General features: G+C 43.9%; 52 protein-coding genes, 1 tRNA gene and 1 pseudogene (1 of these 54 cut by a window edge). 28 read left to right on the forward strand and 26 right to left on the reverse strand.

Features of this window, described 5'->3' with window-relative positions:
- Positions 1-499: 499 nt before the first annotated feature.
- Positions 500-988: a hypothetical protein gene (locus tag HMPREF9447_RS21085; RefSeq protein ID WP_009131818.1), complete on the forward strand. Its 489-nt coding sequence runs from the start codon at positions 500-502 to the stop codon at positions 986-988.
- Positions 989-1,460: 472 nt separating this feature from the next.
- On the opposite strand, the gene HMPREF9447_RS21090 is transcribed toward HMPREF9447_RS21085, so the two are convergent.
- From HMPREF9447_RS21090 to HMPREF9447_RS21115, 6 genes are all read right to left on the reverse strand, one after another.
- Entirely contained in the window at positions 1,461-1,781 is a 321-nt protein-coding gene (locus tag HMPREF9447_RS21090) for a HigA family addiction module antitoxin (protein ID WP_009131819.1), read from the reverse strand.
- Positions 1,782-1,786: 5 nt separating this feature from the next.
- Positions 1,787-2,107, reverse strand: coding sequence for a type II toxin-antitoxin system RelE/ParE family toxin (locus tag HMPREF9447_RS21095; protein WP_024986866.1), 321 nt, complete (start codon positions 2,105-2,107; stop codon positions 1,787-1,789).
- A gap of 203 nt (positions 2,108-2,310) precedes the next feature.
- Positions 2,311-3,405 (reverse strand): hypothetical protein, encoded by a 1,095-nt coding sequence (locus HMPREF9447_RS21100; RefSeq protein ID WP_244267653.1) that lies wholly within the window; start codon positions 3,403-3,405, stop codon positions 2,311-2,313.
- An 894-nt stretch (positions 3,406-4,299) separates the two neighbouring features.
- Positions 4,300-5,202 carry a phage/plasmid replication domain-containing protein gene (locus HMPREF9447_RS21105; protein ID WP_009131822.1) on the reverse strand — a complete coding sequence of 301 codons (903 nt, stop codon included), beginning with the start codon at positions 5,200-5,202 and terminating at the stop codon, positions 4,300-4,302.
- Positions 5,195-6,022, reverse strand: coding sequence for a helix-turn-helix transcriptional regulator (locus HMPREF9447_RS21110; protein ID WP_009131823.1), 828 nt, complete (start codon positions 6,020-6,022; stop codon positions 5,195-5,197). Before HMPREF9447_RS21110 ends, HMPREF9447_RS21105 begins: the two co-directional genes overlap by 8 nt.
- Before the next feature lie 2 nt (positions 6,023-6,024).
- The gene (locus HMPREF9447_RS21115; protein ID WP_009131824.1) at positions 6,025-7,269 is read right to left on the reverse strand and encodes a site-specific integrase; all 1,245 of its coding nucleotides are present in this window, start codon (positions 7,267-7,269) and stop codon (positions 6,025-6,027) included.
- 563 nt (positions 7,270-7,832) lie between these two features.
- Here HMPREF9447_RS21115 and HMPREF9447_RS21120 point away from each other — a divergent pair.
- Positions 7,833-7,906, forward strand: a tRNA-Pro gene (locus tag HMPREF9447_RS21120).
- Between the two features lie 58 nt (positions 7,907-7,964).
- Here the strand turns inward: HMPREF9447_RS21120 and HMPREF9447_RS21125 are convergent.
- Positions 7,965-8,816, reverse strand: a complete 852-nt coding sequence (locus HMPREF9447_RS21125) for a GNAT family N-acetyltransferase (protein WP_009131825.1) — start codon at positions 8,814-8,816, stop codon at positions 7,965-7,967.
- Between the two features lie 145 nt (positions 8,817-8,961).
- Between HMPREF9447_RS21125 and HMPREF9447_RS21130 the strand changes: the two genes are divergently transcribed.
- Positions 8,962-12,162, forward strand: coding sequence for a S41 family peptidase (locus HMPREF9447_RS21130; RefSeq protein WP_009131826.1), 3,201 nt, complete (start codon positions 8,962-8,964; stop codon positions 12,160-12,162).
- Between the two features lie 83 nt (positions 12,163-12,245).
- Positions 12,246-13,844 carry an aspartate:alanine exchanger family transporter gene (locus HMPREF9447_RS21135; protein WP_009131827.1) on the forward strand — a complete coding sequence of 533 codons (1,599 nt, stop codon included), beginning with the start codon at positions 12,246-12,248 and terminating at the stop codon, positions 13,842-13,844.
- A gap of 130 nt (positions 13,845-13,974) precedes the next feature.
- Here HMPREF9447_RS21135 and HMPREF9447_RS21140 read toward each other — a convergent pair whose 3' ends face one another.
- A complete protein-coding gene (locus HMPREF9447_RS21140) occupies positions 13,975-15,390 on the reverse strand; it encodes an LruC domain-containing protein (protein WP_009131828.1) in 1,416 nt (471 codons plus the stop codon).
- Positions 15,391-15,890: 500 nt separating this feature from the next.
- Between HMPREF9447_RS21140 and HMPREF9447_RS21145 the strand changes: the two genes are divergently transcribed.
- Entirely contained in the window at positions 15,891-17,135 is a 1,245-nt protein-coding gene (locus tag HMPREF9447_RS21145; RefSeq protein ID WP_009131829.1) for a nitroreductase family protein, read from the forward strand.
- 5 nt (positions 17,136-17,140) lie between these two features.
- Here HMPREF9447_RS21145 and HMPREF9447_RS21150 read toward each other — a convergent pair whose 3' ends face one another.
- The 3 genes from HMPREF9447_RS21150 to HMPREF9447_RS21160 form a co-directional block, all read right to left on the reverse strand.
- The gene (locus HMPREF9447_RS21150) at positions 17,141-17,530 is read right to left on the reverse strand and encodes a DUF2721 domain-containing protein (protein ID WP_009131830.1); all 390 of its coding nucleotides are present in this window, start codon (positions 17,528-17,530) and stop codon (positions 17,141-17,143) included.
- Between the two features lie 11 nt (positions 17,531-17,541).
- Positions 17,542-18,522: a glycoside hydrolase family 43 protein gene (locus HMPREF9447_RS21155; protein ID WP_009131831.1), complete on the reverse strand. Its 981-nt coding sequence runs from the start codon at positions 18,520-18,522 to the stop codon at positions 17,542-17,544.
- A gap of 197 nt (positions 18,523-18,719) precedes the next feature.
- Positions 18,720-19,157, reverse strand: coding sequence for a cupin domain-containing protein (locus HMPREF9447_RS21160; protein WP_009131832.1), 438 nt, complete (start codon positions 19,155-19,157; stop codon positions 18,720-18,722).
- 236 nt (positions 19,158-19,393) lie between these two features.
- Here HMPREF9447_RS21160 and HMPREF9447_RS21165 point away from each other — a divergent pair, with 236 nt between their 5' ends.
- Positions 19,394-19,786 carry an A1S_2505 family phage non-structural protein gene (locus HMPREF9447_RS21165; protein ID WP_009131833.1) on the forward strand — a complete coding sequence of 131 codons (393 nt, stop codon included), beginning with the start codon at positions 19,394-19,396 and terminating at the stop codon, positions 19,784-19,786.
- Here HMPREF9447_RS21165 and HMPREF9447_RS21170 read toward each other — a convergent pair.
- The 4 genes from HMPREF9447_RS21170 to HMPREF9447_RS21185 all read right to left on the reverse strand — a co-directional run bounded on the left by HMPREF9447_RS21170 (position 19,753) and on the right by HMPREF9447_RS21185 (position 25,089).
- The gene (locus HMPREF9447_RS21170) at positions 19,753-20,964 is read right to left on the reverse strand and encodes a multidrug effflux MFS transporter (RefSeq protein WP_009131834.1); all 1,212 of its coding nucleotides are present in this window, start codon (positions 20,962-20,964) and stop codon (positions 19,753-19,755) included. The genes HMPREF9447_RS21165 and HMPREF9447_RS21170 overlap by 34 nt on opposite strands.
- Before the next feature lie 150 nt (positions 20,965-21,114).
- Positions 21,115-22,710: a hypothetical protein gene (locus HMPREF9447_RS21175; protein WP_009131835.1), complete on the reverse strand. Its 1,596-nt coding sequence runs from the start codon at positions 22,708-22,710 to the stop codon at positions 21,115-21,117.
- A 4-nt stretch (positions 22,711-22,714) separates the two neighbouring features.
- Positions 22,715-23,749: an HlyD family secretion protein gene (locus tag HMPREF9447_RS21180; protein ID WP_009131836.1), complete on the reverse strand. Its 1,035-nt coding sequence runs from the start codon at positions 23,747-23,749 to the stop codon at positions 22,715-22,717.
- Between the two features lie 26 nt (positions 23,750-23,775).
- Positions 23,776-25,089: a TolC family protein gene (locus tag HMPREF9447_RS21185; protein ID WP_009131837.1), complete on the reverse strand. Its 1,314-nt coding sequence runs from the start codon at positions 25,087-25,089 to the stop codon at positions 23,776-23,778.
- A 144-nt stretch (positions 25,090-25,233) separates the two neighbouring features.
- Here HMPREF9447_RS21185 and HMPREF9447_RS21190 point away from each other — a divergent pair, with 144 nt between their 5' ends.
- The 8 genes from HMPREF9447_RS21190 (at position 25,234) to HMPREF9447_RS21225 (ending at position 34,418) form a co-directional block, all read left to right on the forward strand.
- Complete coding sequence (locus HMPREF9447_RS21190; protein WP_009131838.1) at positions 25,234-26,175, forward strand: helix-turn-helix domain-containing protein; 942 nt, start codon at positions 25,234-25,236, stop codon at positions 26,173-26,175.
- A 246-nt stretch (positions 26,176-26,421) separates the two neighbouring features.
- Positions 26,422-27,681, forward strand: a complete 1,260-nt coding sequence (locus tag HMPREF9447_RS21195) for a 3-phosphoshikimate 1-carboxyvinyltransferase (RefSeq protein ID WP_009131839.1) — start codon at positions 26,422-26,424, stop codon at positions 27,679-27,681.
- A 3-nt stretch (positions 27,682-27,684) separates the two neighbouring features.
- Positions 27,685-28,113, forward strand: coding sequence for a hypothetical protein (locus HMPREF9447_RS21200; RefSeq protein WP_009131840.1), 429 nt, complete (start codon positions 27,685-27,687; stop codon positions 28,111-28,113).
- Positions 28,114-28,197: 84 nt separating this feature from the next.
- Positions 28,198-29,025: a metal ABC transporter permease gene (locus HMPREF9447_RS21205; protein WP_009131841.1), complete on the forward strand. Its 828-nt coding sequence runs from the start codon at positions 28,198-28,200 to the stop codon at positions 29,023-29,025.
- A gap of 16 nt (positions 29,026-29,041) precedes the next feature.
- Positions 29,042-32,104: a type IX secretion system periplasmic lipoprotein PorW/SprE gene (gene porW, locus HMPREF9447_RS21210; protein WP_009131842.1), complete on the forward strand. Its 3,063-nt coding sequence runs from the start codon at positions 29,042-29,044 to the stop codon at positions 32,102-32,104.
- 11 nt (positions 32,105-32,115) lie between these two features.
- On the forward strand, positions 32,116-33,681 hold the full coding sequence (gene porX, locus HMPREF9447_RS21215) for a T9SS response regulator signal transducer PorX (protein ID WP_009131843.1): 1,566 nt from the start codon (positions 32,116-32,118) through the stop codon (positions 33,679-33,681).
- Positions 33,682-33,770: 89 nt separating this feature from the next.
- A complete protein-coding gene (gene tsaE / locus HMPREF9447_RS21220) occupies positions 33,771-34,196 on the forward strand; it encodes a tRNA (adenosine(37)-N6)-threonylcarbamoyltransferase complex ATPase subunit type 1 TsaE (protein ID WP_009131844.1) in 426 nt (141 codons plus the stop codon).
- A gap of 6 nt (positions 34,197-34,202) precedes the next feature.
- The gene (locus HMPREF9447_RS21225) at positions 34,203-34,418 is read left to right on the forward strand and encodes an immunity 17 family protein (protein WP_009131845.1); all 216 of its coding nucleotides are present in this window, start codon (positions 34,203-34,205) and stop codon (positions 34,416-34,418) included.
- 88 nt (positions 34,419-34,506) lie between these two features.
- On the opposite strand, the gene HMPREF9447_RS21230 is transcribed toward HMPREF9447_RS21225, so the two are convergent.
- The 6 genes from HMPREF9447_RS21230 to dnaE all read right to left on the reverse strand — a co-directional run bounded on the left by HMPREF9447_RS21230 (position 34,507) and on the right by dnaE (position 45,060).
- Complete coding sequence (locus HMPREF9447_RS21230) at positions 34,507-35,880, reverse strand: efflux transporter outer membrane subunit (RefSeq protein WP_009131846.1); 1,374 nt, start codon at positions 35,878-35,880, stop codon at positions 34,507-34,509.
- 3 nt (positions 35,881-35,883) lie between these two features.
- The gene (locus HMPREF9447_RS21235) at positions 35,884-39,015 is read right to left on the reverse strand and encodes an efflux RND transporter permease subunit (protein ID WP_009131847.1); all 3,132 of its coding nucleotides are present in this window, start codon (positions 39,013-39,015) and stop codon (positions 35,884-35,886) included.
- A 24-nt stretch (positions 39,016-39,039) separates the two neighbouring features.
- Positions 39,040-40,260 (reverse strand): efflux RND transporter periplasmic adaptor subunit, encoded by a 1,221-nt coding sequence (locus HMPREF9447_RS21240; protein WP_009131848.1) that lies wholly within the window; start codon positions 40,258-40,260, stop codon positions 39,040-39,042.
- Positions 40,261-40,478: 218 nt separating this feature from the next.
- Positions 40,479-40,814 (reverse strand): hypothetical protein, encoded by a 336-nt coding sequence (locus HMPREF9447_RS21245; protein WP_009131849.1) that lies wholly within the window; start codon positions 40,812-40,814, stop codon positions 40,479-40,481.
- Between the two features lie 47 nt (positions 40,815-40,861).
- Entirely contained in the window at positions 40,862-41,179 is a 318-nt protein-coding gene (gene trxA / locus HMPREF9447_RS21250) for a thioredoxin (RefSeq protein ID WP_009131850.1), read from the reverse strand.
- Between the two features lie 86 nt (positions 41,180-41,265).
- A complete protein-coding gene (dnaE, locus tag HMPREF9447_RS21255) occupies positions 41,266-45,060 on the reverse strand; it encodes a DNA polymerase III subunit alpha (RefSeq protein WP_009131851.1) in 3,795 nt (1,264 codons plus the stop codon).
- A 172-nt stretch (positions 45,061-45,232) separates the two neighbouring features.
- Here dnaE and HMPREF9447_RS21260 point away from each other — a divergent pair, with 172 nt between their 5' ends.
- From HMPREF9447_RS21260 to HMPREF9447_RS21270, 3 genes are all read left to right on the forward strand, one after another.
- Positions 45,233-45,922: a phosphatidylserine decarboxylase family protein gene (locus tag HMPREF9447_RS21260; protein ID WP_009131852.1), complete on the forward strand. Its 690-nt coding sequence runs from the start codon at positions 45,233-45,235 to the stop codon at positions 45,920-45,922.
- A 7-nt stretch (positions 45,923-45,929) separates the two neighbouring features.
- Positions 45,930-46,628, forward strand: a complete 699-nt coding sequence (pssA, locus tag HMPREF9447_RS21265; protein ID WP_009131853.1) for a CDP-diacylglycerol--serine O-phosphatidyltransferase — start codon at positions 45,930-45,932, stop codon at positions 46,626-46,628.
- Positions 46,629-46,695: 67 nt separating this feature from the next.
- A complete protein-coding gene (locus HMPREF9447_RS21270) occupies positions 46,696-47,010 on the forward strand; it encodes a DUF4834 family protein (protein ID WP_009131854.1) in 315 nt (104 codons plus the stop codon).
- A gap of 8 nt (positions 47,011-47,018) precedes the next feature.
- Here the strand turns inward: HMPREF9447_RS21270 and HMPREF9447_RS21275 are convergent, their stop codons facing one another.
- From HMPREF9447_RS21275 to HMPREF9447_RS21285, 3 genes are all read right to left on the reverse strand, one after another.
- Positions 47,019-47,198, reverse strand: coding sequence for a hypothetical protein (locus HMPREF9447_RS21275; RefSeq protein ID WP_009131855.1), 180 nt, complete (start codon positions 47,196-47,198; stop codon positions 47,019-47,021).
- 88 nt (positions 47,199-47,286) lie between these two features.
- Positions 47,287-47,721, reverse strand: coding sequence for a nucleoside deaminase (locus tag HMPREF9447_RS21280; RefSeq protein ID WP_009131856.1), 435 nt, complete (start codon positions 47,719-47,721; stop codon positions 47,287-47,289).
- A 30-nt stretch (positions 47,722-47,751) separates the two neighbouring features.
- A complete protein-coding gene (locus HMPREF9447_RS21285; protein WP_007212260.1) occupies positions 47,752-47,985 on the reverse strand; it encodes a hypothetical protein in 234 nt (77 codons plus the stop codon).
- 93 nt (positions 47,986-48,078) lie between these two features.
- On the opposite strand from HMPREF9447_RS21285, the gene HMPREF9447_RS21290 reads away from it, so the two are divergent.
- The 4 genes from HMPREF9447_RS21290 (at position 48,079) to HMPREF9447_RS29155 (ending at position 49,868) form a co-directional block, all read left to right on the forward strand.
- The gene (locus HMPREF9447_RS21290) at positions 48,079-48,444 is read left to right on the forward strand and encodes a YraN family protein (RefSeq protein ID WP_009131857.1); all 366 of its coding nucleotides are present in this window, start codon (positions 48,079-48,081) and stop codon (positions 48,442-48,444) included.
- A gap of 84 nt (positions 48,445-48,528) precedes the next feature.
- Positions 48,529-48,885: an MmcQ/YjbR family DNA-binding protein gene (locus HMPREF9447_RS21295; protein ID WP_009131858.1), complete on the forward strand. Its 357-nt coding sequence runs from the start codon at positions 48,529-48,531 to the stop codon at positions 48,883-48,885.
- Positions 48,869-49,678 (forward strand): biotin--[acetyl-CoA-carboxylase] ligase, encoded by an 810-nt coding sequence (locus HMPREF9447_RS21300; RefSeq protein WP_009131859.1) that lies wholly within the window; start codon positions 48,869-48,871, stop codon positions 49,676-49,678. Before HMPREF9447_RS21295 ends, HMPREF9447_RS21300 begins: the two co-directional genes overlap by 17 nt.
- On the forward strand, positions 49,602-49,868 hold the full coding sequence (locus HMPREF9447_RS29155; RefSeq protein WP_081589801.1) for a WYL domain-containing protein: 267 nt from the start codon (positions 49,602-49,604) through the stop codon (positions 49,866-49,868). Before HMPREF9447_RS21300 ends, HMPREF9447_RS29155 begins: the two co-directional genes overlap by 77 nt.
- Positions 49,869-50,085: 217 nt before the next feature.
- Here the strand turns inward: HMPREF9447_RS29155 and HMPREF9447_RS21305 are convergent, their stop codons facing one another.
- A complete protein-coding gene (locus tag HMPREF9447_RS21305) occupies positions 50,086-50,724 on the reverse strand; it encodes an HU family DNA-binding protein (RefSeq protein ID WP_009131860.1) in 639 nt (212 codons plus the stop codon).
- Positions 50,725-51,079: 355 nt separating this feature from the next.
- Between HMPREF9447_RS21305 and HMPREF9447_RS21310 the strand changes: the two are divergent.
- Positions 51,080-51,330 (forward strand): annotated as a pseudogene (locus HMPREF9447_RS21310) (DUF3874 domain-containing protein); the annotation flags it as partial.
- 249 nt (positions 51,331-51,579) lie between these two features.
- Here the strand turns inward: HMPREF9447_RS21310 and HMPREF9447_RS21315 are convergent.
- Positions 51,580-52,215 (reverse strand): hypothetical protein, encoded by a 636-nt coding sequence (locus HMPREF9447_RS21315; protein WP_009131862.1) that lies wholly within the window; start codon positions 52,213-52,215, stop codon positions 51,580-51,582.
- Between the two features lie 234 nt (positions 52,216-52,449).
- Here HMPREF9447_RS21315 and HMPREF9447_RS21320 point away from each other — a divergent pair, with 234 nt between their 5' ends.
- The 6 genes from HMPREF9447_RS21320 to HMPREF9447_RS21340 all read left to right on the forward strand — a co-directional run.
- Complete coding sequence (locus HMPREF9447_RS21320; RefSeq protein WP_244267654.1) at positions 52,450-54,054, forward strand: tetratricopeptide repeat protein; 1,605 nt, start codon at positions 52,450-52,452, stop codon at positions 54,052-54,054.
- Between the two features lie 147 nt (positions 54,055-54,201).
- Complete coding sequence (locus HMPREF9447_RS21325; RefSeq protein ID WP_009131864.1) at positions 54,202-54,579, forward strand: DUF3244 domain-containing protein; 378 nt, start codon at positions 54,202-54,204, stop codon at positions 54,577-54,579.
- Between the two features lie 85 nt (positions 54,580-54,664).
- The gene (locus HMPREF9447_RS28585; protein ID WP_009131865.1) at positions 54,665-54,826 is read left to right on the forward strand and encodes a hypothetical protein; all 162 of its coding nucleotides are present in this window, start codon (positions 54,665-54,667) and stop codon (positions 54,824-54,826) included.
- A gap of 180 nt (positions 54,827-55,006) precedes the next feature.
- Positions 55,007-55,837 carry a GLPGLI family protein gene (locus HMPREF9447_RS21330; protein WP_009131866.1) on the forward strand — a complete coding sequence of 277 codons (831 nt, stop codon included), beginning with the start codon at positions 55,007-55,009 and terminating at the stop codon, positions 55,835-55,837.
- 14 nt (positions 55,838-55,851) lie between these two features.
- The gene (locus HMPREF9447_RS21335; protein WP_009131867.1) at positions 55,852-57,411 is read left to right on the forward strand and encodes a vitamin K epoxide reductase family protein; all 1,560 of its coding nucleotides are present in this window, start codon (positions 55,852-55,854) and stop codon (positions 57,409-57,411) included.
- Positions 57,408-57,671, forward strand: partial view of a carboxypeptidase-like regulatory domain-containing protein gene (locus tag HMPREF9447_RS21340; protein WP_009131868.1) — the beginning only. Its footprint extends 2,319 nt past the window's final position; only the first 264 of its 2,583 coding nucleotides appear in the window; it begins with the start codon at positions 57,408-57,410; the stop codon falls past the right edge of the window. The genes HMPREF9447_RS21335 and HMPREF9447_RS21340 overlap by 4 nt, the downstream gene beginning before the upstream one ends.

The following is a 57,671-nucleotide window of genomic DNA, read 5'->3' on the forward strand; positions in this document are numbered from 1 at the left end:
GGGGGGAGGTGGTAGGTGAAACAATAAAATACCTATAAATCACAAGGCTAAGGAATTCTTTCTCACCTACCACCCCGCCCTAAAGGGCACCCCTCCTCCAACTGGAGGAGGGGAGTTAAGATAGTCCGCCTAATTAATTGAGATACTCAGTAAATCATCATTTCATTCAAAACCGCTACAAACATGAAGTAATCAGACAACAAATCTAATTTCTTCCCCCTTTTACATTGCCGCTTCATTTTTTATCGTACCTTTGTGATGTCGAATATTTTTTTACCATGCAGCAGGGAAACCTGCCAAGAAACCGTGGCGGGCATTTTTATGCCCGTTCGCGACACTCCTATATGGCGGTCCCTGCACCCCCATGGGGAGTGTTAATGCACCTCCAACAGCTGCGTGGTAGATGTTCGACAATGGGACAGGCGGGGATTGCCTCTTTTTTCTTTTTCTTCTCCTCTCCCATAAATCGAATTATTCACCTTTTAAAACTTAATGATTTATGGAAAACAACACTCAAATGGTAGCCGTTCAGGAATTACCCAATGCCGCAATGCACCCACGCACAGACTTCCCATCAGAAGACGCAATGAAATTGTATTATTTGCAATTAGCCAACATCATGAATGTAAATTATGCAGACGGGAATTCAGAATACCTGAGTATGAAATGCCTATATCGTAAACTAAGACAATTCATCCATACTCTGCAACTAATAGGTACACACGAATGGGGACAGGGCATTGCCGAAATACAAAACGCCAGTGGAGCCTACATGATGCAAAATAACACTCCTCCCAAAATCCTTCTGCAAAATAACCGGGAAATCGGTCTGCATCTGCAATTCGTGATGCAACTAGCAGGAAACGTGGGTTTTCTGAAGCAATTGGAAGGTATCTTACACTATCACTTCCAAAACATAGAAACTCTATTAAGAAGTCTGAAAGAAGAAGTTGACCATAATGACGCACTTACTTCGTATATAAAATAGACCTTAATCCTCTCTGACAAATAAAAAAGGAACGTTGACTCTTCATATTTGAGATGCGTTCCTTTTTCTATTATTCATCACAAGGTAAAGAAAATCATCACCTTACAGAGTACTAAACAAGGTAATAACAAAAGATACACATCAACCAATAATATTATGTACAAACAAAAATCAACCAAATTATTTGCTATTTCAAAATAAAGCACTACTTTTGCATCCGCAATTCGGGATGTAGCTCAGCCCGGTAGAGTACGCGTCTGGGGGTATTGAATAAGATAACCGATAATAATTTTATAGAACAATATAAATCAAGGAGTTAAGTTATTACTTAGCTCCTTATTTTTTACCTGCGAATATCCTACGAATAAGGTTTTCGGGAAACTTGGCTTAATTAATCCTATTATTGCGGTCTGTTAGGTGTAGTTTGCATTGTTGCATTGAAGAGTTTACAGGTGCGCTTTGTGTATCCACTTTAAAATACGGCTGCTATCTTCTTTATATTATTCAACTTTTCAAGCAAAGAATTATTCTTTCGTGCCACTTGTATATTATAGTCTGTTTGCATTCTTACCAGCAAATCGGCATTGATACCTAAAGCCGCCTCTAAGAGCAAAGCAAACTCAGTGGTTATTGGTCGTTTTGCATTTAACGTCTCATTTAAAGCGGAATAAGACAAACCAAACTTCTTTGCAAAGTCCTTTTGTTTTATGCCTCTGCATTCCAATTCTTCCTTAACCAGTTCTCCCGGATGGTAGGGACGGAATGATTGTAAATTGTTCGCTGTTATACTCATAGTTCCTATTTATAATGATTCGTAATATCTACCAAAGAACATATTTCTACAACTGTTTGATTGCCTGCATTGGTAATTTCCCGAAATTCCAACCTATATTGGTCATTGATACGCAAAGAGGAAATCCCTTTTTTATCACCTTTCAACTTTTCATAGTTCAAAGCTCTATATTGATATAAATCTTCCATTCGGGAAGCATTCAATAGAGCCTTAACACACTTCAAATAGCCATTGATAATTTGAGGCTGAAATCGATGTTTCTTATCATCGGTCTTTCCTTTTTCGTAAAGTTCTACCAAATACTCTTTTTCAAATTCTACATTCATGCATTTGTTCTTTGATAATACAAAGGTAACATATAATTGTAAAATTCGCAATATTAGTGAATTATTTCTTATCAATGCACTAAGGGGCATTAATTCTTTTACTCTTCTATTAGGAACAAACCCATTATAACAAACAGGGTAGGACAACTATTGCCCTACCCCTATCTTAAACGCTCCGTTAGAAGCCTCATTATTACCAATTGCTATTTGTATATAGAATAAACCTCAACAGGTTCGTGCACTTTAAGAACACCTGTCCCCACTCTTTTATAGCTCAAATAAACAAGTCTGTTATCCAGTGTTTCCCAGTACAAAGAATATTGCCCTATTTTAGTTATACTTGCTTCTATCACCTTTTTCATGTCCTCGATAGGAGTAAATTGATTAGGTGCAGCATAACTTACCTTGGCATTTTCAAAATAAGAAAATCCATGCTTATCGTATATAACCTTACCACGATGCTCCTTTATATTTAGCTCGGGATGAAATGTCATACTAAAAAACACTTTACCGTTAATCACCTTTGCTGTCTTCCCCTCCATACTTGACGGTTTATAGTCTATTTTACCATGTAACTGTTCATTTTGTAGCTCATCGTTCAAAACAGCTTCATCTTTTTGAATAACCACGACCTGTTTATTGGTATCAATAACAGCAACATAAGTATGAAAAGAGTAAGGCTCTAAATTAAATGATTTAACCTCCCCATCATTGTCGAAGAACTCTTTAACGACTTGTTGTTTTAGACTGTCTTGTAGGTGAGCGACAGCATACGGATAAAGTTCTTCGAGTTTATTTCGGGCTGCATTTTCTAAATCTTGTTTAGCAACCTTTTCTTCTATCCTTTTACGTCTTTCGGGGATATCTTTTATTGGATAGACAGACAAACTCCCCGAGCCACTTATATGTACCTCAATTAATTTATCCTCTTCAAACGTTTCATTTTGTACCTGCCCATAGTTATTGAGAAAACGACTTAGCTTTGTAGAACTCATTACAACAGCCTCCGTCATGTTTCCGATTTCAAAGCCTGTATAAACATATCTTCCATCATCCATGCCTTTATAACTGAGGCTTAACGAATATTTTACATAGCCATATCTAAACTCTATTCCATAGGAGTTTTTCTTTTCCGAATAACTAATTTCAAGTGTATTACCACCGTATATCGGTTTACCCGTATAAGGATTAGAGCACAGATAATCGGGGTATTCAAATGCCTTAACAGAAGTGGATTTTTGAGCATAAGCAGAAAGAACCATTATTACACTCATCAGAAACAGCAAAGTCCTTTTCATAATACTGTGATTTGCTCCCCACAGCCTCGATAGGAAAGGTTTATATAAAAAGATAGCGTGAGGCTGTTAGAATTATCTGTTTTAGAGGCTCTGGTAAACCCGTGGTACAAGATAAAACGACACCCCACGCCAAGCCATATATATCACTGATATATACAAGATTAGCATGAACGTTTGTATCGTCTATCCCCGTACCACATGAAATTTTACCAGAATTTCTAAAACGGGATAAAGCTAAACGCTTCCTTTAATTAATATGTCACTGACAAGTCTTTAACCTGTTAGCGGGACAAATATAGCTAAATTCCAGCGTTCTACAAACGTTTTTCGGGTGTCATGGAACAAATTTACTCAATTATTGATAGTGCACAAGATTTTATAGGAGGAAGTCCGATGAGGCTGTTGCATTTCAGGATGTCTAATCTTTTATGGATGCCTCGAAATAACCTCATCACTATATCCACACTCCAACTATACCTTACTATTCCATTATATTTCATCTGTTTTTTGGTGATATACGATATTTTCACTCCCCATATTGCAAGACCTCTATAATGCTATACACTATTATCACATAGGCTCATCACTATGTAGTGAAGATAGACGAGCCCTAAATCCTCTTTGATTATGACCTGCATTATTTCTATCGACTGTACCTTAACAGCTTCATCACGTTAAGAAATCACACGACCTCGTATTAGAGCGTATAAGCCATTATTGTATTCCGCCGAATACTTTTATTGTGTTTGATAAGTTTTTGGCTATGCGCCACCAATAGAGGATAAATAAACAAAATTCGACCTGATTAGATAATTAAAAGGATAGGGACAAACGTCGAAGACGGTTGGCATCTGTGCTTTTAATTATTGTCAGGTCGAATTTTATCAGACGTTCTCAATATACCTCAGTACATTCTATCATCTTTAAATCAATTTCTTTAACCAAGTCTTCCGGCTCTGAACCATATTCTTTCAACAGTTTTACAGCCTCTCTTTTCACCCTTGCTGTATTCCTATCTCCTTTTTCTCCACATGCTTCAATCAGTTTAGGAATGTTCTGCCTCCGGCTCATCTCTTTTAAACACCATAGCAACAGACCTTTTACTGTCATTTCAAACTTCGGTTTCATAACACCAGTCTTTATAATAGCTTCATACTTGAAGAACCACTCCGCAACCAGTTCACAACATACATCGCTCGTTTCTCCATATAGTTCCTTAGCTTTTATCTTACGTCCAAAATAATGCGTCAGCCAGTCACGATAAAATCGTATTTCGTACCTCATAATGTTTGTACGTAGGAGTTCATCGGTCAGATACGGGTCATTATGTTTTTCAGCCTCAGCTATTTTATCGTAAATACATAGTTTACACCAGTTTTGCTCATAATAAAGAGTACCACGACGAATAACCCTGTCGTACTTACTCAATATACCAAAGGAAGGATAATAACTTCGTGGTTCATTGTCCACCTCAATATTTGCAGCAATGTCAATACGTGTTACGACAGCCTCCTGCAATGGCAAACCCAGTTCACGGCTGAGCTGGTCAATGATTAAACCAGGCTCAGAACGTGAAAGAGTAACCAAATTACTACCATAGTAGTATTTAGGAAGACTGCCCTCAATACGAACAAAGGTGGGCTCAACATAGACCCTAAGATTTTTATAAGTGCCCATGATACGATACTCATTACTTTTTTTGAGGTCGACATTGATTTGAGAACCTACCATAGCCATTAGGTCAACATGACCTTTAATAGCCTTTGATTGGAGTGTTAGACAAAGTGTGTCAATCATGTTTTTTGAACTTTTTTGGGTTATTATACAAAGTAGAAGACTTGGCAGCCAACTCGGTTTCCATTCGTTTTATAAATTCGTCCTTGGTTTCCTGCTTTCGGGCTGTCAGCCATTTTACGATTTCATCACGCTTAAATACAAGTTTACGTCCATTGGTACCGGAACGATGACAGGGTATCTCACGGGTGCGAGTCCACTTATAAATAGTGTCTTTCGCATAGTTTGTCAGCTCACAACAAAGTTCAATGCCAAACACTTCGGGATAATCTTCTATCCGTTTTGGTGGTCTATTGGCAGTCTGCTGTTCGTTTTCAACCGTAGTCGGCACTACTCCCAACATACTACAAATAACTTCCCGTAATGACCTTATTTGAGCCAAAGCGTAATACTCCCATTGCATCCTTAGAAACTCCATATCGTGGAACAGCCATGCACTTTCTATTGCATCACGATGATATTCATTGATAAAACCATGCTTTGCTATTGCTTCATATAGGAAGTCTGCAACCAAACCTATTTTACCCTCTTTATGCAAATACTCTTCCTCATTATAGACCTCTTCCAAGTCTCTGTTATCCATATTTAGTTTACCTTGACGGGCAGCAACTAATTTTTCTTCATAGGTAGAAATAAAATAGTTATCCCGCCATTGGTTTATAGCGTCATCGACTTCATTTAAAGCCTGTTGCAGCTTTGCTTTATTGCCTTTTGTCAGTCTCTTTATATAGGTGCGCAGCCATTCTTTATGCGCAGTACGGGCTTCCCCTTTGAGCGATTTGTCTATCAAACCGCCCAAAGGCATATTAGTTGTCATATACATAATTACAGGATTTTAGCGACTCTATCTAATACACTTGTTGAAAAACTATCAAGATATACGTTTGTCGTTGTCAGATTACGATGCCCCAACGCTTGGCTGATAATCTCACGGGGCACTTCATTACCTTGCAAGGTCATAGCCATCGTATGCCGGCTGACATAGGTAGTAAGGTTCATACGAATATGAAGTAACTTTCCCAATTGCTTTAAACCGTCATTAATACGTTTATAGCGGGAACGGATATGGTCATACAACTGCTCGCCCTCATAATCCCTTGTAACTATTGGCAGCAAATAGCCGCCTACTAAAATCGTATTTACTTTAAACCACTCCAACTGTTCCTTTATAGCTGGTGTTACAGGTATTTTTATAGGTTTGGCATCTTTGGCATTCTGCGTTTTTTGTCTCTTATAAATGATATGTTCCCCTGTTTCCAACATTTCAATATTAGAGTTTTTCAACATTGCCTCATCCACGAAACTCATACCGAAACAATAATAGGAAAATAAAAACAGCCTACGGGAAAGTTCCAAAGTCGGGTTCTGCTGAGGCGAGTTTTTTATCAGCTCCAAATCTTGAGGTAACAAATACCTCTTTGCTGTTTCTTCTGCAAGCCTGTTGATTTCAAAACCACCTTTGCCAAACGGATAGGTGCTTGATGAGGCTTCACGTTCCTTTATTGCCTTGTTAATGACTGCCCTCAATGTTTTTAGGTAGTATTTACGGGTGTTTCCACAACATCCGTCTTTTTCCATTTCCAAGTTGAACCAGCTAATGTACTTTACATCCAATTCAGAGAACAGACGCTCTTTTATTTTAGCGTCATATTTACCTAACATATGCAAGGTGCGTTCATAGACCTTACCATTCCCGATATGTTTGGTAGCCTTTAAGTTTTCGACCTGTTTTATAAAATAGTCGTAAACTTTTCCTTGCTTTGACATACCAAGAAACTCCTCCTCGAACTGGTTAAGCGTCCAGTCCACCCGTTCCTCTGTAAACTTTCGCAGGATTGCGTCTTTTCGGACTTCGTAATGATTTAGCAGCGCATTGTAATTTTCGTGGTTAGGGTTAACACGCTTGTCACTTTTAAATCGGGACGCTTCCTCGTTCCACTGCCCCTCCACTGCGGACAACTGCAAATCGATGTACTTAGTTTTATTACCCTTTGCTACTCTTAAACAAACGGGGCAGCTCCCGTCTTTTCTAATGTTGCTCTTAAAGAGCGTGATTTTCATCTTTGCCATGGTTTTCATTTTTTAGTTATATGGCCGACGAAATTATTTTAGCTTCATACAGTGAATGAATGTATTTTTTAGTTTTGTCAATACACCGAGCATTACCGGATGAAGGTTAGAACCCACTCCCTGAGTTCAATGCAAAGATAGATAATTTCGATGATTAAAACTACATCATTGCAAGGGCTCAACAAGGAAGGTCACTTAAAACATTGCGAAATTGGGACAGACTTTAACTTAGATTAACCTTGCAAACTACTTGCATTTCACCTTTTTCGTCCTTTATTGCGATTACGGTTCGATTAAGGTTTGATTAAGGTTTTGGAATGAATTAATGCTGTTTACCACTACCGGAAAGCCCATTTTGCATACCTCTGCATAGATGTGGGATGCAAGATTACTTAAAAGAAAGACTTTTTTATATTTAGAATAGCAGTCTAACAACTAATTTTACACCTTTACAAGTCGCTAATAATAAATGAAATACGCCAGAATAGATAATTTGGGTACAACAAAAAACAGGCTATTTATTTGCTATTTAAAAATAAAGCACTACATTTGCACCCGCAATTCGGGATGTAGCTCAGCCCGGTAGAGTACGCGTCTGGGGGGCGTGTGGTCGCAAGTTCGAATCTTGTCATCCCGACTACCGATAAAGCATTGATAATCGAAAGATTATCGATGCTTTTTGCTTTTATATATGCTCATATTTCCCTTATCATCTCAAACTGTTTCCCCTTCACATCTATATTTTTTGCTTTCAGAAAACCGGTAATTGAAGTGCACGAGATTTCTGTATTTACAACTTTAATGGATTCGTACCTATTCAATTCAAGCATCTCCCGAAGCAATAATGAAGCTATTCCTTTTCTTCGATAGGTTTTATCAACCGCCAACTGGGTGACATCGCCGGAACCGGGATCGAAGACACAATAACCAACGAGATTTTCGCCAGTAAACACTCCCAAACTGATAAAGTCCCCGGGTATCCGCCCGATTGCTTCAAGATTATTCTGCCAGGAAGGTTTGAAATCCCAGAAGTTGGAGATAGAATCATATTCATGGATAGTGACAGGCCGGAGCACGTAAGGAAAATCAATCATTTTCAGTTCATTCCTTACTGCACTATTCTCCTGTACAAAGTAATTAAACTCACGAGTCACCTCGAAACCGAGTTTTCTGTAAACAGAAACTGCACCTGTGTTATGCTGCAACACTTCCAGCAGATATTGACGGATACCTGCTGCCTTTAAATGTGGAATAGCATACTCAAAGATACGGGTAGCCAGTCCCTTTCCCCTATGCTCTTTCAGAGTTCCCGTCCCAGTGTCATAAGCTGTCTTCACTCCGTAAAAATCTCCAATGCCGTTACAAGTGAAAGAAACTATCTCACCCTGACTGAATGCACCAAAAGAGAAAGCAAAATCAAAGCCACGGCGCTTCAACATTGTCTGGAGTTGGGCTTTGCTTTGTTGCACCTCATAATCAGCAAAAGCCTGATTGAATGCTTTAAATAAAGTGTCGAAGTTCGTTTTACCAAGAGAGTTTATTTCCATATCGCTGCAATTAAAGGAGTGAACATAGAATCATATACCTGCAAAGATATAAAAAGTAAAGATAAACTTAAATATCAGACTATGCTTTTTGTATATTTACAAGCTAATTGCGTATCTTTGCATAAACACACATCAGAATATACTTATGAAAAAAATTCTTGCTTACATTGCCCTTAGTTTTACAGCAATAACCGGTTATGCAGCTACTCCTCTTTGGATGCGCGACTTACAAATCTCACCGGATGGAACGGAAATTGCATTTTGCTATAAAGGAGACATTTACAAGGTGCCCGCTAAGGGCGGAACGGCTACACAGCTCACCACCCAGGACTCTTACGAGTGCACTCCTATATGGTCGCCGGATGGCAAGCAGATAGCTTTTGCCAGCGATAGAAACGGAAACTTCGACATCTTCGTGATGTCGGCAAATGGTGGAGCCGCCCAACGACTGACCACCCACTCCACCAACGAACTGCCGTCTACCTTTACTCCGGACGGCAAATATATCTTATTTTCGGCATCTATCCAGGACCCGGCAACCAGTGCCCTCTTTCCCACAGCCTCAATGACCGAGCTTTACAAAGTCCCCATAGCAGGCGGGCGCACATTACAAGTGCTGGGAACACCTGCCGAAGCTGTCTGTTTCGACAAGTCCAGCAGCCGTTTCCTCTATCAAGACCGCAAGGGAGGTGAAAATGAATGGAGAAAGCACCACACCTCTTCCATCACCCGGGACGTATGGATGTGTGATGTAAAAACAGGCATACACACCAACCTTACCTGTCATGCGGGCGAAGACCGCAACCCTGTATTAGCACCGGATGGAGAAACCGTATACTTCCTGAGTGAGCGTGACGGCGGTTCATTCAATGTATATGCCTTCCCGCTCTCCCAGCCGCAATCGGTGAAAGCAGTCACTTCCTTCAAAACTCACCCCATACGTTTCCTTTCCATGAGCAACGACGGCACATTGTGCTATGGATATGACGGAGAGATTTACACTCAGCAAGCGGGTTCCACTCCCCGGAAGATAAGTGTAAAAATCATACGCGACGACCAGCCGCAAATAGTCAACCTGAAATATTCCGATAAAGCAACCTCAGCTACAGTGTCATCGGATGGAAAACAGATTGCTTTCATTGTGCGAGGCGAAGTATTCGTTACATCGGCAGACTATGCCACCACCAAACAAATCACTCACACAGCAGCGCGCGAAAGTAATCTTTCATTCTCCCCGGACAACCGGACACTGGCTTATGATAGCGAACGCAACGGAAATCTACAGATTTATCTGGCAAAAATAACCAGGGAAGAAGATCCTAACTTCCCCAATGCAACGCTGATAAAGGAAGAACCGTTGCTGCCCTCCACTACCATAGAGCGTAGCCACCCGCAATTCTCTCCCGATGGCAAAGAGCTTGCTTTCATTGAGGAGCGCAATCGCCTGATGGTATTCAACCTGGAAACCAAGAAACTACGCCGCATTACCGATGGTTCCACCTGGTATAGCACCGGTGGTGGATTTGATTATGCATGGTCTCCGGACGGCAAGTGGTTTACTCTTGAATTTACAGGAAACAAACACGATCCCTACTCGGATATAGGTCTTGTAAGTGCGCAAGGCAATAGTGAAATAATCAACCTGACCAATAGCGGATATAACAGCGGTTCACCCTGCTTTGTGCTTGACGGCAATGCTATACTTTTTGTAACCGAACGCTACGGTATGCGCGCGCATGCCTCATGGGGTTCGCTGGACGACGCCATGCTGGTATTCCTCAATCAAGATGCCTACGACAAGTTCAGTCTGAGCAAAGAAGACTATGAACTGTACAAAGAAGCCAATGCCGACCGGGAAAAGACAGAAGAGAAAGACAGCAATAAGGTGAAAGATATTGTAGTAGAGTTGAAAAACATAGAAGACCGCATCGTGCGTCTGACCCCTAATTCTTCTGATATGGGCAGCACCGTTCTTTCCAAAGATGGCAAAACCCTCTACTACCTGGCAAGTACAAAAGGCGGGCGCAACCTATGGAAAATGGACCTGCGCAAACAAGAAACCAAGTTACTCCACAAGATAGACGCCGGATCGGCATCCATGGAAATGGATAAAGAAGGGAAGGCTCTTTTCATTCTGAACGGAAAAAACATGCAGAAGATGAATCTGACTTCCAATGAACTAAAACCTATTAAATACCTTGCCCAGATGAAACTGGATCTGGCGGCTGAACGTGAATACATGTTCGACCATGTGTATAAACAGCAACAGAAGCGATTCTACAACACCAACATGCACGGTGTGAACTGGGATGCCATGTCGGCAGCCTATCGCAAGTTCCTGCCGCACATCAATAATAATTATGACTTCTCGGAAGTATTGAGTGAATGGTTGGGCGAACTGAATGTGTCTCACACCGGCGGACGTTTCTATCCGGACGGGCAAAGCGAGCCGACAGCCAGCATGGGATTACTTTTTGACTGGAACTATCAGGATAAGGGTATGCTCATTGCCGAAGTCATAGAAAAAGGGCCATTCGACAAAGCCGATACCAAGGTGAAAGCAGGCACTATTATTGAAAAGATTGACGGTACGGAAATCACTCCCGAAACGGACTATTACACGCTGCTCAATGATAAAGCTAAAAAGAAAACACTCGTTTCACTATATGACGCCAAAACCAAAGAGCGTTGGGAAGAGGTGGTAATCCCCATCAAAGACAGCGAACTAAACCAACTGCTCTACGAACGCTGGGTGAAACAGCGTGCGGCAGATGTTGACAAATGGTCAGGTGGACGTCTGGGATATGTACACATTAAGTCGATGGGCGATGATAGTTTCCGTTCCATCTACTCGGACATTTTGGGAAAATACAATAATCGTGAAGGTATCGTGATAGACACGCGCTTCAATGGCGGCGGACGCCTGCACGAAGATATAGAAATACTGTTCAGCGGCGAGAAGTATTTTACGCAAGTGGTTCGGGGCCGCGAGTCCTGTGATATGCCCAGCCGCCGCTGGAACAAGCCTTCCATTATGCTGATGTGCGAAGCCAACTACTCTAATGCACACGGCACGCCGTGGGTATACAGTCATCAGAAGTTAGGTAAACTGGTAGGCATGCCGGTTCCAGGCACCATGACCAGTGTATCATGGGAGCGCCTGCAAGACCCGACATTGGTATTTGGTATTCCCGTAGTTGGTTATCGTCTTCCTGATGGTAGTTATCTGGAAAACACGCAGTTGGAACCGGACGTGAAGGTTGCCAATTCACCCGAAACAATCGTAAAAGGGGAGGATGCACAACTAAAAGCGGCGGTAGAGGAGTTATTGAAACAAGTACATTAGATAGTGATTATTAAGAAGCCAGGTTATGAACTTGGCTTCTTTTTCCTTACCTTTGCGCGAAATATAACAAATCATCTAAATTCATGTTTACTGACCTACTGAATTCCTCTTATTTCGCACTCTTCCTTATTGTTGCATTAGGCTTCATGTTGGGAAAAATCAAAATCAAAGGATTATCGCTGGACGTTTCAGCCGTCATCTTCATCGCTCTGCTATTCGGACATTTCGGCGTAGTTATTCCTAAAGAATTAGGAAACTTCGGATTAGTTCTTTTTATTTTCACCATCGGTATCCAGGCCGGACCCGGCTTCTTCGACTCATTCCGGAGCAAGGGGAAAACGCTAATCATAATCACCATGCTGATTATCTGTTCGGCTTCGCTGACAGCGGTCGGACTAAAGTATCTCTTTGATATTGACACGCCAAGCGTAGTGGGCCTGATAGCCGGTGCATTGACCAGTACGCCGGGACTTGCCGTAGCCATCGACAGTACAAACTCGCCGTTAGCATCCATTTCTTATGGTATCGCATATCCGTTCGGTGTGATTGGCGTTATCCTGTTTGTGAAGCTGCTACCCCGAATCATGCGCATTGACCTGGACAAAGAAGCCCGCCGCCTGGAAAAAGAGCGTCGTGGACAATTCCCCGAACTGACCACCTGTATTTATCGCGTTACCAATCCTGCCGTATTTGATCGCAGCCTCATGCAAATCAATGCGCGTGCCATGACCGGAGCTGTCATTTCGCGCCACAAACAAGGAGAACAGATTTCTATCCCAACAGCACAAACCGTGCTTCACGAAAATGACTACATACAGGCAGTGGGCAGTGAAGAAGCGCTGAACCAACTTGCCGTCTTAGTAGGTAAGCGAGAAGAAGGTGAATTACCATTAGTAGATACACAGGAAATCGAGTCGCTATTGCTGACTAAGAAAGACATGATTAACAAACAGTTGGGAGACCTGAATCTGATGAAGAACTTCAATTGTACAGTGACCCGTGTCCGCCGAAGCGGTATCGACTTATCTCCATCACCTGATTTGACTTTGAAGTTCGGTGATAAACTAATGGTGGTAGGAGAAAAAGAAGGTCTTAAAGGGCTGGCACGCCTACTGGGAAACAATGCCAAAAAGTTGTCGGATACGGATTTCTTTCCTATTGCAATGGGTATTGTATTAGGTGTGCTATTCGGTAAGTTGAATATCACTTTCCCCGGTGGTTTGTCATTCTCTCCGGGACTAACGGGCGGTATTCTGATGGTAGCTTTATTCTTAAGTGCGATTGGAAAAACAGGCCCTATCCTGTGGTCCATGTCCGGTCCGGCCAATCAATTGTTGAGGCAACTGGGGCTTTTACTTTTCCTTGCCGAAGTCGGCACTTCAGCAGGTACCAATCTTGTGGCAACATTTCAGGAAAGTGGTTGGCTACTGTTCGGGGTAGGTGCTGCAATAACGGTGGTGCCGATGCTGGTGGCTGTTTTTGCCGGACTGTTTATATTCAAAATCAGTATTCTAGACCTGTTAGGTACCATTACCGGCGGCATGACCAGTACGCCGGGGCTTGCTGCTGCCGACTCCATGACTGACAGCAATATTCCAAGCGTAGCCTATGCCACAGTTTATCCTATCGCAATGGTATTCCTCATCCTGTTTATACAGATAATCGCATCTGCGGTATATTGATAAAGTCATCTGCCCCTCCTCTCCTATAGGGTAAATATGATAAATGAGAATAGGTTTCCGCCAGCAAATTAATGGCAGAAATCTATTCTCATTTTCAATGCAAAAAACTAATTATTTATGTAAAAATGGCTTATTCCATATAGACCTTGTCGTCATTTCTTGTCCCTTTATACCAATCATGATATGAGGTACATCCGCTATCAACCCACTTTGTATACATAGGATAAGCTTCATCAATCCTGATAGTTTCCAAACACCACTTAAAGTCAGGTGACGGAATCTCAAGTACATTGGGGAAGTCAGCGTCGTATTTATTATAAGAATTAAGGTCGAATGTAGCCTTCCCGTTATTCAGCATAGGAATGTACGCGTCAGCCTTTGGCAAAGTGATCTGGATAACTTCCGTTTCTACTTTGGAAGCACCTGCACGTACGTTCATATATCCACTCAGCCCCTCAACATATATCTTACCATTGATGCCGAAGCTGTTAGTGAATGACGCACCCGTTGCCATCACCTGAATATGAGCTCTTGCTTCATTGCTACCAGAAATTTCTTCAATGTGAAATCTCACTACAACATCATTAAAGTCATAATCTCCCTGATTCGGGTAGTTATCTTCAAACAACCACATTCCCTGCCACGTAATGCTACCGGGCGGCAGTTCCGGGGTAGGTATCTCATTCTCAGGTGTCAGTGCCGGATTGGATTCGATAAGGCACAACAGGTCATTATAGTCTTGGTCGAACCATCCATCCGGAAGCTGGTCTTCCATACCCAATGTCTGATATTCCTTATCACCAAACTTCAATGTTCTGATAACTCCTGACGTAAGCAGTATTCCATTATATTTTTCATTGAATCTCGGAGTCGAATAGCGATATACCCCAGGAGAGTACGAACAAGCAAAACCAATCTTACAGTCAGTGAAAGTACCAAGTTTCACTTTAGTTCCGATAGTCTGTTTCCCGTCAAATACAGGCGTAAGGTCCTGAATTTCAGCATCAGCATCTGTATAGGTATAATAATATAAACTGTTATTAAGATGAGCACCACCATTGCCTACATAGGTCACCCAAACTTCAGTCTCCTCACTTCCTACCATCAAATCAGAACATACCGTATACGTATCGCTCGGTGTGTTTCTGACGCCTTCGGGATAATAATTGTTTATGGCAGTAATCAGCGCGTCAGAGAGTTCACCCTCTGCTTTCGTAACAGCTTTATTTACAACGACATCCCCCTTACTATAGGTAGACATCTGGCCATTCATCAACAGATATAATTTATCTGTTGCTTTAGGAATTCTGACACTTTTCTCAAATGGAGCATAATCTATCAGAATGGGCTCTCCCACCAAATGCCCATCAACATAAGGGTCGCCGGCATACAGTAGGCAACGGGTGTTTTCCGTAGTATTAACACGTACAGTTATTTCATCCACTAAGGAGAAGTCTTTTCCGGGCTCCGGTTCCTGATAAGAATTCTTCACCTCACATGAGAATAACGTAAAAACACTAACCAATAATAATAATAATTTCTTCATACCTTCTTTATAAAATGAACATATCACCTGTTAGTCACGGAATAAATCTACAACTTTTTATTCTAATATACAAATTATCATCTAATAATTCAAAAGATGAAGTTTCCATCCAGAATAAGTACATCTTTATACCATTTCTTAACGAAACAAGAAATATATCAACATTAGTAATACAGTATTCAGAACTGATAAGAAGTGAATGAAATGTTTTTCCGTCAATTTGTTTGAATTTCCTACCTGTCAAGCAGCAGAATGCAACTATTTGATTATAAGCGTATATAAATAAGCCTTATCTCGGTCGTATACTTAGGGTACCTCAGTCGTATACTGAGATGCCCTAAGTATACGACTGAGGTACCCTAAATATACGACCCGGAGTTAATATTTACTTTTCGTAAAAAAATAAATAAAGCAAAATCACCCTATCACTTTTCCGCATGTGCTTGCTATTTTCAATAGAATTCTTCTAAATTTGCAAGCAATATAAATAGCAACTAAATATGAAAGCATCAAAAGCCCAATCTATTATTAGCCTGATAACCTGCTTTTTCCTAATTCTAGCGGTAACTATCTGCAAAGAAAATAAGTTCCGGAACATACTCTCAGAAAATGAAAATACAACGGAAAAACAAGGTGGGAACACAGGGATACTGCGACAGGCTGATGATGGGGTACAAATAATATCTACCCGGCAAATTGCCGGTGACATCAATGGATACGGTGGAAGCGTCCCACTCGAAATCTATATGAAGGACAACCGCATCATCAAAGTGGTGGCTCTGGAAAACTCTGAAACACCCAGTTACTTTGCCAAAGTGCGGAACAGCAACCTGCTGCAACAATGGGATAATCTGTCACCAGAAGAAGCACTCAACAAAGAGGTGGACGGCATATCCGGTGCCACAGAGTCTGCCGCCGCCATTATCCAGTCCGTACAGAAGGCGATGGAATATGCTGAAGCACATTCATTGGAAGAGACAGATGCTTCTTTCAGTTTCGACTGGATACTCTTCCTGGGACTACTGGCAGGAATTGCAGTGTGTACCCTCGCTATCACATATTTCTCCAAGCAACAACCCAGAGCACAAACCATGCAGTATGTGCTGAACTTTTTCAATCTGGCTTTGGTTATAGTAGTGACTGCTTTATCCATCCAGCCGAAAAATAATCAAGTAATTAATAAGGAGGAACCTATTATGACACAGGATAATAAATCTACCGTTCTTGAAAGTATTCATGCAAGAACCAGCATCCGCTCTTATCTCCCCAAGGAGGTGGAAGAAGAGAAAGTGGAACAATTACTTAGGGCCGCTATGGCTGCGCCTACGGCAACCAATAAACAGCCCTGGGCCTTCATTGTCATTAAAGAAAAGGAAGTATTGAACGAACTGGGTTCTACCCTTCCCTATGCCAAGATGGCTAAAGAGGCACCTTTAGCAATCGTTGTATGCGGAGACCTGACAAAAGCTATCAGTGGTGCGGGTAGTGATTATTGGGTACAGGATGCTTCTGCCGCTACTGAAAACTTATTGTTGGCAGCACAAGGATTGGGGTTGGGTGCTGTGTGGACAGGGGTTTATCCCATAAAAGAACGCGTGAAAGAGGTTCAGAAGATTTTGCATCTGCCCGAATATATCATTCCGCTGAATGTAGTTCCTGTAGGCTATCCGGCCGAGAACCCGCTTCCAAAGGATAAATGGAAACCGGAGAATGTGCATTATAATCGCTGGAAAGAGATTCGATAGGTAGACTATTCGTCCATATCATTCAGATGTATTTCCAATGCTTTGACCGAAATATAAATCTCATATACAGAGATAGCCAAAGAAATAATCAACAGCACCATCGCCAGACCAAAGATATATATCGACACTAAATAAAGTTGTATATAGATAAAAAACATGCTGACTACACACAGCAACAAACTCCCCGTCCCCGTCACCTGCATGGCACGTGTCAGGTAAAGGCGTTTCCGTAGATTAGCAATCTGAGCAGCGGTAACTGACGAATGATTGGCACGATACTGCTCCTTCAACGCACGCACTAATTGGGCATACGACATGAAACGATTAGTATATGCCAGCATAATCAAAGAAATGGCTGAGAATAACAGAGCCGGAGTAGTCAGATCTATTTCCATATGTTTTATTCTTATTTCAGAGGATTGCTTTCCACACCCTCAAAAGTTATCTTAACTGGATTGATATATCCGTCCTCATCAAAAGTCATTTCATCGATACAAGTTGCACGATGGTCTCCGTGTGTCTCCGTCAACGGACGGCGATGGTAAATGATATAGTATTTATCAGATTTCGGTTCATGAATCACGGAGTGATGTCCCGCTCCGGTAGCAATCTCCGGATCTTGTTGTAGTATCTTGCCGATACGTTCAAAGGGGCCAAAAGGATTATCTGCAATAGCGTAAGCTACTGAGTAGTCGGGACCACCCCAGCCACCTTCCGACCACATGAAGTAGTATTTTCCATCACGGATAAACATGAAAGGACCTTCCGTATAATTTTCCGGCGTAACCTCCTTGTAATAAGTCCCGTCTTCAAAAGGTAACAGTCCAGTAAAGTCATCATTCAGTTTAACAACGTTGCATCTTCCCCAACCTCCATAATACATATAATATGAACCATCTTTATCCTGGAAAACGAACTGGTCAATCGGCTGGGCACGATTATAAATCTTATCTATGAGCGGACGGCCTAAATAATCCTGATAGGGACCTTCCGGACGGTCGGCCACACCAATACCGATGCCACCGTACTCATCATCATTCTGAATATCATTTCCTCCGAAAAACAGGAAATACTTATTATCCTTCTTCACGACTGCGGGAGCCCACATGGCACGCCACACCCATTTCACTGCTGTATTGTCAATGATACGTTCATGCTTCGTCCAATTCACCAAGTCGGTTGAGGAGAAAGCATCCATAAATATCTGCTTCTCATACTCATCAGAGTAGGTGGGAAATATCCAATATTCATTGTCCAGAATCATACCTTCAGGGTCGGCATACCAGCCTTCAAAAAGAGGATTACCTGACATTTGGACCGGTTGCTTCACGCTACAGGACTGGAGTATCGACATCGCAAAAATGAATAATAAATAATAAGTTTTCATCTATCTGATATTTTTATGGATAAAGTCATGAATTTCATTACACTCACATATTTCCCACAAAATAAAAGAAAAAAAATGGAAGGATATAATTTTGCTTAATAAAATGCACAATGCCCAAAGCAAAACTTCATCCTGCTTTTACAAGATAAAATTCTGCTTCAGGCATGAAGGGGTTCTTAAAGCGGAAGACAGAAAGCCTATTTCTTGTCATAAATACCGTTAGAGAATTTGCCGTAAGCCATCACCTGATTGGTATCCGGAAAGTGCACAATCTCCGGCACATTGTTGGTATCAAAGTCAAGATAGACGAGCTTCTCCGTATCCGACCCATTACGCATGACGTGCGCACCTTCCGGTCCGGCAGGGAAGGTTATGGCATCTCCGGCCTTCACGGTTACATCTCCATTGATGGTACGCACAATACCTGTACCACTGATGATGTAGAACACTTCCTCATCCGTTTCATGATAATGATAGCCATAGGCAAAGTTACCCGGTTCCACCTCCACAAAGTTAACACGGCACTGGGTTACGTCTTCTTGCGCAACAATCGGTTTCACTGTAAATTCATTGCCACCTTGACTGAATTTCTGACCTTCGACAGTCTTGTAATTCTTTACTGTAAGCTCTTTCATTGTCCTTTTGTTTTTAAATTGTTTATAAAATAGTTGTATTCATCAGTTTTTTCACTAACTTCGCAATGCGGTCAGTGACTTATCGACGATGCAAAGCTATGCACTATTTTACTTTAAAACAAGAAGTTACAAATAAGTAAGATAGTTACCTGAAGGTTACTTTTGCTGAAAAGCAAGAGATTAAAAATGAAGAAAAAAGAAAAATAATCAAGTGGAACCTAATACTAACTAAAGATATGGAAACAAGAATTACCTCAAACCGTATTACGGAACTAAAGCCGAACGAGATATTCGTCTTCGGCAGTAATCTGGAAGGCGCTCACGGTGGCGGAGCCGCTTATCTGGCCTGGAAGAAATGGGGAGCTATCTGGGGACAAGGAACAGGACTACAAGGACAGACTTACGCCATCCCTACCATGCACGGTGGTCCGGAAAGCATCAAACCTTATGTTGATCAATTCATCGGATTCGCCAAAGAACATGCAGAATACGTTTTCCTCGTCACAGAAATAGGATGCGGCATTGCCGGATTTGCCCCGAAAGAGATTGCCCCCTTATTTAAAGAAGCGATAAATGTGCCCAACATTCATCTGCCTCAACGTTTCTGGGATGTAATGAACGCCAAGTGAAACCTAACTTTCAACCGCCTTCTGCCCAACGCAAATAATATGCCGAAAAGGGAACAAGCTGAGCATATTACGAATATGATCCCGGTGGAAACCAAGATATTCCCAATGCCCACCAAGGGAGAAACAATGCCGCCGAACGAGAAACAGACAGCTCCCAGCAATGCAGAAGCTGTCCCGGCATTAGTGCGCTCACACTCCATAGCCAACGCGGTTGAGGTCGTGAAAGTCATTCCCATCATAAACAGCACTGCCAGCAGCAACAGTTCGTATACCCAGAAGCTACACCCTAAAGCCAATGCAGCACATTCCAATACAGAGAAAACAAGCATGCCCATACACCCTATCAGCGTCCCGTTTTCCGGTCGGCGGAACTTCACGGAAAATGCAGCCGCAGTACCGATGGCAATGGCATTAATACTGAAACATACGCTGAAAGCAAAAGGGGAATAACCGTAATGTTGCTGAATAATGAAAGGAGACGAAGCTATATAGGCAAACAACACTCCTTGCGCAAACGCCAGTTGCAACACGTAGCAAATATATTGTTTATTGCGAAGAACCAGCTTGAAACTATTGAAAGTATCCGCCCATTTCGTCACCAGCCGATTCTCTGCGGGAAGCGACTCCCGGAAGCGCATGCAACCTGCCAGGAGGAGCATGCCCAATACAAGCAGAATACCGAAAATCCCCTGCCAGCCGATAGCTTCCGTAAATAATCCTCCAATGATAGGGGCTACTACCGGGGCAATACCGTTGATGGCACCGATAACTGCCAGCATCTTTGCCAATTCCCTACCCGAAAACTTGTCCGTAGCAATGGAACGGGCTATGACGATGCCTCCTGCACCGGCAACACCTTGTATCAGACGGAAAGTAACAAATTGATGGATGTTTTGCGCAAATAAGCAGAGAACTGTTGAAACAATGAATAGCCACATGGCAACCTGTAACGGTATACGTCTGCCATACCGGTCGCTCAAGGGACCGAAGAATATTTGACCGACTGCCAGTCCAATCATGCTGGTGGTCAATCCTAACTGGACCATTGAAGAACTCGTATTGAAATATTCTCCCATAGCCGGCAGACTGGGCAAATACATATCTGTGACAAACGGCCCGAAGGCTGTCAACATACCTAATAAAATAAGAATGAACAGTTTTGAATTATCTTTTCCCATATAATTATCTTTTATTAGTGTGTTCAGGCAAATAATTATTTGCCTGAACACATCCTTTTTAATTGCACGGCAAAATTAAGAATAAATCAGTTTACCCACCTCACCTAATTTAGTCTACATTGTTCAAAACAGGAACAGACAGACACCCAATCATCCGGTTACTCCCAACTTCTTGTCCATACGCAGCTCATGCTTCGCAAAGCGGCGAATGGAGCGATAAGTGGGATGCAGTACTTTGTACGGGCGGATATCGCTCTCATAAACCAGGAACACCAACAGGCAGAACAAGGCTATCAGAATCAACCAGCCGTACAATTCCTTCATAGAAACCATCAACGCCTGTTGCTGCACAGCACCATAAAGTTCTCCGGCAGACATCCGGTTGATGAACGGATTCACATGATCTAATGACGAACTGAGCAGCATCGCATTCTTCTTTAAAGTCACACTCAAAGCACGCCCCAGGATAGCCGTACCCAAAGCACTGCCAAACCCGGCACTGACAAACGCCTGCACGGACACCGCTTGAAAAAAGTGTTGAAAAGGTACACGTGACAGCACCGTAAGAAAACAAATAGCTATTATGACATACCCGAAACTACGAAGGAACAACGGCACGAACAGCGTCTCCTTCGGCAAAGCATAATCAATGCCAAAGTAGAAATACATCAGATAGACAGTGATGGAAGTGAAAGCAATCACCGTCATCGTCTTATAGCGCCACTTACGGCGTGAAAAGGTCAGAAATGTAAAAGCTGCTCCAACCACAATGCCCAGCAACACTACCCAGTTGAGCGAAATCACATTCAGGGCATCATAACCCAATATACCCTCCATATAGATATGCTCAAACAGGTGTGAAGGAGCTAACAGTATATCTATTATTATATAAAGTATAAAGGGCAGCCACACGGAGCGGTACGTCCACGTCTTCAATGCAATGAACGGATGACGGATGAAAGATGCGCGCCACAAGTTCAGTGCCAGAACTACTATGCCGATGACGGTTGCCACCCGGATTGGGAAAGACCGGTACCAATCGTAATGTTCACCATAGACACATACAAAAAGGATGCACAGCAGAACAAGCCCCCACATTAAAGCTCCCAGCCAGTCGATACCAAATAACGGTAATTTCGGTAAGGAACGATAGCTGCGGAATAGCCAGAGCGTAACCAGCATCACTAATAACAACAAGCCCACTATCAGCCAGTGCATATACTCCCACTTCGCCCAGAAAGCCGTGTAGACGGTTATCAAACCCGATAACTGGATGCAACTCTGCACCAACAGGTAGATAAAGCAAAAGAACACCGATAAATCCCGCTTGGGAGTCAACCATAGTTGGATGGTGGAGTTGCACTCAAACGTGGCCCACATGCGGAAAATGCCTGCAAAAAAGCAAGTTATCACCAGCAGGGGAATACTGCGGGTATGCATACATATCAGATTGGCAATAATCAGGGCTATGCTGCACGTCATCAGCGAAGTCTTCGAGGCGAAGCGGAATTTCAAGCGGAACATAATGGCGAACGTCAGCCCCATGCCCACCATAGACGCATACCCCGCCATCATAATGTCTTCCTGCATCAATGCCGTTGAACCGACCATTTCGTTGACTGCCGACAGATAAATACCGCCGGAGAACTGGAAGATGATGACAAAGGCAATGATAATCCAGGGGCGTAGTTTCGGAGGAACAAAGTCGCGGATAGCCGGAATAGAAAAAGGTCCTGTTTCGTGCATCGCATCAATAGTTTACTACACATTCCACATTCATGCCGGCACGCAGACGCTCCATATCTTCCGGACGATTATCTGCAGAGAACTCGATACGGATGGGGATACGTTGTTCTACTTTCACGAAGTTTCCGGCGGAGTTATCTTGTGGGAGAAGGGAGAAGCTGGCACCCGTAGCGCGGGAGATGGACTTCACGGTTCCTTTGAAAATGATATCGGGAACGGCATCCACTTCTATTTCTACGGGCTGGCCTTCCCGGATATGCGTGGTCTGGGTTTCTTTGTAATTAGCCACTATCCATCTTTCGTTTTCATCAACCAGGTCCACCAGGGTTTGTCCGGGTTGTATCAGTTGCCCTTCCTGAATTTCCTTCCGCCCGGTGGTTCCGTCGCAAGGGGCGAGGATGACGGTATAGGAAAGATTCAGGCGTGCCAATTCCAGGGCAGCCTGTGCAAGTTTGATGCCGGCATCGGTTTGTTCCAGGCGGTGGGTTTGTTCCTGTTTCACCAGTGTGGTGGATTGCCTTTGGCGCAACAGAAGTTCGTAGCGGGCTTTGGAAGCCTCATAGTTAGTTTGTACGGCATCATATTGCTGTTTGGTGACCGCATCCTGTAACAACAGGTTCTTATAACGATGATATTCACGTTCAGCATTATCGAGGCGGACTTTAGCTTCCTGCAAACCGGCGTCGGATACGGCAATGTTATTCTGAGTAGTATGTACAGTGGTAGCCACTGCATTTTTGCCGGAGATGGCATTCTGGAAATCAGCCTCAGCCTGTGCCAGACGGAAACGGAATTCGGCATCTTCTATCACAGCCAGCGTATCGCCTTTGCGAACCTGTTGGTATTCATCGAAATATATCTTCTTGATAAATCCCTGCACGCGACTATTGACGGGGACGATGAGTTGTTTCACTTGTGCATTGTCCGTGTATGCCACACTGCCGAGGTGGACGAAATGAGAGCACACCCATACCAGTGCAGCAATGAGTAAGAGACTAACCACCACGTTATAAATCATTTTTTTCTTCTTGCGTTCCATATATTCTATTGTTATTTAAAATTCGTTTATAGACTTCCGGCTGTCTTTCTCAGCTTATAGAAATTGAAAAGTATATTGATTTGTGCATTCACCAACTGCAATTCCGCATTCAGCTTGGAATTACTGGCGTCCAGCATATCGGTAATCAGTGCCAGGTCATTCAGATAGCGGTTATTCACCACACTGTAGTTCTGCGTTGCCAGTTCCAGACTTTTCTCCTGCGTATCACAGATAGTGAAAGCCTCCTGAAAACGGATATATGCCGCTTTCACCTCCGTGCGCACATTCTCCTGCAACAACAAATCACTCTCCTGCGCCCGCCGGGTAGACAACTGCGCCAGACGAATCTTCTTGCCGGACTTGAACGTAGAAGCGATATCAAACTTCACCCCGACACCCACATACCAGTAATTCAGATTTTTATTAATGGGAGGCACTTCAATCGTAATAGGCCCGTCCAGTTTGTCACCAGCAAAGAGAACCACAGACGGCAGGCGTTCCGCTTTCGCTATCCGCTCATTATACTGAGATTGCTTGATGTTCAGCTTCATCTGTTGCAGTACAGGCGAACTCAATACAGCCGTTTCCTGCCAATGCGCTTCTTCCGAGGGTCTCGGGAGCCGTCTCAGCAATGTTGTATCCACATCAATCACCGTTTCCTCCGACAAACCAAGCACTGTAGTCAACTGATTATTCAGAATGAGAATACTGTTTTCTATCTGCGTCAAAGCCAGTTCCAAAGATTTGAGTTGCAACTCATACCGGGTGATATCATTCTTCAAAGCCAATCCCTGCGATTGTTTGGCATTGATGTCTTCCACCAACTTGCGGGTTTGCTCGATATTTTTCCGGTACACTTTCGACTGATTCTGCAATTTATACATCTCCAGATAGTTGCCTACCAACAGAAAACGAATATCCTGTTTGTTCTTCTCTTTATCCAGTTCCGCCAACTGTTGCTGCAACCGAGCAATGGCAATCCGGCTCGTGATAGCCCCTCCGGCATAAATTACCTGTGACGCTTCTATCGCAAAGTTATTACCGAAATGCGGCATAGCGGCATTCTCACCGTTCCCGAAGTCACGGTCAGCCAGCCAGGCATCGCCCAGATAGCTTGCGGAAACGGAAACATCAATGGAAGGAAGTTGGGCATTCTTAGCTACCTTCACCGCTTGTCCGGCCTCTTCTTCCGCCAGACGGAACGTGCGGATACTGCGGCTGTTAGCGTCCGCCAACTCGAACATCTCTTCAATTGTCATCTTCCGAATGGTTTGTGCAGATACAAGAGAAACGTTCAGCGCTAAAATCAAAACTAATAAATCTTTCAATCTTTTTATCATATCTATTAAATTGTTACCTCAAAAACGGCTGCAAAGTTCGGACAAATTCTTTGCTAAAGGTAAATCCCAAATTGTGCAAAGTTGGTTTAATTTGGAGATTTTCAAGATTTGTGCTACCTTTGCCATACAACAAAAAATTCTTTAATGGCCTCTTCCATACGCATCAAGAACATCTGTGAACTACTCATTATCAGTGGCGGTAAAAACGATACACGCAAGAAAATCAGTTGCATCACCATCGGACACCGGGAAGCAGAAGAACAGTTTTCGTCAGACATCCACCTCGATGCCTTCATCATCCTATTGGTTTTATCCGGAAAGGGACGGGCTGCAATCAATTACAAAACGTATAACATTCAAGCAAATACGCTCTTGCTGCTGACTTCTGCACATTTGTTCCATTTTTATGATTGTAGTGATGATTTCCAATGCCAATGCCTCTTTGTCAGCAAGGTGTTTACTGATGAGATGGACTCCACCGATATGATTTACCGAAGAACCAAATATGGCGTACGGCTATATAATGAGCCTGTAATACCTTTGGAGCATCCGCATGCCGTCCTATTGGCGGAACGACTGGACAGCGTCAACAAAAACATTGACCGTACAGAGCATTTCTATCACAAAGAAGTGATTCTGAACCGCTTGTTCGCTCTCTATCTTGATTTAAGCGATATCCTCGAACGCACCAATCTGCCACATACAGACGGTTGCCTGACCCGCTACGAAAGTGTCATCAAGTCGTTCATCGAACTATTGGCAACGCATTACCGTGAAGAACACAAAGTAGACTACTATGCTGCCCGGCTGAACCTGTCCGCCCACCATCTGACGCAAATCGTGAAACTTGTGACAGGGCAAAGCGTAAGCGACTTTATCTTTGAAATGCTATTCAGCGAAGCCCGCAACCTGCTGACGCACTCCAAACTATCCGTACAAGAGATAGCCGCCACCCTCAACTTTTCCGACCAGTCTTCTTTCGGGAAGTTCTTCAAGCGGAAAGCAGGCATATCACCTGTGGATTTCAGAAAAGACATGAAACGGGAAGAAATAGCTTATTCGGGTTCCCTGCTGAGTTACAAGTAATTACCCAGTAAGTATTTGCCAGTTTTTGCCACAGCCTTGGCAAAGTTTTGCCACTTCGATGGCAAGGTCTTGCCAATGCGATGGCAAAAGTTTGCCAACGAAGTGGCAAGAGGTTGGCAAACTACATCACAGTGCAGAAGTATACTTATTCTATCAACAGAGCATAAAGCTGTTTCTTTATTCAGATATTTATCGTACTTTTGTAGTCTGTAAACCAGCTATTAGATTCTAAGAAAGAATACAACTATGCGCTATAAACTTTCGGCACCTGCCACCCTGCACACCACTATTCAGCTCCCGGCATCCAAGAGTATCAGTAACCGGGCTTTGATATTACATGCTTTAGCACAAGGATGCATCACGCCCGCCAATCTGAGCGACTGCGACGACACACGTGTCATGATAAAGGCTTTGGACGGAAATCCCGAACATATCGACATCCTTGCCGCCGGAACAGCAATGCGTTTTCTCACCGCTTATCTCAGTGTAACACCCGGCACACGTGTCATTACGGGTACCGAGCGGATGCAGCAACGTCCTATACGGATTCTTGTAGATGCCCTGCGCGAACTGGGCGCACAAATAGAATATGCCGGCAAAGAGGGTTACCCTCCTCTACGCATCACAGGCACAGAGCTGGCGGGCGAAGAAATCACGCTGGCCGGAAACGTAAGTTCACAATATATATCTGCCTTACTGATGATTGGTCCGATTCTGAGAAACGGACTGAAACTGAACCTGACGGGAGAAATCATCTCACGCCCCTATATCAACCTGACGTTGCAACTGATGAAAGAATTCGGTGCAGAAGCTGCATGGAGTTCCGAAAGCAGCATCACCGTCCGCCCCGGCACTTACAAAGACATACCTTTCACGGTGGAAAGTGACTGGAGTGCTGCGTCCTATTGGTATCAGATGGTTGCCCTGAACTGTGACAATGCAACTAACGAAAAGGAAACCGTAAAAACTGAGGTGGAATTATCGGGACTTTTCTCACGCAGCTATCAGGGAGATAGCCGGGGAGCGGAGATATTCACGAAACTTGGTGTACGGACAGCGCATACCGACCGTGGAGTGATATTGACCAAGATGGGCAGCCCTGTTGCCCGCATCAAGGAAGATTTAGTCGATATACCCGACCTGGCACAAACTTTCGTTGTGACTTGTTGTTTAATGAACATACCTTTCCGCTTCACCGGATTGCAGAGTCTGAAAATTAAGGAAACAGACCGGATTCAGGCGCTCATCACCGAATTGCATAAGTTGGGATATGTGGTAAAGTCGGAAGAGGACAGTATATTAATCTGGGACGGTGAGCGTTGTGAACCGGAAGCCAATCCCGTTATCGCAACTTACGAGGACCACCGGATGGCAATGGCCTTTGCACCTGCCGCCATGCGGATGCCGTCTTTGCTGATTGCAGAGCCTCAGGTGGTTTCCAAATCTTATCCGGGATATTGGAAAGATTTGCAACAAGCCGGATTTGAAATAGAAATAGAGGAATAGAATATGTGGATACTGATAATAAGTCTGATTGCACTTGTCTGCATTGCCCTTCTGGCAGGATACATCCGCAACCGCCGCTTGCAGAAGAAGATTGAGCGCGGAGAACTGGATGCCATGCCTGAAGTGAAAGAAGTGGATGCAGAGTGTTGTGGACAGCATGAGGTATGCGAACGGGACAGTCTGTTGGCTGCCGTCAGCAAGAAGATAGAGTATTACGACGATGAAGAATTGGACAAATACATCGGTGTTGCTCCCGAAGATTATACTTCTGAACAAGAAGATGAATTCAGGGATATATTCTATACAATGCAAGATACTGACGTTGCCGGATGGGTGCGAAGCCTGCAACTGCGCGGAATCGCGTTGCCGGACAATATTAAAGACGAAGTATTCCTTATTATTGGAGAGAGAAGAACAGTGATTAGCGGTTAGTGATTAATACCATACGGTATGATAGTAAATCTCTATATACATTAACTGATAATCACTAATCACTAACAACTAATCACTAACAACGTGGATTTACTGCAATATACATTCTTTCAACACGCCCTTATCGGCAGTTTGCTAGCAAGCATCGTTTGCGGACTTATCGGTACATACATTGTAACGAGACGGTTGGTGTTCATTAGCGGCGGACTAACACATGCTTCTTTTGGTGGTATCGGTTTGGGACTCTATGCAGGCATCTCCCCTATTCTGGCAGCCGGTGTTTTTGCTGTGTTGTCTGCGTTTGGGGTGGAGTGGCTAAGCAAACGCAATGATATGCGCGAAGATTCGGCCATTGCCGTATTCTGGACGCTGGGTATGGCATTGGGCATTATGTTCACTTTCCTTTCTCCGGGGTTTGCGCCCGACCTGTCTGCTTATCTGTTTGGCAATATCCTGACGATTACGATGACTGATATAGCTTTGTTGGCAGGGCTTGCGGTGATACTGACCATCTTCTTTGTACTTTATTTACGTCCGATTATTTATGTTGCTTTCGACAGGGAGTTTGCCCGTTCGCAAGGAATTCCGGTACAGATATTTGAGTACGTGCTGATGATGTTCATTGCGCTGACCATCGTTGCCTGCCTGCGCATGGTGGGTATCGTGCTGGTCATTTCGCTGCTCACCATTCCGCAAATGACGGCGAACTTATTCTCACACCGTTTTCACCGCATTATATGGTTGTCCATCGGCATCGGTTATCTCAGTTGCCTGGGTGGGCTGATGATATCTTATTATCTCAATGTGCCTTCGGGGGCAGCTATCATCTTCTTTTCCATTATTATATATGTGATATGTAAGTTGGGAAAGAGTTTTTATTTATCTTTACGGCAGAAAACGCAGAACCCGTAAAACCTACTGGCATAGTTTGAAACGCAAAGCAGTCTACCTCACTGGCATCTTAGTGACTTTGATGCTCGTTGCCGGATGTTCCACTCGAAAGAATACAGCCGGTACACGCTTCTACCATGCCCTGACCACCCGCTACAACGTTTACTTCAATGGCAACGAAGCCTATAAGACCGGACTCGAAACACAACAGCAAGGAAATAAGGACAATTATATGGAGGTGCTTCCCCTCTACCCCATAGGCAATAAAGAAACCACAAGTATCGGCACTTCCGACTTCGACCGGGCTATTGAAAAAGCACAAAAAGCCATCCGACAGCACTCCATCAAACGACGCCCTATCCGCAAGCCGGGGCGGGCATACACCGATGAATATAAGAAATGGCTGGCACGTCGTGAATTCAATCCTTTCATACACCGCGCATGGCTGTTGCTAGGCAAAGCGCAATATCAGAAAGGAGACTTCCCGGAAGCTGCATCAACATTCTCCTACATCGCACGCCTTTACGACGGACAAACGGGCATTACTTCCGAAGCACTCATCTGGCTGTCCCGCTGTTACTCTGCATTGGGTTGGCAATATGACGCTGAAGACGCCTTGAGCCGGGTGAACAACGACAGTCTGCCCCTATCACTGGCAGTTCCGTATGCCTCGGCAACGGGAAATTTCCTGTTGGGCAGTAAGCGGTACAGGGAAGCCATTCCGCATCTGGAAAAAACCGCCAAAAACGAAAAGAATAAGAAACAGAAAGCACGATGTTACTACCTCTTGGGGCAGACTTACCAAATGTTGCAGCAACCAGAGCAAGCCTATCAAGCTTACAGCAAAGTAATCCGCCTCAACCCACCGTATGAGCTGGCTCTCAGCGCCCGCATCCGACAAACGGAAGTGATGCCCGCCTCTAACAGTCGCAAAATCATAGGAAAACTGTTGCGTCTCAGCCGTGACGAAAAGAATGAAGAATTTCTGGACCAGATATATTATGCACTGGGCAACGTCTATCTTGCCGAAAAAGATACGGTTCAGGCCCTTGCCGCCTATCATAAAGGAATAGAAAAGAGCAAACGAAACGGCGTAGAGAAAGGTGTTCTGCAACTAACGCTGGGAAATCTATATTGGCAGCAGGCACGCTATGCCGAAGCGCAGAAAGCATACGCCGAAGCCATCGGATTGATAGACAAGACGCATCAGGAATATGACACCGCTACCACTCGTTCGGAAATCCTGGACGAACTGGTACCACACACCACTGCCATACAATTGCAAGACAGCTTGCAACGCCTTGCCGGAATGACGGAAGAAGAAAGGCTGAGCATAATAAAGGAAATCATCGCGCAAGTCATTGCCCGGGAAGAAGCAGAACGCAAAGCGGCAGAGGAAGCGGAACGGGAAACCAACCGTCAACAAATGCTTGATGAAGCTGCCAACCAATTGCCCGCCACTTCCATCGTCACCCGACCGGGACAAAGTACCACCACTACTCCGCAAACCACCCAACCTACCATAGGGGGAAAGCAAGCCTGGTACTTCTACAACCCGCAATTAGTGGAACAGGGGAAAGCGGAATTCCAACGTTTATGGGGGCGCCGGAAGCTGGAAGATAACTGGCGGAGAAAGAATAAAACTGTAGTTGCCCTGGATGATTTCGGGGAAATAGATTATAACGAGCCCGAACAGACTGCCGGAACAGATTCTATTCAGAACAACAAGGAAGGTGAAACCAACCGCACCCACTCACAGAATAGTGAGAACGAGAAAACAGGTATCGGTAACAACGAAAAAACAGACACCGACAGCCTTGCCAACGACACGCATCGCCCGGAATACTATCTATCACAAATTCCACTGACAGAAGAAGCAATGAAAGCTTCAAACGCATTGTTATCAGAAGCCCTGTATGGCGCCGGAATGATATTCAAAGACCGTATGCAGGATTTCCGAAAGGCGGAAGCCGCCTTTGAACGACTTGTAAGCCAGTTCCCGGACTTCGCGCAACTGGATGAGGTGTATTATCAGTTATTCCTGACTGAATTAGCTATAAACCATTATGATAACTCTCCATCCATAGCGGAAACTGCACTACAATTAGCCGAAAGATATAAGTCCGAGCTTATCGCTCGCTTCCCCGAAAGCCGTTACGCCAAAACGCTGGCCGACCCGGATTTTGCGGAGAACGCCGTGCACGGTAAGCAACGCGAAGACTCGCTCTATACCCGCGCCTACGAGCATTTCCAGGCGGGAGACACTGCCACCGTACGTGCTGCTGCACATCTTTCCGCAGAGATATATCCTCTGGGACAGCATCGCCCGAAGTTCATGTTCCTTGATGCCGTCACCCGTTTGCAAGGTGGAGAAACCAAGCAATTCCTCGCCACCCTGAAACAGCTTGTACAGCAATATCCGCAAAATGAAATCACCGACCTCGCCGCTCATATACTGAAAGGTGTACAGGAAGGGCGTTTGCTGGCCCGCGACAGTCATACATTCGGTTCCATCTGGCAACGCCGGAATGCTGAACTTGCCGAAGTCGGTAACTTATTAGGCGATAGCCTGGGCAATGCCGCCGTCCTTCCACCGGACAGTGCATTCAGCACGGAGCGCAATGTTCCGTTCCTCTTTATCCTTGCCTACGAAGAAGGAAAAGTAAACGAAAACATGCTTCTGTTTGAAGTGGCACGCTATAATTTCTCCACCTTCCTGGTGAAGAACTTTGATCTTGCCTTTGCTCACGAACGGGGTATCGGGATGCTGCAAATCAAACCATTCAGCAATTATGATGAAGCACAGCAATATTTCCGCAGGCTCTATGCCACTCCTGAAATGGCTGCCCGGCTGAGCGGTATGCGTGCAGTGCTTATTTCGGAAGCAAATTATGAACAACTCATCAAGCAATACAGTTTTGATGACTACGACACCTTCTACCGTGCCCACTTCTCTTCCATTCCGGAGCCCGAACTGAAAGGTTACACACTGGATGAACCTCTGCTAAACCTGCCTACCGAGGAAGAAGAACGGCAGAAAGAAGAAAATCTGCCTGCGGAAGAGGACGACCCGGAAAATGGTGTTATCTTTGAGGACTGAAAACATAAAATATGAAGAAAGACAGATTACTTTGGGTAGACGATGAAATCAGTTTGTTGCGACCGCACATCCTGTTTCTGGAAGGCAAAGGTTACGAAGTCGACACCGTAACCAACGGACAGGATGCGCTCGACCGCTGCCGTGCCACTACCTACGACCTCATCTTTCTGGACGAGAACATGCCCGGACTGAGCGGTCTGCAAACCCTGGCACTGATAAAAGAAATCTGCCCCACCGTCCCCGTCATCATGATTACCAAAAGCGAAGAAGAAAATATCATGGATATGGCTATCGGGCAAAAGATAGCGGATTACCTTATCAAACCTGTCAACCCCAACCAGATATTACTGTCACTAAAGAAGAACCTGCACCGCCGGGACATAGTCAGCGAAGCCGCACAGACCGGTTATCAACAGAACTTCGGCAAGATAGGCATGCAAATCAACGATTCGCTGACCGCCGCCGACTGGATGGAACTATACCGCCGCCTCGTATACTGGGAACTGGAACTGGAAGCAACGGACAGCCCCATGAGTGAAATGCTTGCCATGCAGAAGGCAGAAGCCAACTCCGCTTTCGCCAAGTTCATCAAGAAGCACTATGCAGATTGGGTATCAACGAAAGATACTCCCCTCGACCGTCCCCTCATGAGCCCGGACATTTTCAAGCGTATCCTTTTCCCGCTGTTGGACAAAGGCGAAAAAGTCTTCTTCATCGTCCTCGACAACTTCCGCTACGACCAGTGGCGTGTCCTCGCCGACGAGCTATCCGGCTTGTTCAATATCGACGAACAACTTTATTTCAGCATCCTGCCCACTGCCACACAATATGCCCGCAACGCCATCTTCTCCGGTCTGATGCCCGACCAGATAGCGCGGCTCTTTCCGGAATTGTGGGTAGATGAAGACGAAGAAGAAAACAAGAACCTGAACGAAGCTCCGCTGATACGTACCATCATCGAGCGTTATCGCCGCAACGATACATTCTCTTATCATAAAATAAATGACGCCGCAGGTGCCGAACGCTTATTGGCACAACTGCCTGCACTGGCACAGAACGACCTCAACGTTGCCGTGTTCAACTTCATCGACATGTTGAGCCACAGCCGCACGGAAAGTAAGATGATACGCGAACTCGCCTCCACCGAGGCAGCTTACCGCAGCATCACGCTTTCATGGTTCCGCCATTCACCGTTGAGCGACCTGCTGAAAGCACTTGCCAACCGCCAGTATCGTGTCATCATCACTACGGACCATGGTAGCATCCGCGTAGATAACCCGGTAAAAGTACAAAGTAACAGTAAAGAAATCAATGCCAACCTGCGCTACAAGCTATCGCGCAATATGGCATACAATCCTAAACAAGTGTTCGAAATCACCCGCCCCGCAGATATACACCTGCCCTCACCTAATGTGAGCACACGTTATATCTTTGCCACCGGACGGGATTTCTTTGCTTATCCGAATAATTATAATCACTACGTCAGCTACTACACTGATACCTTCCAGCATGGGGGAATCTCGATGGAAGAGATGATTATTCCGCTTATCACATTGAGCGGACGAGGGGGAGGATAAAAAGGCTAAACCTTGGCAGCGCCGAAGTTAAACATTGACACTGCCAAAGTTAAACATCGTCAAAGTTAAAGTTATAAATAAAAGATAATATGGAAATCAAAATTCAATCTCTGGACCATATCCACGAAGCCGCCCGCGAATTTATCGCTGCAATGGGCGACAATACCGTTTTCGCTCTTTACGGAAAGATGGGAGCCGGTAAAACTACATTTATCAAGGCACTTTGCCAGGAACTGGGCGTTGAGGACGTTGTTACCTCTCCCACTTTTGCCGTCATCAATGAGTACCGCTCGGACATAGCGGGCGAGCTCATTTATCATTTCGACTTCTACCGCATCAAGAAGCTGGAAGAAGTATATGACATGGGATATGAGGATTATTTCTACAGCGGAGCGCTCTGCTTTATCGAATGGCCGGAATTGGTAGAGGAACTGTTGCCGGGCAATACGATACGCGTCACTATCGAAGAACTGGAAGATGGCTCACGCAAGCTGACAATGGAAAGCCAGGAATAAGTCACTATGAGCCAATATATCATTCAGGGAATTTTTGCAGTGGCCGGCATCATTTCACTGCTGGCTGCGGTGTTCGACTGGGAGTGGTTCTTCACTGCACGGAACACTCAGTTTGCGGTGAGGAGCGTGGGACGACAGCGTGCGAGGTTATTCTATGGAGTACTGGGAGTTATCCTCATCGGGATGTCGGTGTTCTTCTTTCTGAATACGCCGCCGGCATGATTCAAGTTATAAGTAACGCTATGTGTGTGGGCGAATGATTATTTGCCCACACACATAGCGCAACGCTTTTTGACTCTAATATACTTTCTTATTGCCATCCCCCGCCGAGCGCCTTATACAGCCGTACCAGCGTTATCTGCTTATCCCTTATCGCATTGCTCAGTCCTATCTGTGCATCAAAATATCCACGCTGGGCATCCAACACATCCAAATATCCGATAACCCCGTTGATATACTGCAACTGGGCCAGCTCTACGTTCGTCCGTGCCGCCTGCTCCAATTGCAGACGCGACTCATAAATCTCCTTTATCTTGCCGAAATCCACAATCGCATTCCGCGCATCCTTGAAGGCAGTCAACACCGACTTCTCATATGCATAGACCTCCGCCTCATACGCCGCCTTCTTCGCCTTCAGCATCGCCCGGTTCTTACCCATAGCAAACAGCGGCGTCAGCAACGAACCGCTCAGGAAATGATAAGGTGACTTCAGGAAATCCGAGAACTCGGTACTCTCCAACCCGTAGTGAGCCGTCAGACTGAGACGGGGAAACATATTGGTGTATGCAACTCCCACCGTCGCATTCGCAGCAATCAGCTTCTGCTCCGCCTGACGCACATCCGGACGACGTTCCAGCAATGTGGAAGGAAGCCCCACAGGAAGACTTTCCGGCAGTTTCACCTCTTCCGGCAGCACCGAACGTTCTATCTTTCGCGGATACTCGCCCGCCAGGAAAGCAATGTCATTCTCTTTGATAGAAATCTTCCGTTCCAGGTCCGGCACCAGCGTTGCCGTACGTGCCAACTCCACCTGGGCCTGCTGATAAGAAGTCTCCGAAGTCAGACCACCCTCAAAACGGAGCTTCGCCAGCCGGACACCCTCCTTACGGGCACCGAGTGTCTGGCGTACAATTGCCAATTCGTTATCCAACGCCACCAGCTCGAAATATGCCTGTGCCACTTCTGCCACCAGACTCATTTTCAAGGCACGTTGCGCTTCTATCGAACCCAGAAAGTCCGCCATACTCTTATCCTTCGCCCAACGCAGATTTCCCCAAAGGTCCACCTCCCACGAAACGATGGCTTTCGCCTCATAACTCCGGTCCGAATCATAATTATCGCCGCCATAGTTCTCTGCCTCCTTGTCTGCATACAGCTTGCCGCTGACTTGCGGGAAGAGATTGGCAAAGTCTATGCGCTTCATCGCCGCCAGTTCCTTCACCCGTGCGGCGGCAATCTTCATATCCTTATTATATTCAAGCGTCCGCTCGATGAGCGCTTGCAGGGTAGTATCAGTGTAAATGGTCCACCACTGGCGGTCGGCAATGGAAAGTGTATCCTGCTCTGTAGAGTCAAGTTGCTGCGGCAGGTCCAGTTCCGGACGTGCATAGTGTTTACCCAACTGGCAGGAACTGAGCACCACTACCAGCACCATCATATAATATATCGTATATTTCCTTTTCATAGCTTATCGTTTTAATCGCTTCGCAACTTTCTTAATATTCGCACCTTTTGCTTTTGCCTTCGCCTTATAAATCAGCACGAAGAAGAACGGTACCAACAAAATACCTATTGTCACAGCCAGAATCATTCCGAAGAATACGCCTGTACCGATGGCCTGACGGCTTGCCGAACCCGGTCCGCTGGCAATCACCATCGGCAACATACCGAGAATAAATGCCAATGACGTCATCAGGATAGGACGGAAACGCAACTGTGATGCATGCAGAGCGGCTTTCACCACATTCGCCCCACGGTCCACCTGTTCTTTGGCAAACTCCACAATCAAAATAGCATTCTTTGCTGCCAGACCGACCAGCATAACGAGTCCAATCTGAAAATAAACATCATTTTCCAGTCCGCACAGCCATACCCCGAGGTAAGCTCCCAATGCGGCAATAGGCAATGAAAGCAATACGGCAATAGGCACCGACCAGCTCTCGTAAAGTGCAGCCAGGAAGAGGAATACGAACAGGAATACCAGTGCCAGCACCATGGCAGTCTGTCCGCCTGCCTGCTTCTCTTGATAAGAAAGTCCGCTCCATTCCACACCGATATTGTCCGGCAAGTGGTCACGGGCTATCTGTTCAATGATTTCCATTGCCTGACCGGAACTGTAACCATCGGCAGCTCCGCCACGAATCACGGCACTGTTGAACATATTGAAACGCTTGATGCTACCCGGCCCCGTGGTATACGAAGTTGTTCCGAGGGAAGTCAACGGTATCATTACATTATCCGCACCACGTACGAAGAAGAGGTTGATATTCTCTTTATGTTCCCGATAGGGAGCTTCTGCCTGAATGTATACACGATAGATACGGTTGAACATATTGAAGTCATTCACATATACCGAACCGGTATAGGCCTTCATGGTTGAGAATACATCCGCCAGGGGTACACCCGCCAGTTTCACCTTATCCCGGTCTACATCGAAATAAAGTTGCGGAATATCCGCCTGCAAAGAAGATGAAAGTCCCGACAACTCCTTGCGCTGTGATGCGTAATACATCAATGTATCCGTTGCCTGTACCAAGTTGTCGAAAGTGGCATCACCGCGTGCTTCAAGCTGCATCTCGAAACCACCGGAACTTCCCAATCCCGGAATAACCGGCGGCGTGGAGAGATAAACCTTACATTCGGGATATTCCTGAAGGTCTTTCTTCACTTGTGCCATTACTTCATCAATGGTCTGTCCGTCCCGTGCTCCCCAAGGTTTCATGATGACGGTCAGTTCACTGCGTGCCTGACTGCTGCCTACACGCGGGCTGCTACCCACTACGCTTTGCACATATTCCACAGCCGGGTTCAACATCAGATATTCCACTGCACGTTCCGATACGGTACGCGTGCGTTCCAACGTTGCACCTTCGGGCAATTCCAGTTCTACTTTGAAGTAACCCTGATCTTCCACGGGCAGGAAGCTGGTCGGAATCAGTCGGTTTACCAGAAAAATGGCTATCAATACTATGCCGAATGCTCCCAACACCCTGCGGGGATTGCCTATCACACGTGAAATCTGACGCACGTATTTGCGGTTACCCATATTCAGTGCATAGTTGATATAACGGAATACGATGTTTTTCCGTTTGTGGGAGTCCGGTTTCAATATCAACGAACACATCACCGGGCTCAGTGTCAGTGCAACTACCGTAGAAAGCAACACGCTGACCACAATCGTCACCGTAAACTGGCGGTAAAGTTGTCCTGTGATGCCGCCGAGGAAACTAACCGGAACGAACACTGCTGCCAGCACCAGTGACGTAGCAATAATTGCTCCCGTCAGTCCTTCCATAGCTTTCTTAGTGGCTTCGTAAGGCGGCAGCTTCTCTTCGTGCATGATGCGCTCCACATTCTCCACCACCACAATAGCATCGTCCACCACAATACCGATAGCAAGCACCAGTCCGAGCAACGTAAGTATATTGAGCGAAAAACCGAATATCAACATGAAACCAAATGTACCAATCAGAGAAATAGGCACCGCCACAATCGGAATCAATGTGGCACGCCAACTTTGCAATGACAGGAACACTACGATAATCACCAGTGCCAAAGCCTCAAACAGCGTCTTATACACTTCATGGATAGATTCCGAAATGTACGTTGTCATATCGAACGGTATCTCGTAACTCAATCCATCAGGGAAATTAGCGCTAATCTCATCCATCGCCTTCTTCACATTTTCCGCTACTTCCATAGCATTGGCACCCGGAAGCATATAAATACCCAGCACCGCTGCATTTTCACCGTTGATGCTACTCTCTGTGTTGTAAGAAGAAGCCTCCAGAGATATACGCGCCACATCACGCAAACGAATTATAGAGCCATCCGCATTGGCACGTATCACGATTTCTTCAAACTGCGCAACAGTAGACAGACGCCCCTGGGTGGTGATAGGAATAGTGATATCCAATCCTTTCACCGGCTGTTGCCCCAGCACACCGGCGGCGGACTCGCGGTTCTGGTCTTTCAGTGCATTCTGCAAATCGGCCACGGTCAGTCCGAAGTTAGCTAACTTATCCGGCTGCACCCAGATCTGCATGGCGTAGTAGCGGCTACCGATATTCGACACACGGCCTACACCGGGAATACGGCGAAGCAAGTCGAGCACGTTCAGTGTAGCAAAGTTACTCAGGTAGATTTCATCAAACTTCGGGTCGGAAGACATGAGACAGATAGTCATCAACTGGCTGGCCGCCTGTTTTTCTACCGAAATACCGTTTTGCACCACTTCCGCCGGGAGACGGGATTCCGCCAGTTTCAGACGGTTCTGAATTTCCACTGCCGCCAAATCAGGGTCGGCAGAGATGTCAAATGTCACTGTAGCCGAGAAACCACCGGAGTTGGAACTGTTGGACTCCATATAGAGCATTCCCGGTGTTCCGTTCAATTCCTGTTCGATAGGTGTGGCTACTGCCTGCGATACCGTCAGTGCGCTGGCACCCGGATAGGATGCGCTGATTTTCACTACCGGCGGCGTAATCTGCGGATATTGGTCAATGGGGAGCATCGACAATCCGATGATGCCCACAATGACAATCAGTATGGAGATGACAGCCGAGAATACCGGTCTGTCTATAAAGAAACTTACTTTCATATGCGTCTGTTTTACGTTCGTCAATTACTTCTCAGTCTTAACCGTATCCGGTGTCTGACTTTGTTCCTCGTCTTCTTTCTTCAACAGGGCATTGTTCACCTTAACTTTCATACCCGGACTCAGCTTATGGTATCCTTCCACCACGATGGTTTCACCCGGCACCAAACCTCTTTCCACTACCACTTGGTTCTGGAACTCCGGTCCCAGTTCAATAAAGCGCCGTTCTACGGTGGAGTCGCGACGCATCACAAACACAAAAGCACCACCCTTTTCGATGATTACCGATTTCAGGGGAACAACTGTTGCATTCTCACGAACATCCAGCAACAGCTTCACTTTTGTGAACTGCCCCGGCAGCAACACATGTTTCGGATTGGGCATCTCGGCACGAACAGAGAATGTACCGGTGCGAGGGTCAACCTGCGGTTCGGCAAAGTCAACCAAACCTTTGAACGGATAAACCGTATTATCGGCAAGTGTAATAGAAATATTCGGTTGCCAGGAACGGGTGGAGTCTTTTTGTCCCAGGTTCACATTGCGCTCTTTGGTTTTCAAATAGTCCAATGCAGTCATACTGAAATCAACCAACACCGTATCACTCTTTACGATAGCTGCCAGCAACGACTTGCCTCCTGTGCCTACCAGTGTACCAAGGTCTACATAGCGTTCACTGATATGTCCAGACAACGGGGAACGGACAATTGTATAACCCAATTCCAGTTCCGCCTGATCCAGATCTGCCTGACTCATAGCTACACTAGCTTGCGCTGTTTCATAAGCCGCTATCGCATTATCCAAATCCAATTGACTGGCAGCATTCTGCTCATACAGCGGACGGATACGTTCCAAGTCACGTTGTGCCTTGCGAGCCTGTGCTTCGTCCTTTTTCAGTTGTGCACGTGCCTTATCCGCCTTGGCCGCATACTGGTCGCGATTGATTACAAACAACACCTGGTTCTTCGTCACATAAGTACCTTCTTCAAAAAGCATATTTTCCAGATACCCTTCTACACGGGCACGCACCTCTACAAACTGCTGAGCGCGGATACGTCCCACATATTCACCATAGATTTCCACATCGTCCTGTGTCACCGGTTCTACGGCCACTACCGGCAGATCCGGTGCTGGTGCAGGACGATGAGTGACGAACCAGTAAATCCCTACTAACAATACTATACCTATTGCGGCAATCACTGCCTGCCTTTTCGTTATTCTGATTTCTCTCTTTTTGAAAAACGATTTCATAAGCTCTCTGTTTATGTTAATGTTAAAAACCCTATAAATAAAAAACACAACTGACGTGCCAAAGTTCGCTAACTATACTTTTATTATTCATAGCCAAAGCATTAAACACTTAAATGGAAATTGCATGAAGTGTGGAATCCACTCTACAAGTGTGGAATAATTCCACAAAAAAAGTCCGAACGAAACGTCCGGACTCTCTTTTTACTTACTGAAACTACTTATTCGTCATCATCCAACGACTCCGTATATTCCAGTTCCCCTTGAACCACGAACAGAATCTCTTCCGGATCATAGTCACCCATCTCGTCTTTATGAGCTTCCTTGATGATGTAATCTACGATCTGCCCCAGGTCAACTTCGACGCATCCTTCTTCATCCGGCTCTACATCGAGAATGCCGCTTTCAGAATAATACTCATCAATCAAATCGAGGAAATAATAGAATTCGTCGTCAGAGAACTTCTCCTTTAACTCCTGCGGCAAATAATTTTTGATGTATTCGATGGTCTTTTCGTCATCGAGGTCATCCTTTAAGAAATCGTCTTCCAGTCCCATAATAGTTAGTTTTTTAGGGGTGAATACCTTATTTATATGAACACTCCTTACAGGAGCATTTTCTTTATCTTTTCGTCAAAAGCTGATTTGGGCGCAGAACCTACCTGCTTGTCAACCAACTCACCGTTCTTGAAGAACAATACGGTAGGAATGTTACGAATGCCATATTCCGCAGGCAGATCGCTACTTTCATCCACATCGCACTTACCGATGATTACCTGACCGTCATACAGTTCTGCCAGTTCGTCAATAATAGGACCTACCATCTTACAAGGACCACACCAGGGAGCCCAAAAGTCAATCACTACAGGTTTACCCTCTGCCAGGATTTCCTTATAGTTGCTGTCTGTAATTTCTAAAGCCATTTCTTTAAATATTAATTATTAAATATCAATTATTAGTTATCAAGCCAGTATCAATTTTATGGTATCTCATTGATGAAGCAAAGATACTAATTTATCCGGAATTCCAGTTCGGGACGCTCATTTAAATAAGAGATTAAGTCACGCCCTACGGAAAGCTTCACCGGACGGGAAATCAGATCCACTACAGTTTTACTATCCGGATCGCTCACTTTGAAATATAACTCTGTCGTACCGGGATGCCCTTTCATCAGCGCTGCAAGCTCTGTTACCAAAGCCTGGTTCAGTACGGAAAGCGGTATCAATATGGTGATTTTGGATATCAGCTTTTCCTTCACATCGGGCAATAATTCCATAGAGGTGATTTTAACTTCCAACTCATCCTGCCGCCACTGTTTGGGTTGGCAACGGGCTTTAATAAAGAGGAAGGTACGTTCCCCCAAATACCCCTGATAGGTCACCCAGTCATTACCAAAGAACGGGAGTTCCGCAGAACCGGAATAGTCTTCAATTTTGGCGATGCCATAAGGATTACCGTTCTTACTGATACCCCGGCGCACGGAGGTCACAATACCTCCCATCGTGATTTCGCGCCCGGCAAGCGCTGCTTTATCTTCCAACTCAGCCATGCGGGTGTTGCAAACGTGTTGCAATACAACAGAGTATTCATCCAGCGGGTGGGCGGAAAGATAGATACCTACCAGGTCGCGCTCCCTGTTCAGGCGGTCGAGGTCACTCCAACGTTCCGCCTCGGGGATTTCGGGGGTGGCTATATCCACTACATTTTCTCCACCGAACAATGAATTGGCCGCTGCTGCCTGGTCGGCCTGATAACGGTTACCATAACGCACCAAAGTTTCCAGAAAGACTTCATTCTTAGAATTCACGGCAAAGTATTGTTCACGCTTCAGTTCCGGAAATTCATCGAAGCCCCCCGCCAGAGCGAGGCATTCCAAGTTCTTCTTATTACAAGCTGTCAGATTGACACGCTGCACAAAATCAAATATACCTTTGAAAGGACCGTTCTTCTCACGTTCTTCCATGATATTCAGTACGGCACCTTCGCCCACACCCTTCACTGCACCAAGACCAAAACGGATATTTCCTTCCGGGTTAACAGTGAACTTCAGGTTACTCTCATTTACATCCGGTCCCAATACTTTGATGCCCATCGCCTTACATTCGTCCATCAACTTGGTGATATCGGTAATGTTCGACAAACTTCGGCTCATTACGGCTGCCATATACTCGGCAGGGTAATTAGCTTTCAGATATGCGGTCTGATAAGCTACCCACGAATAACAGGTGGCATGAGACTTGTTGAAAGCGTAAGATGCAAACTTTTCCCAGTCTCCCCAAATTTTTTCAAGTACTTTCGGATCGTGTCCATTCTTGCGCCCGCCTTCAACGAATTTGGGTTTCATGTGATCCAGCTTGTCACGCAACTTTTTACCCATCGCCTTACGCAAGGCATCAGACTCACCACGGGTGAAGTCAGCCAACAGACGGGACAAGAGCATCACCTGCTCCTGATACACCGTAATACCGTACGTATCTTTCAGATATTTCTCCATGACGGGAATATCATACTCAATCGGTTTCCGCCCATGCTTACGGTCAATGAAATCCGGAATGTAATCCATAGGACCTGGACGGTAAAGGGCATTCATCGCAATCAAGTCCTCGAAAGTAGAAGGCTGCAACTCACGCAGGTATTTCTGCATACCGGCAGACTCGAACTGGAACGTGCCAATGGTACGACCATCACTATATAATTTATAAGTGACAGGGTCATCAATCGGCACCTTATCTATATTCAACTCCAACCTACGATGCAGACGGATATTTTCTACGGCTTCCTTGATGATTGACAATGTTTTCAATCCCAGGAAGTCCATCTTAATCAATCCCGTATCTTCAATCACCGAACCTTCATACTGGGTTACGAGCATCTTTTCGCCAGTTTCTTTATCGTCAGCAGTACTTACAGGCACCCAGTCGGTGATGTCGTCACGACAAATAATCGTTCCACAAGCATGCACACCTGTACCACGCACATTCCCCTCAAGCATTTTAGCGTATTTCAACGTATTACGCACCAGAGGGTCAGGAGAAGCTTCCGCAGCCTGCAGCTCGGGAACGTAATCAATAGCATTCCGCAGGTTCAGTTTCTTATCAGGTATTTTATCGGGAACCAATTTTGCCAGACGATCGGATTCTGAAAGAGGAAGCTTCTGCACACGGGCAACGTCCTTGATGGCAAGTTTAGTAGCCATTGTACCATAAGTAATGATATGCGCCACCTTTTCCTGTCCATACTTGTTAGTTACCCAACGAAGCACTTCACCACGTCCGTCATCATCGAAGTCAATATCAATATCAGGCAATGAGATACGGTCGGGATTCAGGAAACGCTCGAACAGCAAGTCATATTTGATAGGGTCGATTTTCGTAATCTGCAAGCAGTATGCCACGGCCGAACCAGCAGCCGAACCACGTCCCGGACCAATTGACACACCCATGCTACGCCCAGCAGCGATGAAGTCCTGCACAATCAAGAAGTATCCGGGGAAACCCATTGTCTTCATAATATGAAGTTCGAACTTCAACCGTTCCCTAACTTCTTCCGACATGGGGTCGCCATAAAATATCTTAGCACCGTCAAAAGTCAGTTTGGCAAGGTAGTCCGCTTCCAACTTGATACGATACAATTTTTCATATCCACCCAAGCGCTTGATTTTGTCCTTGGCGTCCTCTTCACTCAGCACCACATTTCCATTCTCGTCCTGGGTGAACTCATCGAACAAATCCTTTTCAGTAAATTTCTGCCGATAGCCTTCTTCCGTTCCGAAGTCTTCGGGGATGGCAAAGGTAGGCATGATAGGTGCGTGATCGATGGAATAGTATTCCACCTTATCCAGAACCTCCAGCGTATTGGACAAAGCTTCGGGAATATCCGCAAAGAGTTCGTTCATCTCCGCTTTCGTCTTCATCCACTCCTGCTTAGTATAAAGCATACGGTTGGGGTCATCCAAATCTTTGCCTGTACTCAAACAAATCAAGCGGTCGTGCGCTTCGGCATGTTCCTCATTCACAAAGTGAACGTCATTAGAACAGATCAGTTTGATATTGTATTTCCTGGCATACTCTATCAGTTTGGCATTTGCCCGCTGCTGCAACGGGTAGGCTTCATGGTTGGCACGGGGCACGGTCGCCCTATGTCGTTGCAACTCCAAATAATAATCTTCTCCAAAGAGGTTCTTGTACCAGCGTACAGCCTCCTCCGCTTCTTCAAACTGGTCGTTAAGTATCTTCTTAGGTACTTCACCACCGATACAGGCCGAGCAGACAATCAATCCCTCGTGATACTTTTCCAGCTCATTGCGGTCGGTGCGGGGACGCATATAGTATCCATTCGTCCAGGCTCTGGACACCAACTTTATCAGGTTGTGATAACCTTTTTCATTCTTTGCCAACACAATCAAGTGCCAGCCGCTTTGGTCGGGTTTTCCTTCCTTCTTGTCCATGGTGCGGCGTGCCACATACATCTCGCAGCCAATTATCGGTTTAAACAGCTTATTTTCAGCTTCCGTAATTTTTGCGCGACAGTCAGCAATCTCCGCTTCCTTGTCTTCACAAGCTATTTCGCCGCTCTCAATACCGGCAATGCGCTTCTTGAGATTCTTGATATCTCCTTTCGGCCCGCTATTCTTTTTGTTGACGTAATTAGTGAACTCCTTGATGCCGAACATATTACCGTGGTCAGTTACGGCAATTCCCTTCATTCCATCCTTCATCGCTTTGTCAACCAGCGCACTGACGCTTGCCTGACCGTCGAGGAGGGAATATTGGGTATGAACGTGCAAATGAACAAAATCCTGCATAAATATCTCCTTTCAATTGAGAGCATAAAAGTACAACCTATATAAGACCTAACAAAAATATTTCCCTAAAAGTTATCAACATCTGCATTTCTCCCCCCAAATGCTTGTTAGATTTTCAAAATAAGTCTATTTTTGCGGATAATTTGTATTCACAAAGAATAAAACAACTTACATGAGTCGACTAAAGAAACTAAAAAAGATACGAATTCACCGTGAAGGGACACATACACTGGCCGGCAGTTTACTGTTGCTACTGGTAGTCAATTCTGCCCTATACTTCGGGCTGGAGTGTAAATTACCGTTCTACATCGTAGCTGTGGTCAGTATCGTCTTGTATGGAATGCTGGTGAATTTCTTCCGATGCCCTATCCGCTTGTTTGAGCAGGAAGACACCGAAAAGATTGTGGTGGCACCTGCCGATGGCAAAATAGTGGTTGTAGAAGAGGTCGAAGAAAATGAATACTTCCATGACCGCCGCCTTATGATATCCATCTTTATGAGTGTTATCAATGTACATGCCAACTGGTATCCGGTAGACGGAACCGTAAAGAAGGTGGCACACCAAAACGGTAAATTCATGAAAGCCTGGCTGCCGAAAGCCAGTACGGATAATGAACGATCCATGGTAGTTATCGAAACTCCCGAGGGCGTGGAAGTGATGGCTCGCCAAATTGCCGGCGCCATGGCACGCCGCATCGTCACCTATGCCGAAGCAGGCGAGGACTGTTATATCGATGAACATATGGGCTTTATCAAGTTCGGGTCTCGTGTAGATGTTTATCTTCCGCTGGGCACTGAAGTGTTCGTAGAACTGGGACAAACAACTACAGGAAACCAAACCGTGATAGCCAAACTAAAATAACTAAGCAATGGCTAACTGTATTACCCGTCATATACCCAATACATTGACGTGCATGAATCTGTTCTCAGGTTGTATTGCGTGTGTCATGGCGTTCGAGTTCAAATATGAATGGGCTCTCACTTTCATCATTATCAGTGCTGTATTCGACTTCCTCGACGGAATGTCGGCCCGGCTTCTGAACGCTCCTTCTCCCATCGGAAAAGAGTTGGACTCCCTGGCGGATGACGTCAGTTTCGGAGTAGCCCCCTCACTCATCGTATTTTCTTTATTGCGTGAAACCACTTATCCCAGTTGGATGAGCGGCTTTCAGGAATATGTTCCCTATTTTGCCTTCCTCATTGCTGTATTTTCTGCATTGCGCCTGGCTAAATTCAACATCGATGAACGCCAAAGCAGCTCATTCATTGGCCTGAACACCCCTGCCAACACTTTATTTTGGGCAGCGGCAGCGGCACAATATCATGACTGGCTAATACAAGGCGGTGCTGTCCTGTACGGATTGCTAGTCTGCATCGTATTGTTCTCCCTGTTATTGGTCTCCGAATTCCCGATGTTCGCCTTCAAACTGAAGAACCTCTCCTGGGAAGAAAATAAAATTCGTTATTTGTTTTTGATAGTCAGCATTCCCCTGCTTATTTTCGTAGGACTTGCAGCTGTCATCGGCTGGTATATCATTTTGTGCTGGTTTGTACGGAAGAAACTCTAAACAAATCTCTGGCACAGTTGTTGTACTATCGTTCGTAAGACGAACAATCTATAAAAACGATTAGCCCATGTTTCACATATTAGGATTTCTATTCATTATAATAGTCGTTATCCTGGTCATTGGACTCAGTATTATCGGCACTGTCCTCCGGAGTATCTTCGGATTGGGGAAGCGTCGCACCTCTTCCGGTACTTACCAGAACGGTGGAGGCAGTTATCAATCCAGTGGTGGTTATTCCTTCTCAGGTAATCAACAACAGAATTCTTCTTCACAGGCTAATGAAGAAGCCACTTCCTCTGAGGATGTCATTCACAGAAAGCACAAGAAACTCTTCACCAAAGATGAAGGGGAATACGTGGATTTTGAAGAAATCAAAGAATAGTCTGTAAATTAAATCTTGGCCATACCGGTCAGGATATACTTGCCTTTCAGATTATGCTCTTTCATATAAATTTGAACTTCTATCCGACAGGCTGACATCAGTGAATAGCCCGTTAATCTATCATTCATAGCTTTGATAAATGAATACTCGGTATCGTTGTGAATAAAAGATATACGATGATATTCCATTACATATGGTATTTTAAGGGTATGTTGAGTAGTCAAATATACGGATAAAATACGAAATATAGGTCAGAAAAAGGAACTATATTAGAATTCAACGGCGTTTTGTTACAAAGAAATCTTTCATAAGTGCGGCACAATCATCGGCAAGCACTCCTTTCACCACCACTGTTTTCGGGTGCAAAGCTTGCGGCGCATAGCGCTGATAACCGCGCTTTTCATCTTCCGCACCAAATACAAGTCGTCCCATCTGCGCCCAAGCAATGGCACCGGCGCACATCACACAAGGTTCAACAGTAACATAAAGGGTACATTCGCTCAGATACTTTCCACCAAGGGTAGCGGCAGCGGCAGTAATCGCTTGCATCTCAGCATGAGCTGTTACATCTGTCAAAGTTTCAGTCAGGTTGTGGGCACGTGCAATGATACGCTCTTTGCATACAACCACTGCACCCACAGGCACTTCTCCCCGCTCTGCAGCTTTACGCGCTTCTGCAAGCGCTTGTTTCATATAAAAGTTATCGTCCAACTTCCCCTACCTTTAATTTTTAATTCTCTCCTATCTCCTCATATCATGCTCTCCGAAAAGAGTCGGATAATCTTCTTCCATATTCTTATGGATAAACATGAGAATAGTCTCCCGTAGCCAACGCGATTTGTTCGTTATCTTGTATTTCTCCAGATAACGGTCTACAATCCGTAGCTCTTCCTCGCTCATCAGACATACGATGCGCTGTTCACGTTTCGGTTCTTCGGGTGTTGCTTTCGCACACGTTTTATCTCTCTTTCTCATATTTCCTGCAAAATTAGTTTTCCTTCTGTAAATACAAAGCAGAAAAAACGTATTTTTGCATAGAAACAGCTAAAAAGCAGAACAAATATAGGTATGGCAGCACACAATGCCCTCGGAAAAGCAGGAGAAGATGCCGCAATGGCATATTTGGAACGCAACGGATACACCATCCGCCACCGCAACTGGCGAAAAAACCGCCTCGAACTGGACATTGTGGCAGTCAAAGACGAACAACTGATTGTAGTGGAGGTAAAAACCCGCAGCAATACGGACTACGTTGAACCGCAGGATGCCGTCAATTGGCAGAAGGTACGCCACATTGTGGTGGCTGCTGATGCTTACATCAAGCATTTTAGCATCGATGCTCCCGTCCGTTTTGACATTATTACCGCTGTCGGCGAGGCTGGCGCATTTGAGATTGAACATATCAAGGATGCATTTTATCCGCCGATGTTCTGAGGAAATTGAGAATTAAAAAATGAAAAATACCATGCGGCATGATGACGCAGAATAATTAATAACTAATAATTAGTAATTACTCAAATGGATATAGAAACCGCTCGCGAATATTGTCTCGCAAAGAAAGCCGTAACGGAGTGTCTTCCGTTCGACGAGTATTCACTCGTGATGAAAGTGATGAATAAAATGTTTGTACTGATTGACTTGGAAGGATCGAACAAAATCTGCATGAAGTGCGATCCGGAATATGCGATAGAGCTACGCGAGCACTACTCATCCATTGAGGGTGCTTATCATTTCAACAAAAAGTACTGGAACCAGATTTTCCTTGATGGTGATGTGGATGATAAGTTGATAAAGAGCCTCATCGACCATGCTTATGAAGAAGTACTGAAGAAGTTCACTAAGAAAATGCGTGCCGAATATGACGCCCTGCCCTGATATGAAGAAAGAACCGAATCTGATAATTACCCCCGCTGTGTTTCCTGTTCCGCTAATTATATTACCGGAAACAGACTCTACAAACAATCACCTGACACAACTTTGCAACGAACAGCAATCCGCTGTCCGAGAATTTACGACGGTCATTGCCGAACGCCAGACTGCCGGTAAAGGACAGCGAGGCAACAGCTGGGAGTCGGAAGACTGCCGGAACATTACATTCAGCTTCGTACTCTATCCCACTTTTATTGAAGCCCGTCGCCAGTTCATCCTTTCTCAAATCGTCTCCCTCTCCATCAAGGAAGAACTGGACGAATGGACGGAAGGTATTTCCATCAAATGGCCGAACGACATCTATTGGAACGAAAAGAAAATTTGCGGCATACTGATAGAAAATGACCTTTCCGGACACCACATTGGACGCAGCATTTCCGGTATCGGGGTAAACATAAATCAGGAAACCTTCCGGAGCAATGCTCCCAATCCGGTATCTTTAAAGCAAATCACAGGGCAAGAGTACGACCGCTACCTGATACTCGCCAACATCATGAGGCGACTAAAAGAGTACTACACCCTCCTGCAAACAGACACTTCGGGTGATGCCGCCAACCGTATTGCCGAACGTTATGCCCATTCCCTTTTTCGCCGCGAAGGCTTTCATCGCTATGCCGATGCAGACAGTGAGTTCCTTGCCCGCTTGCTACGCGTTGAACCGGATGGACGATTTATCCTTGAAGACCAGGCAGGAAAAGAGCGCGGATACCTGTTTAAGGAAGTGCAATACATTCTCTGACGCAAAGCAATCACTCAATATCAAACCGTATTGTTTAAAAGTCTTCAAGCACCGATGGTATATCGTAGCTCGTAGCCCTTATTATGAGACTATTATGATTTATGCACTCGATCGCATTCATAAATTACAAATTACGGATATACAACTGTTCATAGCATTTGCTTATATTAGAATAAAATATTATATTTGAACAGAGTTGTTTGATGAGATGCAAAGCACAAAATTTCAATGCAGTTACATTGTCTCCAAATTGTTACCAACAACTTTCGACTTCTCTACTTAATTCTGTCAGTCAGTTAGATACAGGAAGATTTCTTATCCGAGGCAAAGATAAGATCGTTCTGTCCTTTCAGCCCCCACCGAATCTTCCTGTTCATCGGCATTCCGGCTGAAACTACTTTCCCGTTTCACCGCTTCACCTTCGCATCCCGTGACACGCCGTAATATCCCGGCATCGGGCGATAGATGGGTTGCGTACGCCGCCCTACGTTCATCAACTTGCCTTCTTCCAGAAGCCGTTTCAAGTGCCCGTTGGCAGTGGTGCGGGCCATGCCGCACAGATTCTGGAAATCGTAGCGAATCAGTATATCATGTTCGGCGAAGTATTCCTTCAAACGCATGTCTATCTCCACTTCCGAGAGGCGTTGGGAGTGACGGGTATATTTACTTCGGGTGGTAGTGATACCCGTCAGCGCACTTTTCAGGTTGACGTCGGGACGGAAACTGATGCTCTTCAGTCGCAATTTCAGATGCTTGTTCGGCGTGCTGCGCGTCACTTTCTGCGTAGCTTCCAACGTGGGGGCAAAATATCCTAAACCCTCGATGTGCACCTCACGACCTTCGCGCAACTCCTCGCTGCAAATCTGCGTCAGGCAATCTATCGCATTCATCACATCGCCCACCGTGAGCGAACTGCGGGCATGCACGCGGGCATAAAGTTGCTTCATGCTGACTTTTCCGTTAAGCAACGGACGGGGATGCAGTCCCCTTTCTTCCGGATCACCCTCAGCGTTGGGGTTCTCATACCAATCATATACTATTGCCATAAACCTTATTCTTTTCTACGTTAATATCCTTGCTTTATTGTGCTAAAGATACTGGTTGATAAATGAACCACTCTGGTCGGTCGAACAAATGACTGGAGTTATTTAATCAAATAACTCCGGTCGGAAGAGCGAACAACTAAAGTCGGTCATTCGTAAAACAGCATACAAAGGTACATAAAATAGGGGATTATATACCTAAAAGTCCTGTCTTTTTCTGCAAGCGCCTTTTAGAAAGAATGCCTTATACCTCGAAGCACATGGCGAAGGCATCCCTTGCTGGGACAAAGACCTGAGCCGCTACGTCTTTTCCTCCTACATTCCCTCTTACCATCCTTTTCACCTCTACATGGAAGAGCTGCCCGCCCGATTTCGTACCCCGCTCCCCATGAAAAGAGCCTCGACCTGACCGCCGCCGACATTTTCAGTGAACTACAAACGAGTAACCCTGCTGCTATGCGTGGCAGCAATCCCATGCGTTTTAGTCAAGTACTGCTTCGGGCAGGGCTGAAAAGAAGACATACGGAATACGGCAATGTGTATGAAGTGGTGAGAAGGCAGGAAGCTTCAGCCAGAAAGCCGATGAACAGGGAGATCTGGGAAGCCTGAAAGAACTGCAAGGAGGAAAGTTGGTTATAGGAAGAGAATGTATGGGTAAAATATTTATGCATGATGTCTATTAAAAAGCATAAATGTTATTATAGCTTTCATTAAGTACGAGATATATCGCATTATTGGAGTAGATTGCTTTATTAACTGTCAGGAAACACAATTTTATTTGGATAGAAAAAAACACCTGACTCATTCGTAGAGAATTAGATAAAACTGTATTTTTAGAACCTGTAATATTACGTGCAGTCAAACAACAGGTTCAAAAATAGAGTTCTTATTTTTAGCCCGCCATTCTTTTTCTATAGCTTGACGAATCATTTCCAGATTATCCCAATTTCTGCCACCGGAGGCATGCCAACGATTATTGGTAGGATTACAACGGCTATTGTAAGCCATAGACGGATTTCCAAAAATAACGACAACACGTACATGCCAACGCATACAAATATCATCGGCAATAAATTGCCGTTTGTTACACAGTACTATTTTCCAGCGATTTTCCTTTGCCAGCCGCATCAAGACATTTTGCTGTTCTTGCGGAGTAAGAGCCGTATTGATGTAATGTAGCTTGAGCGTATTCTTCTTATTTCGATAAGTAATATAAACAACTGCAACAGAGACGACAGGAAACAATATGGAGAACCATATAAATTCCGTTTCTACAATTTCCCCCTTGAGCCTTGCCATCAAAGGCATCAGCAATACAACGACGGAAGCAAACAGGAGAGTGAAAAGATTTTCTTTAGGATAGTAATCCTTTTTCTCTCGATTCGTCAGTTCTATCCGGCGGTTCTTTATCGTGCGTTCTAATAATTCCTGATTCATGTTGGAGTCTTTGAGACGCAAAGTTACGGATATGTTAGGGAAAAGAATAATTTCCAAACTGATTTATTATTCAGTCACGAAATTTGAATACAATATTTTCAAGAAAAGCAATATATTTTCCCAAAAATCCATATCTTTGTATCTATGAAAACAAACACACGATTCATACTACTAACCTGCCTTCTGCTATGTTTCTGCGCATGTGGCAGAAAGCCTTACCCACAATCACTGATTGTAGCGGACAGTCTGGCAAACGTACAGCCAGATAGCGCTATTGCTTTATTGAATACAATGAAAGACAGCATGAGAGCAGAATCAGAGTCCACACAAATGTATTATCAATTGCTTTGCATCAAGGCAAATGACAAAGCATATATACGACACACTTCAGACAGTTTGATACTTACCGTACTACATTATTATATAAAGAAAGATGATAAACAACATTTGCCTGAGGCTTATTACTATGCAGGACGGGTATATCGAGATTTGGAGGATGCACCACAGGCATTGGATTACTTTGAGAAAGCTTTAGAAACACTCTCAAAAAATAAAAAGCACAAACTAAAAATTTATATTTACAGCCAGATAGGAACACTGTTTCTATATCAAGGCTTATACAATGAAGCATTGGAGATATTCAAGAAAAGATATGCATATAACATAGATTTAAAAGACAGCGTTGGCATGGTTTACACTCTGAGAGATATAGCTGGTACCTATTGCAATATAAACCAGGAAGACAGTTCAATCTATTATTACCAAGCAGCATATGATTTAGGAAAAGAACTGAAAAGGCCAGACCTAACTAATATGGTACAAAGCCAGATTGCCAGCCTTTACATGCAATCAGGAAAATACGATTTGGCGAAAAGTGCTCTGCAAGACGCCTTAACTAGCATCAAATATTCCAATAAAAGTGGTATTTATTCCATTGCAGCAAAGCTATATCATAAAACAGGAATGACAGATTCTGCCATTTACTATTATAAAGCCTTATTAGATTTTGGAACTATCTATGCCAAAGAAAACGCCCATCGTAGTTTAGCAGAGATTACAATGAAGGAAAACAACTGTCAGCTTGCCATACAACACATTCAAGCATACCTTCAATGCGTTGACTCTATCCAAAAAATCACTTATACGGAAAGCCTGCACCGAATGCACTCACTATATAATTATCAACTGCGGGAAAAAGAGAATAACCGATTGAAGAGTGAAAACCAAAAGAAGGCTGATTACCTCAAATATGGATTAATAGGATTTGCAGTTGTCACAGCCTTTTTCTTTAGCTACTATCAGTACAATAAACGCAAAAAACAAGAACTGAAGTATCAGCTTCAAAAGGCAGAACAAATTAAAGTGGAAAATTACAAGAAGAGCCAACTATTCATAAAGGAAAACAATGTCCGAATCCAAGAATTGGAGAAAAAGTTGAACGATATGAATTCTACAAACGAAATTTTAAGAAAAGAAATACAAGACCAAAAGGAATTGCTCTGCCAAGAAACACGCCGGGCAGAAATAGAACAAAGCAAACAAGAAAAGGCACAAAAAGCACTGTCTGATTCTGGCATATACCAATTACTCAAGAAAAGGCTACTCGACCCTCAAGGGCGCATATTCATCACTACTGAGGAATGGATAGTCCTAAGAAACACCTTAAAAGGTATATATCCGAATTTCTTTGAAAAACTGAGTGATATCTATACCTTCAATGAATTTCAACTGCATGTCTGCATACTTATCAAAGGAGGTTTTTCACCCTCCGAAATAGCTAAACTAACCGAACACCCCAAAGAAACCATTACTTCTACGCGTAGAAGATTATACACCCGAATTTTCCAAGAGAAAGGGAAACCAGAAGATTGGGATAACTTTATTACCTCATTATAAACGACATACATCCAATAGCACACTATGTGCAGCACTCACTCTCTCTCCCTGCACACTACCACGCACACTCATTTTGGGATTCAAAGTGTTTGGGATATTAAAAAAGTGTATTTCTTTGCAACATTATGAAACCCAAAAATCAAAATAATGAAACGAATAAAAATATTACTACTATTCATTAGTTTCCTATATTGCAGTAGTATCCGAGCAGAAGAAATGGTGATAACACTCAATCATATCAATAACAATGAAAATTGGGTAGAAGACGAACGCTCCATTACTATAGCTCCCACTGCAACTATTGATGGGAATACAATACGTATTTATTCAAACATAAGAGTAGAGAATGCGTCAATTCTGATAAAAGACAAATATAATAATATAGTATATTCTAATGCCAGCATAGCGGTTTCACAGTGCCATACATTTAAAGTATATGACTTACCGGAAGGTGACTATGTATTGGTATTTGAAATTGGAGATGATTCCTTTTATGGCTATTTTTCCTATCAAAATAATATCTAAAATACGCAAAAAACTCGTAGGAGCATGAAAACGGGGTCCGTGCTCTTGTAAAAAACGACTAATAGACTCCATTAAAAAAAATATTATGGAAAAGATTACTGAAAAAGAAATGCTTGCCATCATGGGAGGGCAATTAATGGAATTGAGTGCATGTGACTTAGTCATTGCAGAAGGAAATGCTCACGGAAACGATCCTACTTATGATTGGGATGGTTGGAATAAAGCATTTGACAATGCATGTCTGTAAAAAGTTCATACTTTTTTTTTACCACAGAGAGCATATCAACTTGTGTAAAACAAACTGATAATTGACAAATTACAGTTCAGTTCATACAATTCTTTGTGCTCCCTGTGGTAAATTATGTTTCATCCCCTCATAAGCTAGATTTTAGAAATATCATTTTTATATCAACAAATTAGATTTCAAATGCAAATAAAGTACGTTATCTTTTTAATATGCAGTGTCATAACCCATACAATATGCGCACAGAGAGTAGAAATTATTGAACCTACACTATTAGAATGTGAATATTACAAACGTGTAGTGACTGATACATTAGATAGGAAAAATGACTATAAAGCAGAGCCGGCAAAACTCCGGATTGGGAAAAATAGTAGCATGTTCTATTCCCCAAGAGAATTGCGGTGGGATTCGTTGGGAACAGACAAAAGAAATCAAGCTATGATGTTTATAGAATACTCAAGAAAAACAGGAGGAAAAAGTTTAAGGGGAGTATTCAATGAGTATGTCTATAAAAATTTTCCTGAAAACAAGGTGACAGTATTCAATCATTTCGCTCTCATGGATTGGACCTATGAGGAAGAATGGGAAAAGCCACAATGGGAACTAAAAGATTCCACTAAAGTAATATTGGAATATCCTTGCCAACTGGCCATCAGCCATTATCGCGGACGAGTTTGGTATGCTTGGTTCACTTTTGATATTCCTATCAGTGAGGGACCGTGGAAATTATGCGGATTACCAGGCCTAATTTTAGAAGCTTATGACAAAAACAAAGACTATAGCTTCACTGCTACGGATTTAGTAAACAAAGGAATACATCCTGTAGGGATTTATGACTTCCGTGGGGATGACTGGGCAAAAACCACCCGAAAAAAATATTTAGAAACTCGTTACAAAGAGTTACATACCGATCCAACCGAAAGGATGAGTACAATGTACGGATTGAAACGTTCTGAAGGAAAGAAAGAACTAAAACATCGCAATTACGACTTTGAAGAAACTGATTATCATTAGAAAAATGACTCGTTATGATGTTCAATAAATGCAACTTGACAGATACGCTTTACTGCTATAGCAAACTTTACAAAAGAAACATTCACAAGGAAGATGTACAAATCTCATTGGAATCATCTCCTGCGTATCCATCAATGTTGAGTTTATACAGTACTCTCCATTCAATTGAAATAGAATGTGATGTAATACGAGCAAAATTTGAGGACATCACAATGCTAAACAAGCCATTCTTGGCTCACCTGAAAGGTCAAACAACAGACAACATAATTCTCGTAAAGAAAATAATCAGTAATAATATTCTATGGTATAATACAGCCAATTCCCGTTTTTACAAAGAAGAAATTGACACTTTTCTTAAAAAATGGGACGGCATTATTTTATATAGTACAAATGAAGAGATTAGTGCGAACAGAAAATACAAATACATATATCTAATTTTACTTTGTTTATTTGCTATCCCCTTTTTCAATATTATTGATCTAGCTATTGTTGCTTTAAATATCATAGGTCTTTACAGTTCATATACCATATTTGCACATGAAAAAGGAAAACGTGAAACAGTATTGAATAAAATATGCAAAGTGGGAAAACATATAGACTGCGACAGTGTAACACATTCAAAGTTATCACATTTTGGTAATATCACTTTAGCTGATTTAGGACTAATATATTTCGGAACAGCATTATTTTTCTCTTTTTCCCTTTTATATAATCCGTTCATCATCAATGCAAGTGAAACATACTCAGCAATACTCATCGTTAGCTTTCCTTTTATCTTATATTCCCTATCCGTTCAACTTTATATAAAGAAATGGTGCATCTTATGCCTTTCGCTAGATTCTATTATAATATTGCAAATTTGTCTTTTCTTTATTAAAGAAGATTTTAGTTTTACATATACCATAACACCACTCTTTCAAATCTCGTATTTCTTTCCATTAATATTACTAGCTGTCATTTTATTAAAGAAACATTTCATAACTAAAAGTAAGTACATTGAACAGAAAATACATTCTTTAAGAATGCATCGCACACCTGCTGTATTCAAATTGTTCGTTAATAGAGCAACAGTAATACGTCAAGATGAATATGGCCTTAATATTGGGGAGCCCAATGCCCCTTTAACCATTACAACCTGGATTAGCCCCTATTGTCCCCATTGTACAGAAATTGTCAAGAGCATGTTCCTATTTATTCATAATAAGAAAGTTCAATGGAAAATCTATTTTGCCGGAACTAATCAAAAAACAGAAAATAACAGGCACTATATAGTACAGTTGTATTTTATTAGTTTGTCCATTTCAAATAAGACACAATTTGTAAATGCTATAAAAGAATGGTATGATTATGACCGTACCCAAATATCCAAGAAACTATCAAAATACGTAATTGACAAAAGTGCCGAACTGATATTAGAAAAGCATATAGCTTATGCTAAAGAAACAGGAATAAAAGAGTACCCGACTATTTTTATAAATGGCATACGACTTCCGCAAGAATATACCCTAAATGATTTTTACTATATGGTATATGACAATGATATTATAAATATCCTAAACGCCCCTAATATATGAAACGCCTCCTATTGCTACTATGCATGCATATCATTTTCTGCCTTGGTTATGCTTATTCGCAAAATACCATAACCGGGCATGTATCGGACAAATCGGATCAGACTCCGCTGCCCAATGTATTGATTGTCATGAAAAGTAAGACTACTTCAAGCATCATCCGATATACACAAACAGGCACTGAGGGCGAGTTTTCAATGCCTATAAAGGAAACCGATTACGAAAATTGCTTGCTACATCTGTCCTTATTAGGCTATAAGCCG

The sequence above is a fragment of the Bacteroides oleiciplenus YIT 12058 genome, assembly GCF_000315485.1.
In the GTDB taxonomy this organism is placed as follows: domain Bacteria; phylum Bacteroidota; class Bacteroidia; order Bacteroidales; family Bacteroidaceae; genus Bacteroides; species Bacteroides oleiciplenus.

Bases quoted from the DNA above. Each gene is read 5' to 3' on its own strand.
- HMPREF9447_RS21235 (WP_009131847.1), bottom strand. From the start codon at position 39,015: ATGAAAGTAAGTTTCTTTATAGACAGACCGGTATTCTCGGCTGTCATC.
- HMPREF9447_RS21200 (WP_009131840.1), top strand. From the start codon at position 27,685: ATGTGGATACTGATAATAAGTCTGATTGCACTTGTCTGCATTGCCCTT.
- HMPREF9447_RS21090 (WP_009131819.1), bottom strand. From the start codon at position 1,781: ATGAGTATAACAGCGAACAATTTACAATCATTCCGTCCCTACCATCCG.
- HMPREF9447_RS21240 (WP_009131848.1), bottom strand. From the start codon at position 40,260: ATGAAATCGTTTTTCAAAAAGAGAGAAATCAGAATAACGAAAAGGCAG.
- HMPREF9447_RS21145 (WP_009131829.1), top strand. From the start codon at position 15,891: ATGAAAGCATCAAAAGCCCAATCTATTATTAGCCTGATAACCTGCTTT.
- HMPREF9447_RS21300 (WP_009131859.1), top strand. From the start codon at position 48,869: ATGACGCCCTGCCCTGATATGAAGAAAGAACCGAATCTGATAATTACC.
- HMPREF9447_RS21100 (WP_244267653.1), bottom strand. From the start codon at position 3,405: ATGAAAAGGACTTTGCTGTTTCTGATGAGTGTAATAATGGTTCTTTCT.
- dnaE (WP_009131851.1), bottom strand. From the start codon at position 45,060: ATGCAGGATTTTGTTCATTTGCACGTTCATACCCAATATTCCCTCCTC.
- HMPREF9447_RS21225 (WP_009131845.1), top strand. From the start codon at position 34,203: ATGAGCCAATATATCATTCAGGGAATTTTTGCAGTGGCCGGCATCATT.
- HMPREF9447_RS21150 (WP_009131830.1), bottom strand. From the start codon at position 17,530: ATGGAAATAGATCTGACTACTCCGGCTCTGTTATTCTCAGCCATTTCT.
- HMPREF9447_RS21260 (WP_009131852.1), top strand. From the start codon at position 45,233: ATGAGTCGACTAAAGAAACTAAAAAAGATACGAATTCACCGTGAAGGG.
- HMPREF9447_RS21290 (WP_009131857.1), top strand. From the start codon at position 48,079: ATGGCAGCACACAATGCCCTCGGAAAAGCAGGAGAAGATGCCGCAATG.
- pssA (WP_009131853.1), top strand. From the start codon at position 45,930: ATGGCTAACTGTATTACCCGTCATATACCCAATACATTGACGTGCATG.
- HMPREF9447_RS21285 (WP_007212260.1), bottom strand. From the start codon at position 47,985: ATGAGAAAGAGAGATAAAACGTGTGCGAAAGCAACACCCGAAGAACCG.
- HMPREF9447_RS21110 (WP_009131823.1), bottom strand. From the start codon at position 6,022: ATGTATATGACAACTAATATGCCTTTGGGCGGTTTGATAGACAAATCG.
- HMPREF9447_RS21305 (WP_009131860.1), bottom strand. From the start codon at position 50,724: ATGGCAATAGTATATGATTGGTATGAGAACCCCAACGCTGAGGGTGAT.
- HMPREF9447_RS21230 (WP_009131846.1), bottom strand. From the start codon at position 35,880: ATGAAAAGGAAATATACGATATATTATATGATGGTGCTGGTAGTGGTG.
- HMPREF9447_RS21095 (WP_024986866.1), bottom strand. From the start codon at position 2,107: ATGAATGTAGAATTTGAAAAAGAGTATTTGGTAGAACTTTACGAAAAA.
- HMPREF9447_RS21130 (WP_009131826.1), top strand. From the start codon at position 8,962: ATGAAAAAAATTCTTGCTTACATTGCCCTTAGTTTTACAGCAATAACC.
- HMPREF9447_RS21135 (WP_009131827.1), top strand. From the start codon at position 12,246: ATGTTTACTGACCTACTGAATTCCTCTTATTTCGCACTCTTCCTTATT.
- HMPREF9447_RS28585 (WP_009131865.1), top strand. From the start codon at position 54,665: ATGGAAAAGATTACTGAAAAAGAAATGCTTGCCATCATGGGAGGGCAA.
- HMPREF9447_RS21185 (WP_009131837.1), bottom strand. From the start codon at position 25,089: ATGATAAAAAGATTGAAAGATTTATTAGTTTTGATTTTAGCGCTGAAC.
- HMPREF9447_RS21245 (WP_009131849.1), bottom strand. From the start codon at position 40,814: ATGGGACTGGAAGACGATTTCTTAAAGGATGACCTCGATGACGAAAAG.
- HMPREF9447_RS21125 (WP_009131825.1), bottom strand. From the start codon at position 8,816: ATGGAAATAAACTCTCTTGGTAAAACGAACTTCGACACTTTATTTAAA.
- HMPREF9447_RS21190 (WP_009131838.1), top strand. From the start codon at position 25,234: ATGGCCTCTTCCATACGCATCAAGAACATCTGTGAACTACTCATTATC.
- HMPREF9447_RS21195 (WP_009131839.1), top strand. From the start codon at position 26,422: ATGCGCTATAAACTTTCGGCACCTGCCACCCTGCACACCACTATTCAG.
- HMPREF9447_RS21105 (WP_009131822.1), bottom strand. From the start codon at position 5,202: ATGATTGACACACTTTGTCTAACACTCCAATCAAAGGCTATTAAAGGT.
- HMPREF9447_RS29155 (WP_081589801.1), top strand. From the start codon at position 49,602: ATGGACGATTTATCCTTGAAGACCAGGCAGGAAAAGAGCGCGGATACC.
- HMPREF9447_RS21165 (WP_009131833.1), top strand. From the start codon at position 19,394: ATGGAAACAAGAATTACCTCAAACCGTATTACGGAACTAAAGCCGAAC.
- HMPREF9447_RS21140 (WP_009131828.1), bottom strand. From the start codon at position 15,390: ATGAAGAAATTATTATTATTATTGGTTAGTGTTTTTACGTTATTCTCA.
- HMPREF9447_RS21085 (WP_009131818.1), top strand. From the start codon at position 500: ATGGAAAACAACACTCAAATGGTAGCCGTTCAGGAATTACCCAATGCC.
- HMPREF9447_RS21275 (WP_009131855.1), bottom strand. From the start codon at position 47,198: ATGGAATATCATCGTATATCTTTTATTCACAACGATACCGAGTATTCA.
- HMPREF9447_RS21115 (WP_009131824.1), bottom strand. From the start codon at position 7,269: ATGGCAAAGATGAAAATCACGCTCTTTAAGAGCAACATTAGAAAAGAC.
- HMPREF9447_RS21180 (WP_009131836.1), bottom strand. From the start codon at position 23,749: ATGGAACGCAAGAAGAAAAAAATGATTTATAACGTGGTGGTTAGTCTC.
- HMPREF9447_RS21175 (WP_009131835.1), bottom strand. From the start codon at position 22,710: ATGCACGAAACAGGACCTTTTTCTATTCCGGCTATCCGCGACTTTGTT.
- HMPREF9447_RS21295 (WP_009131858.1), top strand. From the start codon at position 48,529: ATGGATATAGAAACCGCTCGCGAATATTGTCTCGCAAAGAAAGCCGTA.
- HMPREF9447_RS21160 (WP_009131832.1), bottom strand. From the start codon at position 19,157: ATGAAAGAGCTTACAGTAAAGAATTACAAGACTGTCGAAGGTCAGAAA.
- HMPREF9447_RS21320 (WP_244267654.1), top strand. From the start codon at position 52,450: ATGAAAGACAGCATGAGAGCAGAATCAGAGTCCACACAAATGTATTAT.
- HMPREF9447_RS21325 (WP_009131864.1), top strand. From the start codon at position 54,202: ATGAAACGAATAAAAATATTACTACTATTCATTAGTTTCCTATATTGC.
- HMPREF9447_RS21170 (WP_009131834.1), bottom strand. From the start codon at position 20,964: ATGGGAAAAGATAATTCAAAACTGTTCATTCTTATTTTATTAGGTATG.
- tsaE (WP_009131844.1), top strand. From the start codon at position 33,771: ATGGAAATCAAAATTCAATCTCTGGACCATATCCACGAAGCCGCCCGC.
- HMPREF9447_RS21270 (WP_009131854.1), top strand. From the start codon at position 46,696: ATGTTTCACATATTAGGATTTCTATTCATTATAATAGTCGTTATCCTG.
- HMPREF9447_RS21330 (WP_009131866.1), top strand. From the start codon at position 55,007: ATGCAAATAAAGTACGTTATCTTTTTAATATGCAGTGTCATAACCCAT.
- HMPREF9447_RS21335 (WP_009131867.1), top strand. From the start codon at position 55,852: ATGATGTTCAATAAATGCAACTTGACAGATACGCTTTACTGCTATAGC.
- porX (WP_009131843.1), top strand. From the start codon at position 32,116: ATGAAGAAAGACAGATTACTTTGGGTAGACGATGAAATCAGTTTGTTG.
- trxA (WP_009131850.1), bottom strand. From the start codon at position 41,179: ATGGCTTTAGAAATTACAGACAGCAACTATAAGGAAATCCTGGCAGAG.
- HMPREF9447_RS21155 (WP_009131831.1), bottom strand. From the start codon at position 18,522: ATGAAAACTTATTATTTATTATTCATTTTTGCGATGTCGATACTCCAG.